Origin of the sequence: Caballeronia sp. AZ10_KS36 (assembly GCF_023631105.1) — a bacterium.
Lineage (GTDB): Bacteria > Pseudomonadota > Gammaproteobacteria > Burkholderiales > Burkholderiaceae > Caballeronia.
This window is the reverse complement of record NZ_JALQDQ010000028.1, coordinates 1-55729: the sequence shown is the minus strand read 5'-3', so window position 1 is coordinate 55729 and position 55729 is coordinate 1. Positions and strand designations below refer to the sequence as shown.

Annotated in this window: 57 protein-coding genes (1 of these 57 cut by a window edge); 32 read left to right on the top strand and 25 right to left on the bottom strand. The window is 63.3% G+C overall.

What is annotated here, in order from left to right; genetic code table 11:
- Both NCR35_RS18650 and NCR35_RS18645 read right to left on the bottom strand, forming a co-directional pair.
- Nucleotides 1-1233 carry the 5' portion of a molybdopterin-binding domain-containing protein gene (locus tag NCR35_RS18650; RefSeq protein ID WP_250535594.1) on the bottom strand. Its footprint begins 30 nt before the window's first position, so only the first 1233 of its 1263 coding nucleotides appear in the window; it begins with the start codon at nucleotides 1231-1233; the stop codon falls past the left edge of the window.
- A 770-nt stretch (nucleotides 1234-2003) separates the two neighbouring features.
- Nucleotides 2004-2702: a HisA/HisF-related TIM barrel protein gene (locus tag NCR35_RS18645; protein ID WP_250535593.1), complete on the bottom strand. Its 699-nt coding sequence runs from the start codon at nucleotides 2700-2702 to the stop codon at nucleotides 2004-2006.
- A gap of 13 nt (nucleotides 2703-2715) precedes the next feature.
- Between NCR35_RS18645 and NCR35_RS18640 the strand changes: the two genes are divergently transcribed.
- The 3 genes from NCR35_RS18640 to NCR35_RS18630 are packed head-to-tail and all read left to right on the top strand — an operon-like array spanning nucleotide 2716 to nucleotide 5454.
- Entirely contained in the window at nucleotides 2716-3747 is a 1032-nt protein-coding gene (locus tag NCR35_RS18640) for an ATP-grasp domain-containing protein (protein WP_250535592.1), read from the top strand.
- Entirely contained in the window at nucleotides 3744-4862 is a 1119-nt protein-coding gene (locus NCR35_RS18635) for a hydantoinase/oxoprolinase family protein (protein ID WP_250535591.1), read from the top strand. The genes NCR35_RS18640 and NCR35_RS18635 overlap by 4 nt, the downstream gene beginning before the upstream one ends.
- A 4-nt stretch (nucleotides 4863-4866) precedes the next feature.
- The gene (locus NCR35_RS18630; RefSeq protein WP_244849592.1) at nucleotides 4867-5454 is read left to right on the top strand and encodes an amino acid kinase family protein; all 588 of its coding nucleotides are present in this window, start codon (nucleotides 4867-4869) and stop codon (nucleotides 5452-5454) included.
- Here NCR35_RS18630 and NCR35_RS18625 read toward each other — a convergent pair.
- From NCR35_RS18625 to NCR35_RS18600, 6 genes are all read right to left on the bottom strand, one after another.
- Nucleotides 5445-6149, bottom strand: a complete 705-nt coding sequence (locus tag NCR35_RS18625; protein WP_250535590.1) for a (5-formylfuran-3-yl)methyl phosphate synthase — start codon at nucleotides 6147-6149, stop codon at nucleotides 5445-5447. The genes NCR35_RS18630 and NCR35_RS18625 overlap by 10 nt on opposite strands.
- Nucleotides 6150-6171: 22 nt before the next feature.
- Nucleotides 6172-6741, bottom strand: a complete 570-nt coding sequence (locus tag NCR35_RS18620) for a DUF447 domain-containing protein (RefSeq protein WP_250535589.1) — start codon at nucleotides 6739-6741, stop codon at nucleotides 6172-6174.
- An 85-nt stretch (nucleotides 6742-6826) separates the two neighbouring features.
- A complete protein-coding gene (gene pqqA / locus NCR35_RS29890) occupies nucleotides 6827-6901 on the bottom strand; it encodes a pyrroloquinoline quinone precursor peptide PqqA (RefSeq protein WP_008354335.1) in 75 nt (24 codons plus the stop codon).
- A 182-nt stretch (nucleotides 6902-7083) separates the two neighbouring features.
- Entirely contained in the window at nucleotides 7084-8484 is a 1401-nt protein-coding gene (locus NCR35_RS18610; RefSeq protein WP_250535587.1) for a DUF6513 domain-containing protein, read from the bottom strand.
- Nucleotides 8463-9062, bottom strand: coding sequence for a flavoprotein (locus tag NCR35_RS18605; protein WP_244849588.1), 600 nt, complete (start codon nucleotides 9060-9062; stop codon nucleotides 8463-8465). The genes NCR35_RS18610 and NCR35_RS18605 overlap by 22 nt, the downstream gene beginning before the upstream one ends.
- Nucleotides 9059-11116 (bottom strand): sigma-54-dependent Fis family transcriptional regulator, encoded by a 2058-nt coding sequence (locus NCR35_RS18600; protein ID WP_250535586.1) that lies wholly within the window; start codon nucleotides 11114-11116, stop codon nucleotides 9059-9061. Before NCR35_RS18600 ends, NCR35_RS18605 begins: the two co-directional genes overlap by 4 nt.
- A gap of 384 nt (nucleotides 11117-11500) precedes the next feature.
- Between NCR35_RS18600 and NCR35_RS18595 the strand changes: the two genes are divergently transcribed.
- A complete protein-coding gene (locus tag NCR35_RS18595) occupies nucleotides 11501-11938 on the top strand; it encodes a dihydroneopterin aldolase (protein ID WP_250535706.1) in 438 nt (145 codons plus the stop codon).
- A 15-nt stretch (nucleotides 11939-11953) separates the two neighbouring features.
- Here NCR35_RS18595 and NCR35_RS18590 read toward each other — a convergent pair whose 3' ends face one another.
- From NCR35_RS18590 to NCR35_RS18550, 9 genes are all read right to left on the bottom strand, one after another.
- Nucleotides 11954-12352, bottom strand: a complete 399-nt coding sequence (locus NCR35_RS18590; RefSeq protein ID WP_250535585.1) for a hypothetical protein — start codon at nucleotides 12350-12352, stop codon at nucleotides 11954-11956.
- Nucleotides 12353-12436: 84 nt separating this feature from the next.
- Complete coding sequence (gene fae, locus NCR35_RS18585; protein WP_206468853.1) at nucleotides 12437-12946, bottom strand: formaldehyde-activating enzyme; 510 nt, start codon at nucleotides 12944-12946, stop codon at nucleotides 12437-12439.
- 190 nt (nucleotides 12947-13136) lie between these two features.
- Entirely contained in the window at nucleotides 13137-13988 is an 852-nt protein-coding gene (locus NCR35_RS18580; protein WP_250535584.1) for a triphosphoribosyl-dephospho-CoA synthase, read from the bottom strand.
- A complete protein-coding gene (locus NCR35_RS18575; RefSeq protein ID WP_502801700.1) occupies nucleotides 13975-14934 on the bottom strand; it encodes an ATP-grasp domain-containing protein in 960 nt (319 codons plus the stop codon). Before NCR35_RS18575 ends, NCR35_RS18580 begins: the two co-directional genes overlap by 14 nt.
- Nucleotides 14907-15917 carry a methenyltetrahydromethanopterin cyclohydrolase gene (gene mch, locus NCR35_RS18570; RefSeq protein WP_250535582.1) on the bottom strand — a complete coding sequence of 337 codons (1011 nt, stop codon included), beginning with the start codon at nucleotides 15915-15917 and terminating at the stop codon, nucleotides 14907-14909. Before mch ends, NCR35_RS18575 begins: the two co-directional genes overlap by 28 nt.
- A gap of 5 nt (nucleotides 15918-15922) precedes the next feature.
- Nucleotides 15923-17074, bottom strand: coding sequence for an ATP-grasp domain-containing protein (locus NCR35_RS18565; protein WP_250535705.1), 1152 nt, complete (start codon nucleotides 17072-17074; stop codon nucleotides 15923-15925).
- On the bottom strand, nucleotides 17074-18003 hold the full coding sequence (locus NCR35_RS18560) for an NAD(P)-dependent methylenetetrahydromethanopterin dehydrogenase (RefSeq protein WP_248322749.1): 930 nt from the start codon (nucleotides 18001-18003) through the stop codon (nucleotides 17074-17076). Before NCR35_RS18560 ends, NCR35_RS18565 begins: the two co-directional genes overlap by 1 nt.
- A gap of 45 nt (nucleotides 18004-18048) precedes the next feature.
- Entirely contained in the window at nucleotides 18049-19077 is a 1029-nt protein-coding gene (locus tag NCR35_RS18555) for a beta-ribofuranosylaminobenzene 5'-phosphate synthase family protein (RefSeq protein WP_250535581.1), read from the bottom strand.
- Nucleotides 19078-19816: 739 nt separating this feature from the next.
- Nucleotides 19817-20191: a 4a-hydroxytetrahydrobiopterin dehydratase gene (locus NCR35_RS18550; RefSeq protein WP_250535580.1), complete on the bottom strand. Its 375-nt coding sequence runs from the start codon at nucleotides 20189-20191 to the stop codon at nucleotides 19817-19819.
- Between the two features lie 379 nt (nucleotides 20192-20570).
- On the opposite strand from NCR35_RS18550, the gene NCR35_RS18545 reads away from it, so the two are divergent.
- From NCR35_RS18545 to NCR35_RS18510, 8 genes are all read left to right on the top strand, one after another.
- Complete coding sequence (locus tag NCR35_RS18545) at nucleotides 20571-22379, top strand: methanol/ethanol family PQQ-dependent dehydrogenase (protein WP_244849579.1); 1809 nt, start codon at nucleotides 20571-20573, stop codon at nucleotides 22377-22379.
- Between the two features lie 88 nt (nucleotides 22380-22467).
- Entirely contained in the window at nucleotides 22468-22881 is a 414-nt protein-coding gene (locus tag NCR35_RS18540) for a c-type cytochrome (RefSeq protein ID WP_244849578.1), read from the top strand.
- Between the two features lie 117 nt (nucleotides 22882-22998).
- Nucleotides 22999-23850 carry a substrate-binding domain-containing protein gene (locus NCR35_RS18535; RefSeq protein WP_250535579.1) on the top strand — a complete coding sequence of 284 codons (852 nt, stop codon included), beginning with the start codon at nucleotides 22999-23001 and terminating at the stop codon, nucleotides 23848-23850.
- On the top strand, nucleotides 23847-24614 hold the full coding sequence (locus tag NCR35_RS18530) for a hypothetical protein (RefSeq protein ID WP_502801699.1): 768 nt from the start codon (nucleotides 23847-23849) through the stop codon (nucleotides 24612-24614). The genes NCR35_RS18535 and NCR35_RS18530 overlap by 4 nt, the downstream gene beginning before the upstream one ends.
- Before the next feature lie 6 nt (nucleotides 24615-24620).
- A complete protein-coding gene (locus NCR35_RS18525; protein ID WP_250535578.1) occupies nucleotides 24621-25634 on the top strand; it encodes a quinoprotein relay system zinc metallohydrolase 2 in 1014 nt (337 codons plus the stop codon).
- Nucleotides 25622-26518, top strand: a complete 897-nt coding sequence (locus NCR35_RS18520; protein WP_250535577.1) for a quinoprotein dehydrogenase-associated SoxYZ-like carrier — start codon at nucleotides 25622-25624, stop codon at nucleotides 26516-26518. The genes NCR35_RS18525 and NCR35_RS18520 overlap by 13 nt, the downstream gene beginning before the upstream one ends.
- Nucleotides 26515-27456, top strand: a complete 942-nt coding sequence (locus NCR35_RS18515; protein WP_250535576.1) for an MBL fold metallo-hydrolase — start codon at nucleotides 26515-26517, stop codon at nucleotides 27454-27456. Before NCR35_RS18520 ends, NCR35_RS18515 begins: the two co-directional genes overlap by 4 nt.
- Before the next feature lie 39 nt (nucleotides 27457-27495).
- Entirely contained in the window at nucleotides 27496-27804 is a 309-nt protein-coding gene (locus NCR35_RS18510; RefSeq protein WP_250535575.1) for an EthD family reductase, read from the top strand.
- A gap of 7 nt (nucleotides 27805-27811) precedes the next feature.
- On the opposite strand, the gene NCR35_RS18505 is transcribed toward NCR35_RS18510, so the two are convergent.
- Both NCR35_RS18505 and phnN read right to left on the bottom strand, forming a co-directional pair.
- Nucleotides 27812-28558 carry a Pr6Pr family membrane protein gene (locus NCR35_RS18505; RefSeq protein WP_250535574.1) on the bottom strand — a complete coding sequence of 249 codons (747 nt, stop codon included), beginning with the start codon at nucleotides 28556-28558 and terminating at the stop codon, nucleotides 27812-27814.
- Between the two features lie 142 nt (nucleotides 28559-28700).
- Complete coding sequence (phnN, locus tag NCR35_RS18500) at nucleotides 28701-29258, bottom strand: phosphonate metabolism protein/1,5-bisphosphokinase (PRPP-forming) PhnN (protein WP_250535573.1); 558 nt, start codon at nucleotides 29256-29258, stop codon at nucleotides 28701-28703.
- A gap of 234 nt (nucleotides 29259-29492) precedes the next feature.
- On the opposite strand from phnN, the gene NCR35_RS18495 reads away from it, so the two are divergent.
- Together NCR35_RS18495 and NCR35_RS18490 are read left to right on the top strand one after the other, a co-directional pair.
- The gene (locus tag NCR35_RS18495; RefSeq protein WP_250535572.1) at nucleotides 29493-30857 is read left to right on the top strand and encodes an MFS transporter; all 1365 of its coding nucleotides are present in this window, start codon (nucleotides 29493-29495) and stop codon (nucleotides 30855-30857) included.
- 217 nt (nucleotides 30858-31074) lie between these two features.
- Nucleotides 31075-31359 carry a hypothetical protein gene (locus NCR35_RS18490; protein ID WP_244849569.1) on the top strand — a complete coding sequence of 95 codons (285 nt, stop codon included), beginning with the start codon at nucleotides 31075-31077 and terminating at the stop codon, nucleotides 31357-31359.
- Nucleotides 31360-31473: 114 nt separating this feature from the next.
- Here NCR35_RS18490 and NCR35_RS18485 read toward each other — a convergent pair whose 3' ends face one another.
- Nucleotides 31474-31908, bottom strand: coding sequence for a VOC family protein (locus NCR35_RS18485; RefSeq protein WP_206468830.1), 435 nt, complete (start codon nucleotides 31906-31908; stop codon nucleotides 31474-31476).
- A gap of 112 nt (nucleotides 31909-32020) precedes the next feature.
- Here NCR35_RS18485 and NCR35_RS18480 point away from each other — a divergent pair, with 112 nt between their 5' ends.
- From NCR35_RS18480 to NCR35_RS18465, 4 genes are all read left to right on the top strand, one after another.
- A complete protein-coding gene (locus tag NCR35_RS18480; protein WP_250535571.1) occupies nucleotides 32021-32947 on the top strand; it encodes a LysR family transcriptional regulator in 927 nt (308 codons plus the stop codon).
- A gap of 19 nt (nucleotides 32948-32966) precedes the next feature.
- Nucleotides 32967-34040 carry an FUSC family protein gene (locus NCR35_RS18475; RefSeq protein ID WP_250535570.1) on the top strand — a complete coding sequence of 358 codons (1074 nt, stop codon included), beginning with the start codon at nucleotides 32967-32969 and terminating at the stop codon, nucleotides 34038-34040.
- Between the two features lie 155 nt (nucleotides 34041-34195).
- Entirely contained in the window at nucleotides 34196-36019 is a 1824-nt protein-coding gene (locus NCR35_RS18470; RefSeq protein ID WP_250535569.1) for an alkaline phosphatase D family protein, read from the top strand.
- Nucleotides 36020-36196: 177 nt separating this feature from the next.
- Complete coding sequence (locus NCR35_RS18465; protein WP_250535568.1) at nucleotides 36197-36439, top strand: hypothetical protein; 243 nt, start codon at nucleotides 36197-36199, stop codon at nucleotides 36437-36439.
- Nucleotides 36440-36467: 28 nt separating this feature from the next.
- On the opposite strand, the gene NCR35_RS18460 is transcribed toward NCR35_RS18465, so the two are convergent.
- Nucleotides 36468-38015, bottom strand: a complete 1548-nt coding sequence (locus NCR35_RS18460; protein WP_502801703.1) for an MDR family MFS transporter — start codon at nucleotides 38013-38015, stop codon at nucleotides 36468-36470.
- 273 nt (nucleotides 38016-38288) lie between these two features.
- Here NCR35_RS18460 and NCR35_RS18455 point away from each other — a divergent pair, with 273 nt between their 5' ends.
- The 7 genes from NCR35_RS18455 to NCR35_RS18425 all read left to right on the top strand — a co-directional run bounded on the left by NCR35_RS18455 (nucleotide 38289) and on the right by NCR35_RS18425 (nucleotide 44762).
- Nucleotides 38289-38654, top strand: a complete 366-nt coding sequence (locus NCR35_RS18455) for a hypothetical protein (protein ID WP_244849562.1) — start codon at nucleotides 38289-38291, stop codon at nucleotides 38652-38654.
- A 108-nt stretch (nucleotides 38655-38762) separates the two neighbouring features.
- Complete coding sequence (gene dinB, locus NCR35_RS18450; RefSeq protein WP_250535566.1) at nucleotides 38763-39959, top strand: DNA polymerase IV; 1197 nt, start codon at nucleotides 38763-38765, stop codon at nucleotides 39957-39959.
- Between the two features lie 109 nt (nucleotides 39960-40068).
- Nucleotides 40069-40965: a TauD/TfdA dioxygenase family protein gene (locus tag NCR35_RS18445; RefSeq protein WP_502801698.1), complete on the top strand. Its 897-nt coding sequence runs from the start codon at nucleotides 40069-40071 to the stop codon at nucleotides 40963-40965.
- Nucleotides 40966-41003: 38 nt separating this feature from the next.
- Nucleotides 41004-42023: an ABC transporter substrate-binding protein gene (locus NCR35_RS18440; RefSeq protein WP_250535565.1), complete on the top strand. Its 1020-nt coding sequence runs from the start codon at nucleotides 41004-41006 to the stop codon at nucleotides 42021-42023.
- Nucleotides 42024-42134: 111 nt separating this feature from the next.
- Complete coding sequence (locus NCR35_RS18435; protein ID WP_175940683.1) at nucleotides 42135-42959, top strand: ABC transporter ATP-binding protein; 825 nt, start codon at nucleotides 42135-42137, stop codon at nucleotides 42957-42959.
- A complete protein-coding gene (locus tag NCR35_RS18430) occupies nucleotides 42956-43846 on the top strand; it encodes an ABC transporter permease (protein WP_250535564.1) in 891 nt (296 codons plus the stop codon). The genes NCR35_RS18435 and NCR35_RS18430 overlap by 4 nt, the downstream gene beginning before the upstream one ends.
- Nucleotides 43847-43961: 115 nt before the next feature.
- Nucleotides 43962-44762, top strand: a complete 801-nt coding sequence (locus NCR35_RS18425) for an exodeoxyribonuclease III (protein ID WP_250535563.1) — start codon at nucleotides 43962-43964, stop codon at nucleotides 44760-44762.
- A gap of 15 nt (nucleotides 44763-44777) precedes the next feature.
- Here NCR35_RS18425 and NCR35_RS18420 read toward each other — a convergent pair whose 3' ends face one another.
- The 3 genes from NCR35_RS18420 to NCR35_RS18410 all read right to left on the bottom strand — a co-directional run bounded on the left by NCR35_RS18420 (nucleotide 44778) and on the right by NCR35_RS18410 (nucleotide 47764).
- Complete coding sequence (locus tag NCR35_RS18420) at nucleotides 44778-45383, bottom strand: phasin family protein (protein WP_250535562.1); 606 nt, start codon at nucleotides 45381-45383, stop codon at nucleotides 44778-44780.
- 142 nt (nucleotides 45384-45525) lie between these two features.
- Nucleotides 45526-46359, bottom strand: a complete 834-nt coding sequence (locus tag NCR35_RS18415; RefSeq protein WP_250535561.1) for an alpha/beta hydrolase — start codon at nucleotides 46357-46359, stop codon at nucleotides 45526-45528.
- Nucleotides 46360-46384: 25 nt separating this feature from the next.
- Complete coding sequence (locus tag NCR35_RS18410; protein ID WP_250535560.1) at nucleotides 46385-47764, bottom strand: nucleobase:cation symporter-2 family protein; 1380 nt, start codon at nucleotides 47762-47764, stop codon at nucleotides 46385-46387.
- A 397-nt stretch (nucleotides 47765-48161) separates the two neighbouring features.
- Here NCR35_RS18410 and NCR35_RS18405 point away from each other — a divergent pair, with 397 nt between their 5' ends.
- The 7 genes from NCR35_RS18405 (at nucleotide 48162) to NCR35_RS18375 (ending at nucleotide 55386) form a co-directional block, all read left to right on the top strand.
- Nucleotides 48162-49079, top strand: coding sequence for an STAS domain-containing protein (locus NCR35_RS18405; RefSeq protein WP_250535559.1), 918 nt, complete (start codon nucleotides 48162-48164; stop codon nucleotides 49077-49079).
- Between the two features lie 53 nt (nucleotides 49080-49132).
- The gene (locus NCR35_RS18400; protein WP_175940676.1) at nucleotides 49133-49492 is read left to right on the top strand and encodes an STAS domain-containing protein; all 360 of its coding nucleotides are present in this window, start codon (nucleotides 49133-49135) and stop codon (nucleotides 49490-49492) included.
- Nucleotides 49493-49514: 22 nt separating this feature from the next.
- Nucleotides 49515-49955 carry an anti-sigma regulatory factor gene (locus tag NCR35_RS18395; protein ID WP_175942294.1) on the top strand — a complete coding sequence of 147 codons (441 nt, stop codon included), beginning with the start codon at nucleotides 49515-49517 and terminating at the stop codon, nucleotides 49953-49955.
- Nucleotides 49940-51007, top strand: a complete 1068-nt coding sequence (locus NCR35_RS18390) for an ATP-binding SpoIIE family protein phosphatase (protein WP_250535558.1) — start codon at nucleotides 49940-49942, stop codon at nucleotides 51005-51007. The genes NCR35_RS18395 and NCR35_RS18390 overlap by 16 nt, the downstream gene beginning before the upstream one ends.
- Nucleotides 51007-52761, top strand: a complete 1755-nt coding sequence (locus NCR35_RS18385; protein WP_250535557.1) for an ATP-binding response regulator — start codon at nucleotides 51007-51009, stop codon at nucleotides 52759-52761. Before NCR35_RS18390 ends, NCR35_RS18385 begins: the two co-directional genes overlap by 1 nt.
- A complete protein-coding gene (locus NCR35_RS18380) occupies nucleotides 52758-54671 on the top strand; it encodes a hybrid sensor histidine kinase/response regulator (protein ID WP_250535556.1) in 1914 nt (637 codons plus the stop codon). Before NCR35_RS18385 ends, NCR35_RS18380 begins: the two co-directional genes overlap by 4 nt.
- Before the next feature lie 370 nt (nucleotides 54672-55041).
- Complete coding sequence (locus tag NCR35_RS18375; protein WP_250535555.1) at nucleotides 55042-55386, top strand: DUF4148 domain-containing protein; 345 nt, start codon at nucleotides 55042-55044, stop codon at nucleotides 55384-55386.
- 90 nt (nucleotides 55387-55476) lie between these two features.
- Here the strand turns inward: NCR35_RS18375 and NCR35_RS18370 are convergent.
- On the bottom strand, nucleotides 55477-55729 hold a 253-nt coding region (locus NCR35_RS18370), incomplete at its 5' end, for a hypothetical protein (protein WP_250535554.1).

Sequence of the window (55729 nt, the reverse complement as noted above, 5' to 3'; positions counted from 1 at the left end):
GAGTTCACTCGCGATGGCGGCCACGGTGGGCAATGCCGTACCGCGCGCCGGCACGAGCGGCGCGACCACCGATGTATCCATGCGAAAGAGGTGTCCGCTGCTATCGACGCCGGGTGTCGCAACGGGAATGAACACGGTGGGCGCGCTGCGTTCATCGAGCGCGGTGGCGGGATGCGCGAGGATGATCGCGGGAATGTCGTCGGCGAGCGCATCGGGCATCGGCTCGGGAACGAAGCTCGATACCCATAGCAGCGCGTCGGCTTCACGCTTATGCAGAAGCCTCTGCGTGCGATAGCGATGTGGATCGTGATCGAGCGGCAGTCCCACGGTGACGCGCGTTCTCAGCGGAAAGCCGGAGAGCCACGTGACCGTTTGATTGACCGAGAGCGCGCCGTCGTCCCCGGTCAATGCAAGGACGCCCGCGCGCATGGTGCGATTGAGCGTCTTCACGATTCGGTGTATCGCTTCTATCGCGAGCGCCGAATGCGGGCTCGGCAATGCGGCGGGTTCATAGATGAACGCGGTGTAGTGCGCCGTGTGGATGCGCTCGGTCAACGCCTGCAAAACGTGGGCGGTTTCTGCGCCTGCGAACGCATCGGGCTTGCGGTCTTCGAGGAGCGCGGACCAGAGCGCGAGGGTATCGAAGGCATCGAGATCGCGCAGTAGGGTCTCGCCGTGCGGGGCGGCCGTATCGACGTCGCATCCGACGAAGACGAACTTCTTTTCATGCTGCGCGGTTTGCAGCCGCTCATAGAAGCGCGGATAACGGCGTGATGGTTCGCACGCGAACACGATGATGAGATCGGCGCGCGAACGCACTTCCGATAGCGTGGTGAAGAGCGCGCCGCGATCTTGCAGCGCGAGCGTGGTCGCAGCGAGCGAATCGCCGTGCATGTGATCGAGGATCGCGCCGCTATGGGCGGCGAGTTCGTAGAGCGCGCGTGCGCCGGCTACGTCGGTGGCGAGGCCGCCGAAGAGCGGGCGGCGGGCTTTCGTCAGGATGTCCGCGGCACGCGAGATTGCTGTACGAATGTCGGTCTGCGTTCCGTTGACTCTTGGTTGTGCGTTTGCCGTTACGGCGTTGGTGCTCGCGAGCGAGTTCGTTAGGCGCGGACAGGCCGTGTTCCATGCGCGCAGGCGCGCGTCGGCCGCGACGTCCAGCGCGATGTCGTCGCATAAGAGCGGGCAGAATGGACACGTCCAGAGGGGTTTTGCTGGCGCTGATGTGGGCATGGTGCGCGGGTGTTTGCAAGGTCTATGCCGAGAGTGTTTTCTTGTTTGTCGTGGAGCTTGTATTCGCGTCGGTCTATTAGCGTTGCCCCTCCCCGGGGCGGGGGTCACTTTCTTTGCTGCTGCAAAGAAAGTAACCAAAGAAAGCAGCTTTTTTCTGAACCGCCCGAAGCAAAAATGGAGTGATCACTTCGCAGAAGAGCATTGGCACTCAGTTTGAATCAACCTTGAATCACCTTCCACGCCCGCTGAACATTAACGTCATGCGAGCCCCTTGGCTCGTTAACACCACACCCCGTTTAGTGCTTCTCGCTTCGAATCGCGTACCGTGCCGCGCATCAGTTCGTCGAGGCGCGGCTATGCCAGCACTGAGATCAACGTTTGACAAGCACCCATACCGTTGCAAGCGTTGGGTGTTAACGAGCCAAGGGGCTCGGAGGACGTGGCGGTCAGCGGGCGTGGAAGGTGATTCAAGGTTGATTCAAACTGAGTGCCAATGCTCTTCTGCGAAGTGACCACACTCTTGCTGCTGTGGGCCCACAAAAGCTGCTTTCTTTGGTTACTTTCTTTGCAGCAGCAAAGAAAGTGACCCCCGCCCCCGGGGAGGGGCAACGCCAATAGACCGACACGAAAACAAGTTCCGCGAAGAAAAAACTGATGCAGAACAAACACACATGAAACACACTGTCACGCCTCAGCGGCAGCTTAAAGACCACAACACCGAACCAATGCCATTGGCACAAATATTGAGTCCTGCAGAGGCGACCGCCAACTCAAACCGTCCGATCATGAATCGCAGAAGCAACGAGCCACCCGTGCGCGCCGCGCACCCCGACCTGCGTGAGGTCGTCGCGATCCCGCACCCCTCCCGCGCCGATGAGAGAGCGCTCACCGGCCAGAGCCCGCACGGCATGGAACGTATCGAGGTCCGGCCCCGCCTTGGCACCGACATGATCCAGCGTCATCACGATCACGCGCGAAGGCCACCACGCGCTATCGCCATTAAGGGCACCCAGCGCGCGCCCGCCGCGAAAGTCGAGCGAGAGAATCGGTTCATAGCCGGCGGCACTCGCTTCGGCAATCGCGTTTGCGTCGAGCAAGGTCTCCGTACCGAACACGGGCACGAGCGTCGCAGCCGCAGCGCATGGCGTCATATTCACGACGCGTTCGAACAGCGCGCGCATCGACGCAAAATCGCGAAAGCCCGCATCGAGCCAGATAGCGACGTCATCGCCGAGCGCCTCCCGCAGCGCCGCCAGCGTGTCGATATGCGCGCCGCGCCCGAGAATCGCGCCGAGATCGGCGACGTATAGCGTGCAAGCGCCGGTCGCGGCCAGCAGAGCACGGGCGACCTCCAACGGTTCGCTCGTCGCGCACAACGAAGACTGGATCGGCCGGTAGCGCGAACGCTCGCCGCGCACTGCGCGCACCGCATGGCCGTCGAGCAGATCGAGAACGGGTATCACCTGCATGGATGGCTTCCCCTTGACCAGAATATTCGTGTTCGAGTATCTCACCGGCGGCGGCATCGATCCCGATGTCGCGAGCGCAAGCACGCTCGCCGATCTCAGCGCGCTCATCGTCGAAGGCCGCGTCATGCGCGACGCCATCGCCGCCGACTTGCGCGCGCTCGAAGGCGTCGATGTCACCGTCGCCACGTCGCGCTTCGAGCACATGAGCAAGGATCACGCGCATGTGCGCCCGCAGCCCGGCGAGCCGATCACGCGCTTCGTCTCACGCATCGCCCGTGAGCACGACTATGCCATCATCATCGCGCCCGAATGCGACGGTCTGTTGTTGCAACTGCACGATGCCGTCGGCGCGGCGCGCTGGCTCGGCTGCGCAAAAGAAGCCATACGCACGGCGTCGAGCAAAAGCGCGACAGCCGCATGCCTCGCGGCACACGACATCGCCGTGACGCCCGCGCTCGAACCCGAGCAGGCGGTCGCGGCACACGGACGACGCTGGGTCGTGAAGCCCGATGACGGCGCGGGCGCACTCGACACGTATGTCTACGATCAACTCGACGCAGCCCGCGAAGAACACGAAGCGCGCGCTGCGGCCGGGCGCAGTCCCGTTCTGCAAGAATGGGTCGATGGCGAACCGCTCAGTCTTTCGCTTCTCTGCGATGACGCGGGCGCGCGCCTCTTGTCCATCAACCATCAACGTATCGCGCTTTCCGAAGCGGCGCACCCGAAGCGTCACGAATGCGTCGTGCAGTTCGATGGCGTCGATGTGAATACCGTTGCACGCCATGGCGAGCGAGGGCGCGCGCTCGAAGGACTCGCGCAGCGCGTGGCGCATGCGCTTCCCGGCTTGCGCGGCTTCGCGGGCATCGACCTCGTATGGCACCCGCAACGCGGACCTGTGGTCATCGAAATCAACCCGCGCGTGACGATGGCTTATGCCGAACTCAGCAAGACGCGCAACATCGCGGCCGAATTGCTCGCGGCGCATGGTGTACCGGGCTTCGAACAACGTGACTCATATTTGCGCGCATGCGGAGCGTCGTCATGACGACGCGTGCGGGCGGCGCGCCGGTCTTCGGCTGGGACGTGGGCGGCGCGCATGTGAAGGTGTGCCTCGCGACGGCGGGCGCGGCGGTCGATGTCGCGCAATGGGCGTGTCCGTTGTGGCAAGGCATCGCGCATCTTGAGCGCACCGTCGATAGCGTGTTCGAACGCTGGCCGCAAGCCGCCGACGCCACGGCGCGCCACGCGGTCACCATGACCGGCGAAATGGTCGATCTTTTTGCGGACCGCGCAGAAGGCGTGCGCACGCTGACCCGCATGCTCGCGCAACGGCTGGGCCCGCGCACGCTCTTTTACGGCGGCAAAGCGAACTGGCTCGCGCGTTCCGCGTGCCGCGAGGGCTGGCGCAAGATCGCATCGGCGAACTGGCTCGCCACCGCGGAATACGTCGCGACCCGCTTGCCCCATGCCTTGCTCGTCGATATCGGCAGCACGACCACGGACATCATTCCGATCGTCGCAGGCCATGTCGCCGCACGCGGCATGAACGATGCACAGCGTCTCGTGAGCGGCGAGCTCGTGTATCAAGGCGTCGTTCGCACGCCGTTGTGCGGCGTCGCGCATCGCATCGCATTCAGGGGCGAAACCACGGGCGTGATGAACGAGTGGTTCGCGACGACAGCGGACGTGTATCGCCTGACCGGCGAGTTGTGGGCCGAGCACGACCAGCATCCGAGCGCGGACAACGGCCCGAAGACGGAAGCCGCGAGCCGAGCCCGTATTGCACGAATGATCGGACGTGACGCGTGCGATGCAAGCCCCGATGAATGGCGGCGATTCGCGCTTGCATGGCGGCGTGAACAGTTGCGCGTGCTCGAAACCAATCTGGCTCGCGTGAGCGCGCAACACGAGTCGTTGGCAAGGGCGCCTATCGTCGGCGCAGGATGCGGGCGCTTCCTGGCCGCAGCGCTCGCGCAACAGGAGGCGCGCAGCTACGTGGACTTCGCGCGGCTCGCGGGAATCGCGTCTGACGATGCCGCGCAATACGAATGGGCTTCGACGTGCGCGCCGAGCGTGGCGGTGGCGCTGCTGGCTTCGTCGCCCGTAACGGATATGAATACGGGCGGTTCGAACGAGGCGGTCAATCTCGAACGAGGATAACGGCATGTGGGTGATCAAGATCGGCGGAAGCCTGAGCCACGATCCCGTGCTGCGCGAGTGGCTCACGCGGCTGTGGGAACTGGGCGGCGGGCGTGTCGTGATCGTGCCTGGCGGCGGCGATTTCGCGGATGCGGTGCGGCAGTATCAGCGCGAATGGCGCTTCGACGACCTCGCCGCGCATAACATGTGTCTGCTCGCGATGACCCAATACGCGATTCTCATGCAGGGCGTGCTGCCCGAGCTCGTGCTCGCCTCGAACGAAGAACGCATCCGGCGCGCGCTGCGCGATGGCCAGGTGGCCGTTTGGGTGCCGACCGATCTGATGCGCACCACGCCCGACTCGATGACCAACTGGGACACGACATCCGACAGTCTCGCCGCGTGGCTTTCGACGACGCTCAATGCCGAGCGGCTGATGATCGTTAAGTCGTGCGCGATCGAAGCGCACGCGCCGCTCGAAGCGCTCGCCGCAAGCGGCGTGATCGACAGACGTTTTCCCGCCTACGTCAGAGACGCGAACTATCTGGTGGAAGTGTTCAGCAAGGGCGATGCGTCGGTCATGCGCGAGCGGCTGCTCGCATTTCACGCGTGAGCGGTCATGCGCTCGCCATGCAGCGCACGCGACCACTGACGCACACGCGATGCGTCGAGCCGTCCCGTGCGTCCATCGCGCTCGTCGCATAGCGCGCCTCTGAAGCCCGCAATATCCGGTGCAAGCGCGCGTATTCGTTCAAGGTCGCGCCAGCCTAGCGATCCTGCGAGGGCGGTCATCATGCCGCGCGACCGCGCTTGCGAAAGGCATGTGACGAGCGTCGCCGTATCGACGCAATCGAACAGCGTGCGGCCGTCCTTGTTCGCGGTATCGAAGACGAGTGCGACGAAGCCGAGCTGCGCGGCGAGTGTAACGAGCGATCGCACTATGCCGTCGTCCGAAAGCAGCACCGGCACGACCGTCGCCGGCAAGGTCGCCAGATGACGCAAGCACCCCGCGGCGCGCGGTCCCGGCGCGACGCCGGCCTTCACATAATCGACGCCGGTGCTCGCGACGTCCAGCACGCGGCTCGTCATTTCATCGAGCGCGTCGTTCGGCAAGTCTCCGATGGTCGCGCTGATAGGCCGCACCGCGTACCGCGCCCGCAATGCGCTAACGATGCGCTTTATGTCGTCCGTCGCGACGCCCCCCAGTGCGCCCGCGTGTGGTTCCTTCAGATCGATCACGTCCGCGCCCGCTTGCGCGGCATCGAGCGCTTCATCCACCGAGCGGACGCTTGCGAGCAATGCGGTCATGGTCGAACTCCCGAGCGTTAAATCAGGGATAAAGCGTCTTTGCGCGATGCTGTTCGATGGCCTGCAATAGCCAGTTCCACGCGGTGCGTTCGGCATCGCCCGCTGTCTTCTCGATGGCAATACGCAGATAGTCGATCTCGCTATCTACCTTCTCTTGCGGCAGCATGAATAGACGGCTCACCAGAATCGCGCCTTCCACCACCGCAGCTTGCGCGCGATTGAAGCCGGGGAACGGCGCATGCGTCTCGCGATGCACGCACGCCATGCGCAGCGTGGGGCGCGTGTCGTCATCGTTCATTTCGACCAGTTGCAACTCCGCATGCGCGAGCGTTTGCGCGAGCCGCACGCTCGACACCGCTGTTGCGCGAAGCGTCGGCCAGTCGCGCTGAAAGCCCGTGACGCAACCCGCGAACACGCGCACATCCGTCGTGAAGTTGATGACGGCGCTTCGCGTCGCAATGACGTTATCGAGCGTCGTCGACGGGCGAAACGGCGCGAGAATGGCTGACTCTTCCTCGAAGCGCACGCCCATCGGCGCGACATGCGGACGGCCATCGCGATCCGCCGTGGTGACGATCGTCTCGTAGATCATGGCTGTCCGCGCGCGCGTTCACAGGCATGTGGCTCGCACGAAGGCGCATTGACGCACGCGGCTTCGTGCAAGTGGGACGTTGCACTCAGCGCGTGGCGATATACATCGTGATTTCGAAACCGAAGCGCATATCGGTGAAGCTCGGCGTGGTCCATTGCATGGCACTTTCTCCTTGGTTGAACGAGTGAATCAGTCGATGCCAACGACGCCCTTTCAATTCGAGCGGCGTGCGCGTGCGAACGCACGCAAGCGCCATGCCAAACGGAGATGCTTCCTCTGCGCGCATGACTGTGACGGAAACGCAGCAAAGTGTCCCGCCGGGTGACGCGAAAGGCGGGTCGATCAGCGCTTTTTCATGGTCGTGCCGGGCGCGTGCCATGCCGTCAGATCTTCCTCAGGACGATCCACCTCGCATCCCCAATCGAGCGGCTGGTCCTGATCGAAGCGCTTGCCGAGTTGCCATGCGATCTCGGCCCGCGCCAGCTGCACGCCCATGTAGAACGCGTGGCCGCCGTCGGCCTCCAGCTTGAGGTCGGGGTAAAGCGCGAACGGGTCGGTGGCAATACGATGCCCATCACGGTTATAGACATGAATCCCCTCGGCCGAAACCTGAACGCGAAAGTTAGGATCGCGTACGAACTGCGAAAGTTCGTGAACCTCTTCGGCGCTGTAGGGAAAAGGGCGCTTGGCATGCAGCGCGGACAGGTCGCCCGACATGCCCTTGGGCAGCGTCTGCGTTTCGCGTGCGGCGTGCATCACGCGTCGCGCGACATCGGCCTCGCGCACGGCACGGCGCGCATGCAGGCTCACGGACGTCGTGAGCACGGCCGCGATGCGCAGTTCCGCCGCCATGCCGAGCAGCACCGCGTTGATGCCGCTCGTGTCCGCTTCCGTCAACTCGGTCACGTTGCCGATGCCCATCATGATCGCAACATCGGGATGACGCTCGCGCAAGCTCACATAACGCGCGATGGATGCCGCGAGCCCGAAGGGAATCGGATCGAGAATCGGGTCGGCGAGGAACGGTCGATTGCGTGCTTTCATCGCGTCGATGGCCGCTTCGAGCGATGCCATGTCGTGCGGCTCGCGCGGCACGAGTACGGGCGTCGATGCCGTTTGGTCCGCAATCCACAGCGTATCGACGTTCAGGCTCATCAGGTAATCGGCGCCTGCGCGTGCGCCGCGCACCAGCTCGTCGGTGAGCATCGAATCGACGCTCACGCGATAGCCCTGTTCCTTGAGCATCGCCACCGCGTCTTCGAGATGCGGAAACGGCGTCTCGGGCAGGCAGCCGATGTCGATCACATCCGCGCCCTGTTTAGCGTACTCGCGCGCGCGGGCGGCGATGCCTTCGAGGTCGAGACGCGGCGCATCGACGATCTCCGCGAAGATCTCCGTCTCGTAGCGCGATAGATCGACATGCCTCGCTTCGCGCCCGAAGAACTGCGGCAAGTCCTTCACTTCCTCCGGACCGCGCTCGACCTTCACGCCGAAGTGCGCGGTGAGCGCATCGAGGTCGCCGCGGCATCGGCCCGGCACGATCATGCGGCTCGTGCCTTCGCCGAGCGGCGTCGCGACGCGTCGGCGAATCATGTCGGCGGTCATGAGGCCCGCCACTTGCAGCCCGATCTCGCGCACTTCCCATGTAAAGGGCGATGCGGCGCTTGTCGGCGCAATGCCTTCGAGCACGCGACGAAGGCTCTGTTCGGCGAGCCTGCCCGTCAGGAAGACAATGTGTTCCATGCGAGATTCAGGTCCGAAAGCCGTTGTTCGAGGGCGGCCTTCAGGTCGTCGAGCGTGCGCGCGACAGTCGTATGTTCGATGCGCGCCAGGCGTTCGACGTTATCGAGCTCGATGGCGCGCGGCCTCACTTCGACCCATTCGTGGGGCGTTTGCGTGATGACGCTCGGCGCCGTATCGCATGCGAAAACGATGCCCGGCACGCATTGCTTGCCGGCTTGCGCAAAGAGATTGGTGGGCAATGTGTCGGAGATGCCGAGCGCGCACTTCGCCACCGTGTTGCTGGTTGCTGGCGCAATCACGACGGTGTGATATTCGCCGTGATAGATCATGCCCACGGGTACGCTGCTCGCGCTGTTGTCGCGAAAGACCTTGAAGTGCTCGCGCAGCTTACGGATAGGCCAGCCATAGAGCGGCAGCACTTCTTCGCCCGCGCGTGACAGGAAAAGATCGCAGCGCGGCAGGCGCAAAGCGAGTTCGAGCGATTCTTCGATCATGTGCCCCGAACCGGTCACGCACCACGCGAAGCGCGCGTCGGGCTTGAACTCGTCGAGCCGGCGAGCGGGCGCGGGCTGCGTCATGCGTGATCCGGCGTGGCCGAATCGTGCGACAGCCTGATGTGCAGCCGATGCATCTTGCGATACAACGTGTTCCGGCTGATGCCGAGCACCTTCGCGACGTTGCTCACGTTCCAGCGATGTTCGTCGAGCAGCATCAACACGGTCTCGCGTTCCCTCACCTGTATTGCGTTGAGCGCGGACGTGTCGGCGTCGTCGGTGAGATGCGGCAGTGGCGACGTGGCGCTTGCCGTGGACCCACTCGTCGCGCTCACGGCACGCGCGCCGTTCACGATCTCGGGCGGCAGATGCGCGCAGCGAATCTCGGGACCGTCGCAGAGCGCGATCGCCATTTGCAGGACGTGCCGCAATTGACGGATATTGCCGGGCCACGAATAACTCAGCAAAGCCTGTCGTGCTTCGGCGCTCAGCGCGGGTGGATCGTTGGATTCGGTTTCGAGAATATGGCCGATGAGCGCGAGCGCATCGGCGCGTTCGCGCAGCGGCGGCAAGTTGATCTCGATGCCGTTGAGCCGGTAATACAGGTCTTCGCGAAAGAGGCCTGTCTGCACGAGCTCCGCGAGATTGCGGTGACTCGCGCTAATGAGTTGGAAGTCCACCTTCACGGTCGTTTCCGCGCCGAGCGGCGTGACTTCGTGTTCTTCGAGCACGCGCAGCAGCCGCGCCTGCAGCGTGAGCGGCATGTCGCCGATCTCATCGAGGAAGAGCGTGCCGCCGTTCGCCTGCACGATCTTGCCGCGCCGTCCTTCACGCTGCGCGCCGGTGAATGCGCCCGCGCGGTAACCGAACAACTCGCTTTCGATGAGATTCTCCGGCAGCGACGCGCAATTCACCGCGACGAACGCGCCCGCTCCGTTCGGGCTGATGCTGTGCAGCGCATTGGCGAAGACTTCTTTGCCGGTGCCCGTTTGCCCGCGCAGGATGATCGGTATCTTGCGTTGAATCACGCGTGCGGCAAGCTGAATCTGCGAGGCCATGCGCGGATCGCCGAATTCCAGATGCGAGAGCTTGTCGAGACGGCCTGCGCCCGCAACCGCATTCTCGCGCGACTCCTTGCGCGCCGGCTTGACACGCGTGCTTGTCGTCAACGCGGAGTCGTTCATCAGTATGCGCGTCGCGCCGCCTGCCGCTTCGCGCGGCGTCTGCGCGGTGAGAAAGAAGCGGCTGTTCGCCTTCGCGCTATACACCGTGACCGGATGAAACGAGCCGCGTATGCTGCGCGCGATCATGTCGTCGAGCGACGCGTTGAACGCCTCTTCGATGCGCTTGCCGCACAGTTCCGCGGGCGTGCGCAGATCGAGCTGAAAGAGCGCGCTGCGGCTCGCGGCCAGCACCACGCCGTCGTCGCTGACCGCGAGCTTGCCCGCGTGCAGCGTGCCGACGAATTCCGGCCGGCTATGGAAGTGGATCATGTTCGCGTGCCGGTAGCGCGCATCGATCAGACGATTTTCTATCATCTGCCGCGACATGCCGACGAGCACCAGCGAATGCTGCTGCAAGAGCTTCGAGCGGCTCGTGACATCGAGCACGCCGGCGATCGTGCCGCGTTCGTCGAAGATCGGCGCGGCGGAGCAGGTGAGCGACGTATAGCGCGGATAAAAGTGCTCGTGCTGGCACACGGCAATGCAGTCGCGCTCGATCAGGCACGTGCCCATGCCGTTGGTGCCGGCTTCGCGCTCGCTCCACAGCGCGCCCACGCGCAGGCCGTCGGCAGCGACGGCCTCGCCGAACGGCACCGAGGACACCTGATGCACGATCACGCCGTCCGCATCGACGAGCACGACTGCAAGTTCAGGATCGGCAAGTTGCTGATACAGCGTCGTCATTTCCAACTTGGAGCACGCGATGAGATCGCTCGCCGCTTCGCGGCGCTCGGTGAGTTCGCGCGATGTCAGCACGGGCGGCATCACGAAGCGCGCCGGGTCGAGGTGGAACTCGGTGAGGCAACGCATCCACGATTGCGCGACGGAATCGCTCGCGCGCCGCGTGGCGAGCGGGTTATTGACGATGTTCAGCACTTCCCGGACATGCGTGTCTACGTCAGCAAGCGACGACATGGGGCCGTGTCTCCGTGGCGTTTTTCGTTGCGTTCGCGCATGAGCCGCGCGTTGCGTCCGACGCCGAATCTGTTGTGTTTCCGCGGGCGCCGCGGCCTCCGCGGCACTTTCGTTGCCGTCGTGCTGTAGCCGTTCGCGTGCGCGCCTCGTGGCCGGGCGTGCGTTTCGGTCAGGATTTCCGCCCCGCTCTGGCCCGGTTCCCAAAAACTCTACATCCGATGGCGCGCCGGTTCAATAAGTAGTCGCATAGAGTTTGGCGCTGCGCGCGGTTTTTGCTTTTCTCGTCGAATCACCCGCGTTTGACGCTTTCATCACTCACCGGGCCGCTCGCGCGGCGACACGCACATGGGCCGATTCGATCCGATCCGCGAAGCCGTTCGCGACATGGCGCCGCGCGCTGCCGAGGAAAACCCGCCGATGGATATCGTTTTTATCGAGGGACTGACAGGGCAGACGGTGATCGGCATCGACAAGAGCGAGCTGCACATCGCGCAGCCCGTGCGCATGAGTCTCGCGATCGGCGTGCCGTCGCTGCGGGCATGCACGACGGATCGTATCGAGGACACGGTCAACTACGCTGCGGTGCGCGAAGCCGTTCACGCGCTGCTTGCGTCGCATCGCGTTCAGCTATTGGAGGCGCTGGCCGAGCACATCGCACAACTCGTCATCGCGCGGTTCGGGGCGCATTGGGTGAGGGTGTCGCTCGCGAAGCCCGCGAAGTTCGACGATGTCGATGCGGTCGGCGTCGTGATCGAGCGGCGGCGCGCGCCGTCCATGCAAGGCGGGCTCGGCTGGATCGGCCTGGGCTACGTGCCGCAATAAGCCTTGCGTGCAGCGTTATTTCGCGGCCGCTGCGGGCTTCACGAGTCCGCACGCCCTGAATGCTTCGCGCTGCAACTCGCGATACTTCTTCGTCTGCGCCTTCGCGCGATCGACGCGAAACTCTGCGCCGCCTTCGCCGCCGAGCGCGGCGTATTTCGAAAACGTCGATTGCTCCACGAAGTCGTCATAGGTGAGCACTTGCGCGATCTTGTCGATGGCGCACGAGCACTTGTAGACGTTCACGAAGTCATGCCCGTTGTCGTCCATGCAGGCGAGCACGTATTCCACGCGGCCTTCGGTCGGATAGTCGTGGCCTTGCGCCGGCACGCCTGCGGCCGCGAACGACAGCGGGCACACGAACGCCAGGGCGACGAACACGCTAAACACGCTAAGCGCGCTGCAACGTGGAGTCATTCGATGAACCTCGTATCGTGGTCGATGACATGCGGCCGGCGCGCAACGGCGACGCCGGCCGCATTCTCGACGGCATATTGACGATCAGGCCGCCGCGAACGGATGCGCGACCGATGACTTCCTCGACACCACTTCGGATGCCTTCGGCTCGCCCGCTACCGCGCGCTGAATGGCTTCTTTCGTCGCCTGATAGTTGAACTCCTGAATCTTCTTGTCGTCGGTTGCTTCCCAGTGAATGAACACACCGACACAGATAAAGAGGTCGTCGGCTTCGTCGGCCGGAATCGTGCCGTCTTCCACGCTGTCGGCGACCGCGAGTGCCACCGCATGCTGCGCCGGCCCGAACATCTGCACGGCCTGCTTTGCGCCCTTGATGGTGACCTTGTTGAAGAGAATCGTATTGGGCTTGGTGATGAGATTGGGCGCGACCACGGCCAAGAGCGACGTGAAGCCGTCCTTGTTGTTCGTGAGCGCGTGGCAGAACGCGGTCTCCGCAGCGGAGCCTCGCGGTCCGATGATCAAGTCGATATGAGCGACCTCGTTGCCGTCGCCAACGAGCGACTCGCCTATCAGGACGCGGTTGATCTTGGCCATGCTGTTCCTCCAGTGAAGGGTTCTTGGGACGATCGACTTGCTCCAGGGCTCAGGCGGCCACGGTCGATTACCCGAAGACCGCGCAACACATCCTCGATGCAAACGGCTGCACAGAGGGCGGCATAACCGCGTACGTCCTAAACATGAACCGTGCCAATTTCCCGGTATGGCGACGCGCGCATCGACTGATTCATGCGGTCACGAGCGCGACGAAAAGCGTCGCCACGGCGAGGTCCGCGCTCGTTCCCGGGTTGATGCGTTGCGCCTTGAGTTCGGCGTCCCATGCGTCGAGCGCCGGCGCGTGCGAAGGACGTCCCGCTCCGTGCCAGTTCCCGCGTTGAACGGCTGCATCTCGCGTGACACTTTGCGCCGCCGCCGCGCCGTGCTTGCGCACAATGTGCGAGTCCGGCCAGAGCGAGAGGAACGTGAGGAACGTATCGAGCATGGCCGCGTGTGGATTCGCGATGCCCGCGTCTTTCGCCGCATCGAGGCCCGCGCCGAACACGTCGGCGAAACCGTTCGCGTATTGCCGCGCGATGCTGTCGCGGTTCGCGGCGAGCGTCATCGCGGCGCGCAAGTCCACGGTCGGCGGCGCATGCACGGATTGCTCGCGTGCTTCGCCGAGGCCGCCGGGATTGGCGAGCGCGATCGCACGATAGGCGAGACGGGCATCGTCGAGATCGAGCGATGCAAGCGTCGCTTCTGTGGCGGCATGCCAATGCTCGATGTCGATCGGATGGTCGCGCGGCAGGCGTTCGAGTGCAGCGCACAACGGCGCGGCGAGCAGCACGATGCCGAGATTCGTGTTGCAGCCGACTGCGTCGGAAGTACGGCGCACGGCGTCGAGAAGGCGCATGCCGACGCTTGCGCTCGCGACGAAGAGTCCCGCCGCCGCCATTTCCGCGCTCTCGATGAACTGCGCCGCTGTCATGCCGTGACCCGCGCTCGCGATGCTTACGTTGCCGGGCTTGCGCGTCTCCACATCGAGCGCGCAGGCGCGCATGAACGCTTCGCGCGCGTGGATCGGATCAGGCGCGGGCATCGCCGCTTGCCAATGCGAGCGTGCGCTGCGACAGAGCGAGCTTCCGGTCGAGCAGATCATCGGCAAGCAACGCGGCGATATCGAGCGGCGTCACCGACTGCAACCCGCGCCACGCTGCCACGCCGTTCACTTCGAGCACGAGCGGCCGTCCTTCGGCTGCGATCAGATCGACGCCCGCATAGTCCAGGCCGAGCGCGTGGCTCGCCCGCACCGCAGTATCGGCGAGCGAGGGCGTAAGGTCGGCCGGCTCGCAACGCGCGCCACGCGCGAAGTTGTGAATCCAGTCGTCGCCGCCCACGCGCTTCATCGCCGCGACCGCCCGCGTGCCGATCACGAGCACGCGCCAGTCGAAGCCGGGATGCCCGGCATCGACATAACGCTGTAGATACGCCACGCCATTGAAGTCTTCGAGCGATGGCAACGTTTCGCGTGCGTCGTCGCCGAGCCGCCGCAAGCCTTTGCCTTGCGAGCCGAAGAGCGGCTTCATCACGAGCTTGCGGCCCGCCGCCGCTTCGCGCATCAGCACGCGCTTGGCGAATGCGGGCGATTCGCCGGCCCATGTCGCGGGCGTCGGCACGCCGAAGCGGTTGAGCAGAAAGCTCGTCATCGACTTGTCGACGCTGCGTTCGATGGCGCGGGCGTCGTTATAGACCGGCACGCCGCTTTCGCGCAGCGCATGCAGGATGCCGAGCCGCAGCGTCACCTGTTCGAATGTGCCGCCCGCGATGCCGCGCACGAACACCGCATCCGGCAGCGCGTGGCCGAAGCCGGGAATGGCGAGGCCATGCGGAGGCCACGTCGTATCGATGCGGCAATCCGCGAGATCGACACAACGCGCCTCGACGCCGCGCGCGCGGAACGCTTTCTTCAGACGGCTCGTGTGCCAGCCGGTCTCGTCGGTCATGATCGCGATGCGCGTCATGGCGTTTCCTGCGTGACGTGCCATTGCGCGTGAAGCAACGCGTGGTCGAGCTTGCCGCCGTGATACGTCGCGCCGCTTTCGAGACTCGACACCCACGCTTCGGCGGGCGCGAAGAGCGCGGCGTCGATCTGATAGAAGTCGTAGTTAAATGACTTGAAGATTTCGGCGAAAGGCTTGCCGTAGTCCCGCGCGTTCGAAGACGGCAACTCGGCCGCGAGCCGTCGTGCGGCTGCATCGCTCTTGACTGTGAGATGCACGCGGCCGCCGTAGAGGATGGCGTCGTTGGTACGGCCCATTGCCTGCGTGTCGTCGGGCGCGGGCGGCGGCAAAGGCGCGCTGCCGCTCGCTTCTACGATCTCGCTCAAGTCCACGCCCAGCACGTGCGTCTTGTGCAGCGCAACTTCCACGACGCGCGCCACGACCTGCACCGTGCCCGCGACAGAATGTGTCGGCGTCACCGCGATGACGAGCTTGTCGGGCGCGAGGCCGCAGTCGTCGATCACCTTGTCGATGACCACTTGCGGCGGCAGGCGATTCACTTCCATGACGAGCGCGCCGCGTTCGTGTTTGTCGCGATAGCCGAGTTCATCGAAGAGCGGCTCCTTGCACGCAAGCGCGCGCGCAGGGCCCGAGCCTAGCGAGAAGAACTTCTTGCCGCCCGTTTCCTCTTTGGTCGCGGAGAGACTCCAGCCCGCGTACTGGCTTCCGAGGCAGGCGAGCACCGGATTCGACGTATGCACTTCGATAAAGACGGGCCAGAGCGGAGCGGCTTCGAACGCCATGCGGCGCGCAACGTGTCCGAGCCCGCCCATGCAGATTCGCGCGATGAGAATGCCGGCATCCGCGCTACCCGCTGCATCGACGCCTGCATCCACGATGGTCGTGCCCGCAGGCGTGCGCGTGATGCCGACGCGAAGCTCTTCGCTGCGTTCGATTAGCTGCGCGACGAGCGGCTCGCTCATCGCGTTGACGCTCAATCCGGCGGGGAGGGGAGAAGTCAGTGTCATGGGACCTAATCGCTTTTGATGCGTTGCAAGATGCGCGCGCATTCGCTATCCAGCGACGCGCGCAGCAAGTCGGGTTCGGGCGCGGTCGTCATCATCGTACAGACAGGCATGCACGCCTCGATGCGCGCGCCGGGAAGCGGTATGTCGTGGCACGCGGGATCGGCAAAGCAGGCATCGCTGAATGCCTCAGATGCGACGAAGCCGTGCGGTGCAAACACCACGCGCTGCCCCGCGATCAGCGGTGGTCGCTTGAGCGCCGTGTCGGTGTGCGGCAACTCGCCGTCGAGGCACGCATCCAGATGCGCGCCGATCAAACCGCGCGGCCACGCGTCGGGCCATGCTGCTTCGTACAGCGCCATCGTCGATGAGGGGCGCGTGTTGATTTCGAGCACCTGGAACGTGTCGTTGTCGAGCAGAAAGTCGAGGCTGCCAAGACCCGTGAGATCCGTTCGCCATACGATCGTTTCGATCGCATCGACGATGCGCAAAGCCGTATCGCGCGGCAAGGTCACGGGACCGAGCGACCCTGCGTGAATGAACGGCAGACGATGCGCGCTCACCGTGGTCTGCTCCGCGAAGCCGATGACCACGGCCTCGCGCTGCGCTGCGACGAAGAGCGCGGACATCGGGCAGCCTCGCGACAGCCGCTGAAAATAGGCTCCGGGCGGCGTTTCGTCGAGTTCGCGCGCCCATTCGATGTGCGTGCCGCCGCAGCCGTCGCTTCGCTTGATGAGCCAGTCTCGCGCATCGGCGGGGCGCGTGAAGCGCACATCGGGATGGGCGATATGCGCGTCGTCGAGCAACGCGAAGAAGCGCCGCGGATCGCGCACGGCCGCCGACTGCGCGCCATTGCCGATGAAACGCGGCACGCCCGGCGCGCGGCTCAGTTCGATGGCGAGCGGCTCCAGCCCGCTCGTCACGACGAGCCCCAGCATGCGAGGCAGGCGTGCCACGCGTTGCAGCGCATCGTAGAGACGCGCGCGGTCGATCGACAAGCCTTCGCCGCCGATGTCGAACCACATGCCTGCGTGCGTGCGCGTGTCGCGGTCGCCGAATATGTCCAGCGCGACGACGTTCAAGCCCGCGCGCGCGGCCGACTGCGCGAGCATGCGCGCCGACAGTCCGGCGACGGCGACGCGCGGCGCGCGCGCGTTCATCACGCGCCCTGTCCCGCGACGATGGCGCGGGCTTCGTCGAATGCTTCGGGAAAACCCAGATACACCGGCTTGCCGCCGGTTCGCATGCGCACGAACAAGCGGTGCTCGGCCTGATACTTCACGTTGCCGATGGCAAGCGCGCCGATGCCTATGGCATCCGTGCGCGCCGCGCCGGCAAGCGGCTTGCCGTCGTCCATGACGTTGACCCCGGCGATGCCTTCCGGCGGCACGGCGTTCACGTCGGCGGCAATCAGCAGATGCTTCGCCTGCGCGATATCGGCGGCGTTCATCACTTGCACGCCCGCAGCGGCGGTGGCGAACACGATCTCCGCTCGCGCGAGTTCCCGATGCAATTGCTCCGTCGTACCGGTCGCGACGCCCGTTGTCGCGATATCGAAACGCCGGTTGATCTCGTCGCTGACTTGCGTGGCGCGCGACTGACTCGAATGGCTCGCGACGACGACGTCCGCGCCGAGCGATGCGGTCATCGCGGCGGCCACGCGTCCTACCGCGCCCGTGCCGCCGAGAATCAATACGCGCTTGCCGTCGAACCCGACCTGATGCGACGCCTTCAGATGCTTCTCCGCGAGCGCGACGAGCGCGGCGGCGGTCGTGTACGCGCCGCTCGGATCGGCGAAGACGGAGACTTCGAAGGGCGGCACCATCGCGTTGCGCGCGCGTTCGAGCATGTCGGCGGCGAGCATGACGTCGCGGCCGCCGAGAAAGATGCCCGTGCGCGACACGCCTTTGGGACCGCGCGAAAAGATGGCGTCCTGAGTGAGCTGCACGACGCTGCCTTCATCGACGTTGCAGTACGGCACGACGATCTGATAGCCGGCGTCTGCGGCCATGTTCACATCGAACGGGCTCATTTGCGGCGTGCTCGTGAACATGTGCAGCACGTAAGGTCTTTCGGCGGCATCGGGCATGGTCTGGGCTCGGTCGGTGAGGATAATGATGCGTTGCGGGGCGATTCACGCAGCATCCGCGCCTGATTCGCGCGGACAGGCTGCGCGCCACGTCGCGCCGTGATTGCGGGCCGCGACGATGGAGAAGCTGAGCGATGCGTGCGGCGCCGCGCGTTGCGCCGTTGCGAGCGCGCGCTCGGCCTGCAGCGCGCTTGCGACGAATGCGAAGCCCACCGGCCCCCACGACGTCTGACCGATGCCGGCCTTCTGTTCTGCCGCGACCGCTTGCAGCGCGCGCGCCACGGCGGGACTCGCGAATACGCCGCCTTGCGCGGGCGCGAAGTATTCGCCGATGGTCTGCTGCATGTCGCTGATGGCGTCGGCGAACGGTTCGAAGTCGCATTCGGCGACGGCGGGCAGGAGGCGCATCAACACGAGATGCGAAAGATGAGCGGCGAGCGGGGCGGGAAAGGGCGCAAGCGAGGCGAGGCCGCGCTTTTCGGCTTCGCCGTGCAGCCCTTCGCGCGATGCGTCGTCGATGAGCAGCACGCGCCAGGCATCGGGGAAACGCTGACGCGCGAGCAGTGGCGGAAGCGTTGCGTTGTCGCTGTGCGCGGTGCTGCGTCCGCCATCGACGATCAGGCCGCCGTGATCGAAGCCGTGTATGCCGATGCCCGAACGCGCGCCGCGTCCGAGCAGGCGTGCGATATCCGCTGTGGTCAGTGCGTGCCCGGTCACGCGGGCGAACGCGGTGCCGAGCGCCAGCGCCAGTTGCGTGCCGGAGCCTAGCCCCGTATGGGCGCGCGGGGTTTCGTGTACTTCGATGTCGACCGGTTGGGTGACGCCTAGCGCCGCGTGGAGTCGCGCGAGGTACGCTTCGATGCGCGCGTGCTGCGCTTGCGTCGTTGTGCCGTCTATGCGCTCTTTGCGTTGGGCGCGCCGCGCGGTGATACGGGTGGCGTGTCCGTCGATGACGAGGCCCACGCTCCCGAAAGCGCGGCCGAGCGAACCGTTCGGATCGATGAAGCCTAGATGCAGCCGGGCATCCGCCGAAAGGGTGATCGCCTGGGGCGGCGATAGGGCGGACTTGGGCATGGGTTTCTTTTCGCTTTCGCTCGTACGGGAATTTTTATGCCTCAGGCAAAAGGTGTACCAACTTTGTCGCTCTTCTTTTTCGTGGAACTTGTATTCGTGTCGGTCTATTAGCGTTGCCCCTCCCCGGGGCGGGGGTCACTTTCTTGGCTGTCGACCAGAGTAGGCGCTTTAGCGCCGTACTCTGGTCCCATGCAAAGAAAGTAACCAAAGAAAGCAGCTTTTTTAGCCCGCAGCATCAACAGTGTGGTCACTTCGCAGAAAGTCATTGGCCCTCAGTTTGAATCAACCCTGAATCACCCTCCACGCCCGCTGAACACCACGTCCTCCGAGCCCTTTGGCTCGTTAACACCGAGCGCTTGCAACGGTCGGCGTGCTTCTCAATTGAACTCAGTGCTGGCAGATCCGCGCCTCAACGAACTCACGCGGCACGGTTCGGGATTTCAAGCGAGAAGCGCTAAACGGGGTGTGGTGTTAACGAGCCAAGGGGCTCGGAGGACGTTAATGTTCAGCGGGCGTGGAAGGTGATTCAAGGTTGTCTCAAACTGAGTGCCAAGGTGTTTCTGCGGAGTGACAACACTGTCGCTGCTGCGGGCCCACAAAAGCTGCTTTCTTTGGTTACTTTCTTTGCAGCAGCAAAGAAAGTGACCCCCGCCCCGGGGAGGGGCAACACTAATAGACCGACACGAAAACAAGTTCCCCGACAACAAGCGCCCTGCGGCCCGAAAGGAAGAAGAAAAAATCAATCGTACTTGATATACCGAAACCGCTGATCGTCGGAAGGCGTCCCAGTAAGAGGCCCTCCCTCGAGCGAGGGCCGCCACTGCACGACTTCTTCGATCTTGGAAGCAAGCGCAAAGTCCTTATCGGTAATGCCCTTGGCCGAATGCGTCTTGAGCTTCACGATCACGAAGGCATAAGAAACGGTAAGGTCCGGATGATGCCAGGCCGCTTCCGCAAGATGGCCCACCGTATTGACGACCATCAGCGTGCCCTTCCAGCCTTCCGTGCGGAACTTGCGCCTGAGCCATCCATCCTCGAAGTACCAGTGTTTGAGCACACCGCTAAGACGCTCGGCGATTTCCGCATCGGAGTACACCTTCTCGGCTTGAGTCATGGCGAGGTCTCCAACAATGCGTGAGTGATTCAGTATGCGCGTCTTTGTCAAAGGCACACAAGCAAACGCAAACACTGCTGCGGCGCATCACAAACCAAGTTAAAGAAGCCAGTGATTTCGCGGATTTGACACAGTATGTCTCGTGGTACACCGCACGCTTACTCGCGAACATAGGCGAACAGCATTTCGTTCCCGCGCCATCACAGTACGCGAACGAGCACATTAAACCGGCATGGAATATGCAATTGGCGTCGCTACGCATGCGTTCGGCCATGACCGGGCACAGCGTAGCTCGTTACCTGCATTGAGAAGGCGCGCACGATGCAAGCCGGTAGCGTGGTCATCCCTGGGTCGGAGGCATCACCATTCTGGAGGAGACATGAACTTACGCACCCTGGTTCTTGGACTGGCGGTGGTTGCGACAGCAGGCCTGAATTCGTATGTGGCGCAGGCCGATCCGCAACTCGACAGCCTCATCAAGAATCCTTCGAATTGGGCAGCGCAAGCGGGCGATTACTCGAATCACCGCTATAGCACGCTCAAGCAGATCAACGAAAACAACGTCGGCAAGTTGCAGGTCGCCTGGACCATGTCCACCGGTGTGCTACGTGGTCACGAAGGATCGCCGCTCGTCATCGGCGACACGATGTATATTCATTCGCCGTTTCCCAACAAAGTCATTGCGATCAACCTAAAGGACCAAACGTTCATCTGGCAATATCAGCCGAAGCAGGATCAGCAAGTCATCTCCGTGATGTGTTGCGACACAGTCAACCGAGGCCTCGCCTATGGCGACGGCAAAATCTTCCTCCAGCAAGCCGATACCAAACTCGTCGCGCTCGATGCCAAGACCGGCGATGTCGTATGGAGCGCGCAGAACGGCGATCCGAAGAAAGGCGAGACGAACACCAACGCGCCACACGTATTCGGCGACAAGGTGCTGACCGGCATATCCGGTGGCGAATTCGGCGTGCGTGGCCGTCTCGTTGCGTACAACATCAAGGACGGCAAGGAAGTGTGGAAGGCCTATAGCACGGGCCCCGACGATGAGATGTTGCTGGACCCGCAGCAAACCATGACGTGGTCCGACGGCAAGATGATGCCCGTGGGCGCCGACTCGTCGACCAAGAGCTGGCAAGGCGATCAATGGAAATACGGCGGCGGCACGACATGGGGATGGTACGCATGGGACCCGAAACTCAATCTCGTCTACTACGGCACGGGTAACCCCGGCACGTGGAACCCGACCCAGCGGCCCGGTGACAACAAATGGTCGATGTCGATCTTCGCGCGCGACCTGAATACCGGCAAAGCGAAGTGGGTCTATCAAATGACGCCGCACGACGAATGGGACTATGACGGCGTCAATGAAATGATCTTGTCGGATCTGAACATCGGCGGCAAGCGAGTGCCCGCGATCGTTCACTTCGACCGCAACGGCTTCGGCTACACGCTGAACCGCGAAACCGGCGAACTGCTCGTCGCGCAGAAGTACGATCCGGCAGTGAATTGGGCCGATAGCGTCGATATCAAGAGCGGCCTGCCCATTCGCAACGCGAGCTATTCGACGCAAAAGGCGGGTCCTGACCACAACGTGAAGGGCATTTGTCCTGCCGCGCTCGGATCGAAAGACCAGCAGCCTGCCGCCTATGATCCGAACTCGAGTCTCTTCCTCGTTCCGACCAATCACGTTTGTATGGACTACGAACCGTTTCAGGTCGATTACGTGTCGGGTCAGCCGTTCGTCGGCGCAACGCTTTCGATGTATCCGGGGCCCAACGAGAACGGCGCGATGGGCAACTTCATCGCGTGGGATGCGGCCAAGGGCAAGATCGCATGGTCCAAGCCCGAGCGGTTCTCGGTGTGGTCCGGCGCGCTGGCCACAGCAGGCGGCATCGTGTTCTACGGCACGCTCGAAGGCTACATCAAGGCGGTACGCATCAAGGACGGCAAGGAGCTTTGGAAGTTCAAGACGCCGTCCGGCATCATCGGCAACGTGTTCACGTATCAGTACCAGGGCAAGCAATACGTCGGCGTGTATTCGGGCATCGGCGGCTGGGCCGGCATCGGCATGGCGGCGGGCCTCGAGAAGTCGACGGAAGGCCTCGGTGCGGTGGGCGGTTACCGCGAACTCGCGAAGTACACGGCGCTTGGCGGCACGCTCTTCATCTTCGCTGTCCCGAGTTGACATGGTGTGAGCAGGAATGCGCGGCGGCATGCGTGCCGTCGCGCAAAGCAGGGCCTTTGCATAAAAACATATTGAAGGAGACACGCGAATGATAGGCCGAACCATCCTGGTGTTGTCGATAGCGCTGGTTGCGTCATCCGCGCCTTTCGCTCAGACCTCGTCAGGGCAAATGAAGCCGGTGGCGTACCAGGTCGTCGACGGCAACAAGGTCGATAACGATACGCTGCAAGGATGGCGTACCTGGCGCGCGCTCGCGTGCGAACGGTGTCACGGGGCGAAGCAGGAAGGTCTGGTCGGTCCCTCTCTCGTCGACGCGTTCAAGACGCTCGACAAGAACGAATTCCATCGCACGGTCTTCGGCGGACGCGTCGACAAGGGCATGCCCGACTTCAGCGCAAGCCAGATGATGCAAAAGAATTGGGAGAATCTCTACACCTACCTGAAGGGGCGGTCCGACGGCAAGATCAATCCGGGCGACCTGCAAGCAATCGATGCGAAGTGAAGGCATCGTGAGCAGCGCGCAATGACCGCTTCTACTCCCGGAGGCTTCATGTTTCAGTGTAAGGCCAGTCGTACGGTGCGGTTCTGCCGGATCGCCGTATTGCTTTCAGCGCTTGCGATGCTTTCGACCGACGCCGCGTTCGCGCAGGGCGCAGGCGGCCCGCCGCCGAGTCTGCCGAACAACGACGGCGCCGACGGTGTGCTGCGCGTATGCGCCGATCCCAACAACATGCCGCTTTCGAACGAGAAGGGCGAAGGCTTCGAGAACAAAATCGCGAGCCAGATGGCGAGTGATTTCGGCTACAAGCTCGAATACACGTTCTTTCCGCAGCGCATGGGCTTCGTGAGGAATACGCTGCGCGACAAGGTGCCGAATACCGAGCAATACAAGTGCGATCTCATCATCGGCGTACCCAAGGGTTATGAGCTGACTGCGACGACGCGGCCGTATCTGCATTCCACGTACGCGATGGTCTTTCCGAATCGCCCGGAATACGCGAACATCAAGACGCCCGCTGATCTGATGAGTCTGCCGCCGGATCAGCTCAAGAAAATGAGGCTGGGCATCTTCGTCAAAAGCCCGGCAGTGGACTGGCTGCTCAGGAATAACCTCATCGAGCAGGCGGTGTCGTATCAAGGGCAAAGCGGCGATCCCGAGGCGTTTCCCGGCGAGATGATCGAGCACGACCTGTCGCAGGGCAACGTCGATGCTGCGTTCGTCTGGGGGCCGATCGCGGGATACTTCGTGAATCGTTCGGACAACAAAGTAAGACTCGTTCCGTTCCCGCCGCAGCCCGGCATTCGTTTCGACTTCGAAATCTCCATGGGCGTGCGCTACGGAGAGAAAGCATGGCGCGACAAGGTCGATAACTGGATTGCGTCGAATCAGCCGAAGATCGACCAGATATTGACGAGCTATCAAGTTCCACTGCTGCCCCTGCAGCCGATGCAACCCGCGCAAGCACAATGAGAACGCCTGCCGTCACTCTTCGCGCGGTGATGACCGTATGCGCGCTCGGCCTGGCGCAGGCCTATAACGCGTTGGCGGCAGCACCGCCGGCCGCTTCGGCGCCGGGCGCGGACATTGCGCCCGCCGAACGCCTGGTGTTCCTGCAGCCACATATGAACGGGGTCGAGCCGCAGACGGAACTGGATTACTCCGTGGACTATTCCGGCCCGCCCGCGAAAGTCAGCGATACGGTGCGCGTGCTCGTCGTGAGTCCCGGCAACAGCAAGAACGATGCGCGCGTGACGGACCGCACCGGTCCTGTGAATGTGCCCGGCGGTCTGCCTTGCAATCCGGTCATCATCTATTTTCTGGAGCACGACATTACCGAGATGGAGCAGTTGACGGGCGGACAGCGGCGCTATTTTCAGCAGCGCGTTCGTCTCGCATTGGCAGCGGCTCCGGCGATCACATCCGTATCGAGCGATGCGCTCGGAATCGGAGGCGGTAAGCATGTGATGGCGCGTCAGGTCGTCATTCAGCCGTACCTGAACGATCCCAATGCCGAACGCTTCTCCCAGTACACAGGCAAGCGCTACACATTCGTGATCGCCGACGACGTGCCCGGCGGCCTTCTCATGATTCGCACGGAAGTGCCGGGCGCGGGCAACGACTTCGCGCATCCGCTGCAGAAGGAAACGATCGCTTATCAAGGCGCGCTCAAGAACTTGTCGCCGCCCGCGGGCGCGCCTGTCAAGGCGGGGAACGTGCCGCGTGCGAGCCGATAACGTCGCATGAGCCTCGGCTGCTCGACTACGCTTGCGCCGGGAGGCGAAGCAGCTATCGCGCGGATAGGGGGCGTTTCGGCGCGAGTACGCATCAAGGCGTTCTCATTCGCATGGCATACGTTGACGCTCTTTGCGCTTCTTGTCGGACAGACGCGCGCCGAGCCGCCGCTCTCCATGCAGGTGATTGCGCCCGGCGAATACGCGCATCGCGCTCACGATGACATTGCGACACGCGCGAACAAGGGCGATATCGCGAACGTGGGCTTTATCGTCGGCACGCGCTGCGTGGCGGTGATCGACACGGGCGGCACGCTCGCAGAGGGACGCGCGCTGAGGCAAGCAGTGCGGCAGGTCACGCCGCTGCCGGTCTGCTATGTCATCAACACGCACATGCACCCGGATCACATCTTCGGCAATGCAGCGTTCGAAGACGATCATCCGCAATTCGTGGGGAGCGTGAAGCTCGCGCAAGCCGAGGCGTCGCGGGCGGAGAATTATCTTCGCGCGCTTAACCGGGAGCTTGGAGACATCGCCGAAGGAAGTGAAATCATCGGGCCGACGCAAACGGTCGATGGCAGCGCAACGCTCGATCTCGGCGACCGCCCGTTGACGCTGCGCACATGGCAAACAGCGCATACCAACAACGACTTGACGGTATACGATGAGAAGAGCGGCACGTTATGGACCGGAGATCTGCTTTTCGTGCGCTGCATTCCGGTGGTGGATGGCAGTGTCGTCGGCTGGCTCGATGACATCGCACGCATTAAGCAGATGAATCCGCGACATGTCGTGCCGGGACATGGTCCGCTCGATCCGCCGTGGAAGCCGTCACTGGATGCAGAAGAGCAGTACCTTGCCGAACTCGCGCGTGGCGTGCGCGAGGCCATCAAACGCGGCGCGACGATTCAACAAGCCGTCGATACCGTTGGCCTCGATCAGCGCGACAAGTGGCTGCTCTACGAGATCTATCATCGTCGCAACGTGACTGCGGCTTATGCGGAACTCGAATGGGAGCAGTAACAGGCAGCATGGAGGGCATCATGATGACCGATACGCCTGGCTCTATGCGCGCACGCGGCGCACTGTTCGCGCTGCTTGCGTTGATGGCATCGCTCGCTCAAGCGGCACAGCCGGACGACGACCCGAATAAGGTCGCTCGCTGGCTCGATTTCAAGGAAGGCGCTTTCAAGGGACGAACGGTCGATACGCATGGCGAAGCCGTCATCACGCTCGACGCTCCTGCACGCGCGGCAGATGCCGCCGTCGTTCCTATCGGGATCAACGCGCAGTTCGCGCAAAGTCCCGCGCACTACATCAAGAAGATCTACCTTTTCATCGACGAGAATCCCGAGCCGTACGCGGGCTATTTCGAATTCACGCCCGAGTCCGGACTAGCGAGCATCGAAACGCGTGTGCGCGTGGAGGACTATACGTTCATGCGCGCCATCGCCGAAACAAACGACGGGCACCTGTATAGCGCCGTGCGCTTCGTGAAGGCATCAGGAGGTTGTTCGGCACCGGCCGACAAGGACGACGATGCAGCCGAACGCGCGGCAGGCGCGGTTCGCGTGCAATCGGAGGGCACGGCGGTCGTCGGCAAGTCGCAACTCGCGCAAGTGATGGTGCGGCACCCGAACCGCACGGGCATGGCGATGAACCAGATCACGCGCAACTATGCGACGGCCTATTTCATTCGCAAAATCGCCGTCACGTATGCGGATAAGCCGGTGATGACCGCGAACGTCAACTTCTCGATCAGCGAGAACCCGAATTTTCGCTTCTACTTTCTGCCGACCGGAAATGGTGAGTTGAAAGCGCATATAGAGGACACCAAGAACAAGCAGTTCGAAGGCGCGATCGCTATTCAGACGCAAGCGGCCGGGCAAGCGTCGGCAATGAAATGACGCTGCGCTGCGCGAAGCTGCTCATCGCCGCGCTTGTCATTGCATGCGGTGCGTTGGCCGGACCGGCGATGGCCGCGCTCGCCGGCATGCCCGCGCCAACGCGCATTGCGTCGGGCGTGTACGCGTTCATCGGCACGGGGGACGCCGTGGCGCCGGAGAATCATGGCATCGTCGCGAATAACGGCTTTATCGTCGGAAAGAGCGGGGTGACGGTGATCGACACGGGGCCGTCTTATCGCTATGGCCGCGCGATGATCGAAGCCATCCGCAAGGTGACGCCTCTGCCGGTGACGCTCGTGATCATCACGCATCAAGCGCCGGAATTCGTCTTCGGCGCGGCTGCCTTTCGCGACCGGAATGTGCCGATACTCGCGCATGTTCGCGCGGCGCAACTCATCCGTGATCGCTGCTCGATCTGTCTTGCGAATTTGCGCAAGACACTCGGCGAAGATGAAATGGCGGGCTCGCGCGTGACCGTGCCTGACCGCACCATCGACGGAACCACTGAGATAGAGAACGGCGGACGCAAGTTGCAATTGCTGCATTTCGGCCCCGCGAGCACACCGGGCGATCTGGCCGTGCTCGATACCGAAACGGGTGTGCTGTTCGCGGGCAGTCTGGTTTCGAATGGCCGTATCCCCGAGCTACGCAACGAGCAGATACCGGGCTGGCTCGCTGCGCTCGAAAGCGTGCGTGCGCTCGATCTGAACACCGTCGTGCCCGCGTTCGGTCCGCCTTTGCGCGGCGACGCCATTCTGCAAACAGGCCTGTATTTGCGCGAACTCGATGCATCCGTGAAGCAAGCCTGTAAGCGCGGCATGAGTCTTACTCAAGCAATGCACGCAGTGCAGTTGCCCGCATTCAGCGGCTATAAGCTGTACACGACCGCGCAGCCGCAGAACGTGCAACGCATCTATCTTCAGTTGGAGAAGCAGTAGCCCATTCCCTCAAGCAGCCCCGCACCAAGGAGACACGACATGGCCAAGCTGGTTGCGCTCTATAAAACGCCGTCGGACAAACAGGCATTCGATGCACACTACACATCTACGCATGTTCCGCTCGCCAAAAAACTACCGGGCCTTAAGCGTTATGAGTTGAGCACGGGAGCCGTCGCGGTGGCGCAAGGGGAATCGCCATATCACCTCGTCGCCGTGCTCGAATTCGATTCGCTCGATGCGATCCGCTCCGCGCTCGAATCGCCGGAAGGCCAGGCAACCGCCGGCGATCTGTCCAACTTCGCGCAGGCGGGCGTCGAGTTGTTGATGTTCGATACCAAGGATGCCTAAGCGTCGTTCAATGCGGCGCGCCCGAATCGGATACGTCGTCGGAGTCGACTTCCGGATCGGGCACGCGCAAATCGTCGCGCCGGTGATTGATGACGAGAAAGACGCTCATCAGCACGAGAAAGGCCACGATCAACATCGCCGCGTTGAGAAACACGCGCTCGTAACCCAGCTCGGACACGTCGATGAACCAGTACGGATAGAACTCCGACTCGCTTCCGCGCCATAGCGTCACGAAGAGATAGCCCAGCGGATAGACGAGCCAGAGCGCGCATCGCCGCCACGAAAGATGAAAGCGTGGCACGAACAAAAGCCAGTACAACGCGGACAGCGCGGGCACCACCGTATGCAGCGACTCGTTGACGAATGCGCGATAGCCCGATGGCGTCCATAAGAAGCGCAGCAGCGTGTTATACGCGATGCCGACGAAAACCATATACACGACGACTGCCGTCACGACCGTCGGCTGACGAAAGAAGCGTGCAAGGGGTGCCTGAGCGCGCGTGGCGACACACGTGAAGCAGATGGCCGTGAGCAATACCGTCAGATTCGTGAGGTAACTGCTCATGCGCGCAATACCGTCCATGACGGTCAGGCCGCGATCGAGCGAACGTGCGATGGTCAGGTCGGTTTGCGCTGCGATGGCAAGCCACGCGACCATCGCGATAGCCGCTGCAAGAGCGAGCGAAGCAGTGCTGGGGGTGTGAAGCGGCAAGTCGGGCTCGTGCCGCCGCGAGTTCTCTTGGGACTTGGACATGCGGTCATTTTATCGGCGCATGTAAAAGCGTGCAGGCGGGGCCTCGGCGGTAACGTATGGATTTGGACGCCTTCGTGCGTGACTGCACGAATGAGTTTTGGCCGATTCAAAAGCGTGCGCGAAATGCTTTCGATTCGGCGCGCTATGGTCCAGCGTGACCGACGATGCTCAAGAACTCGCTGCCGGCGTCTGCGAGCAAGCCGGAGTTATCGATGTGGACCACGCGCGCGTGGCGCGGCAGTTCGAACGCGGGCCTGCGTGCGAGCCGCGCCTCGATGTGCCGCGCATCTTCGCGTCCGCGCCTCGCAAGACGCGCGGCCAGGACGGCGGGCGCGGCATCGATATGGACGAAGCATGCGTCCGGGTAACGCATGAGCGCCTCCGGCGCGTGCTGCCGCGAACCGTTGACGACGACGGAGACACCGCGTGCGAGCCACGCATCGAGTTCGATACCGATGCCATAGCGCAGACCGAGGCTTTCCCAATGCATCGCGAAGAGGCCGTGGGAAAGGCGGGCGGCGAATTCGTCGGGCGTGAGCGCGATATGGTTCTCGCCTTCGGCAATGGCGCGCGTGATGTACCGATGCGCGAACATCACGCGTGCGCCGACGCGTTCGCGTGCGAACGCCAGCAGTGAATCCTTGCCCGCCCCGGAAGGCCCCATGACATAGATCAGCCTCGCGCTTCCCATCTTGCTCATGCGATGTCCCGTGCAATGTTCGCGATCGAAGATCGATTGTAGAGTGTAGGAACGCTGCGACACGCGGACATAGATACGATCCGACGAGTCGGCCGCCACGTACCTTTCAATTCCGGGTAACCCCGCGTTGCGGCACATGGGGCGATTCCGTATTCTCACGCGAAACGCATAGTTCGCTATGTGAATCGCTGTTCGCATGGCGAACATTCATCGTCTCTTTCGGAAGGGAATGAAGTGAGCAGAAGTCCAAACGTGAACGTGCAGACGTTCATCAACGAGCACCGGTTTTCGCCGTTTCAGTGGCTCATTTTCGGCATGTGCTTCGTCATCGTGCTGCTCGACGGCTTCGATACGGCAGCCATCGGCTTTATCGCGCCGTCGCTGGTGACCGAGTGGCACATCAGCCGGCCGGCGCTCGCGCCCGTGCTGAGCGCGGCGCTTTTCGGCCTCGCCGCTGGCGCGCTGCTTTCTGGGCCCTTGTCCGACCGCCTCGGCCGCCGCGCGATGCTGCTGTCGTCGGTGATCGTCTTCGGCGTCGCGTGCTTTGCATCCGCGTATTCCGCGAGTCTCGAGCATTTGACGACGCTGCGCTTCATCACCGGCCTCGGCCTCGGCGCGGCCATGCCGAACGCCGTCACGATGATGAGCGAGTTCTGTCCCGACAACCGTCGCGCCACGGTCATCAACCTGATGTTCTGCGGCTTTCCGCTGGGCGCTGCATTCGGCGGCTTCCTCGCGGCGTGGATGATTCCGCAATTCGGCTGGCGCAGCGTGCTGTTCCTCGGCGGCGTGGCGCCGCTCGCGCTTGCGGTGCTGCTCCTCATCGCGTTGCCGGAATCCGTGCGCTATATGGTGGCGAAGTCGAAGCCCGTCGAGAAGATTCGCGCGACGCTTGCCCGCATCTCCGACGATGCTCGTCACGCCGGCTCCTTCTTCATGACCGAGGCCGCGCCTGCCGTGCAGGGTCAGAGCGGCATGAGCGTGGTGTTGTCGCGTTCTTATGTGGTCGGCTCCATCATGCTGTGGCTCGCCTATTTCATGGGCCTCGTGATCTTTTATGCGTCGATCAACTGGATGCCGATTCTCCTCAAGGAGTCCGGCTTGAGCCCGCAACGCGCGACGCTCATTTCCGCGCTGTTTCCGCTCGGCGGCGTCGGCGCGGTGCTGCTTGGCGTGCTAATGGACAAGTTCAACGCGAACCGCGTGATTGCAGCGTGTTACGCATTGACGGCGGTGAGCGTCTACTGCATCGGACAGGCCGTGGGCAACGTCGGCTTGCTCGTGCTGGTGGTGTTTCTTGCGGGCGTCTTGATGAACACCGCGCAATCGTCGATGCCCGCGCTCGCCGCCGCGTTCTATCCGACGCAAGGGCGCGGCACGGGCGTCGCGTGGATGCTCGGCATCGGGCGCTTCGGCGGCATTGCCGGATCGTTTCTCGTTGCCGAACTCACGCGCCTGCATTTCAGCTTCGGCGGCATCTTCGCGGTGATCGCGGTCGCGGGGCTCGTCTCCGCGGTCGCGCTCCTCATCAAACAGGCCGCTCATCCGCAGCGCGCGGTGAATGCCGATCTCAAGGCGACGGGTCCAGTGAGCCACTGAACGCGTTATGCGATTCGCGGCGCGTGGTGACGCGCGCCGCGTTGTCATGTCGATTGTCACGGTGATGCAGCTTCGTCAGCTTGCGAATCGTCAGACCGTGGCACGTCCCATGCTCCAAAGGTCTTGCGACCGGCCGTCGCTTGCATCACTCGACGGCCAGCATGCAGAACAAGCTGCAACCATCGCATTCGCAAACCGCCAACAGGAGTCATTCGACATGAAACGTATCGCTCTCTCCTGCGCCGCCGGCGCATTCGCTCTCGTTTGCGCATCCGCGTTCGCGCAGGACAATCCGCCGAGCTCGGCCACGGGCCTGCAAGCAGGCGACAACGCGCAGACCACCACGCAGGGCTCGGGAATGTCGCACAAGCACTCGCAATCGAAGAAGAAGTCTCACAGCAGCCATTCGTCTTCGAACAGCGGTTCGACCACGGGCCAGAGCGGCACCGCAACGCCGGGCGGTCCCGGCGCACCGGTCAGCGCAAGCGGGTCGGGTCAGTAAGCAGGTCAATTAGCGGGTCAATTAGCGTAAGCATTACGCTCGAATGATGTAAAAACGGGACGCCGATGGCGTCCCGTTTTCATTTGCAGCGCGAGCGGGCGAAGGGTCAGGAAGTCACTTCGCGAACAGCGACGCCATGTTGGCGAAAGCCTTCACTTCTACCGCATTGCCCGACGGGTCGAGAAAGAACATCGTCGCCTGCTCGCCGACTTCGCCCTTGAAGCGAATATGCGGCTCGATGATGAAGCGCGTGCCCGCCGCCTTCAGCTTTTCTGCGAGCGCTTCCCACTGCGGGATGGACAGCACCACGCCGAAATGGCGCACGGGCACGGCGTCGCCATCGACCGCGCTCGTCGACCGATGACCGACTTCGTCCGGCGCAAGGTGCGCCACGATCTGATGCCCGTAGAAATTGAAATCCACCCAGTCTTCCGAACTGCGTCCCTCGGGGCAGCCGAGCAGTTCGCCATAGAACGCGCGCGCATCCGAAAGACTGTGAACGGGAAACGCGAGATGAAACGGCGGCATGGCGTCGTGCGGGGTGTTCATGGTCAAGAGGTCCGTGAGGGTTGATCCAGAGATGCCGCTAGTGTATTCATGAACGATTTCCATGAAAAACGATAAATTGCGGGTCTGAGCAACAACGAAATCGATCAATCACATGCTGCGCGAATTGAGGACTTTCATGGCGGTCGCTCGCCACGGCACCTTTGCGGGCGCCGGGGCGCATATCGGCTTGACGCAATCGGCGGTGAGCGCGCAAATGCAGCGGCTCGAAGCGCATCTCGGCTTTGCGCTTTTCGACCGCACCGGCCGATCCGCGACGCTGAACGCAGCAGGGCGCCGCACGCTCGAACTCGCCGATGAACTCATCGCACTCTATGCGCGTCTTGCCGAACCCGGCGCCGAGGAAGGGCGGGGTGGCACGCTTTCGGTAGGCGCTATCGCATCGGCGCATGCTGCGTTGTTGCCCGATGCCATCGCTGCGTTCCGGCGCGACATGCCCGCATGGCGCATACGTCTCGTGCCGGGCGTCTCGCTCAATCTGCTCGCACAGGTGGATGCCGCCGAAGCCGACATGGCCGTGATCATTCGCCCGCCCTTCTCATTGCCTGCGGAACTGCGCTGGCGCACGCTGATCGCGGAGCCGTTCGTGTTGCTCGCGCCGGCCGCGAAGAAGCGCGCGACATGGCGGGAGCTGTTAGAGAACGAGCCGTTCATTCGATACGACCGGCGCTCGTTCGGCGGCCGGCAAGTGGACGTCTTCCTGCGCAAGAAGCGCATCGCGGTGCGAGAGGCCATAGAGGCGGATGAACTGCATGGCATCGCGCAACTCGTCGCACGCGGCATGGGTGTCGCGTTACTGCCGAAGTCGGCGGGCATTGGTGCCTGGCCGCGAGGCACGGTGGCGCACGATCTCGGCGACGATACGTTTCATCGCGAGATCGGTCTCGTCGAGCGTGCGCGGCGCGCCGAACACGACGCAGCCGCGCAGCTTGCCGAATGCATCGCCGAAGCAGCCGCGCGCGACACGGATTCAGATCGAGCCAAGGCAGTTGCACGACCCTCTCGGAAGAAGCGTAGCTAGACGCACAAGGTGAATCGCGATGAATGCTCGCTACCTGTTGGCAATGACCGCGTGGTTCGAACGCATGGACCCCGGCACGCATCGGCGCATCAAGGGCTTGCGGCTCGTGACGGCGTATGGCCTTGCCGCAGCCATCGGCGCCTTGCACGATGTGACGCGCGACGTGCCCGCAAGTGTGTCGGTCGGTTCGCTCGCCGCGACGTTCGCGCTGTGGGCGAGCGTGTCCGAGGCCCGCGCGACGCGGCCCGAATCGAGCCGGGACCTCGCGGTGCTGTGCTTGGCAGCCGCGTGCGGCGCGTTTTCCCTTGCATGGCTTGGGCCGTGGTTCGACGGACTCGGACGCAGCGGTGCCGAGTTCATCCTCGTCTCCGGGGCCTTTTTCGCGGGCTATGCGAAGCGCTTCGGCGTGACGGGCGCGGGCATCGGGTCGCAGTTCTATATCGGCCAGGTGGCCGCCTACGTGATGAAGCTCGCGCCGATGGATACGTGGGCGATCGTGGTCGCCCTGCTGATCGCCATGCTGGCGGCCATCGGGCCGCGTCTCTTGAGCGGGCGTGCGGAACATCCTGTGGTCCTGCCCGCGCTCGCATCACAGCCGGTCTATGGCAAGCAGGCAGTGTCGCCCGCTTTTGCCATGGGTCTGCAAGCAGCGAGCGGCGCGCTCGCCGTCGCGCTGCTCAACGCGGCGTTCGCGCTCGCCGAATCGGCGTGGGCCATCACGGCATGCGTCTATGTCGTCGCGACGTCCGCAGTGGGAACGGCGGACCGTGTGCGAAGGCGTATTTATGGCACGCTGGTGGGCGTGCCCATCGGAATCATTTGCTTGCCGCTTGCGGAACATGCGCCGCTTCTCGTCTGGTCGATGGCTGCGATTGCGATGATCGTCTACGCGATGGCCTTGCCGGACCGCTACGACATCGCATGTGGGGCCTTCGCCTTTGCGCTCATCGTGACGCTGGCCGCGAGCGGCGTCCATTCCATTCCGCTGCTCGCCGCGCGCGCATGGGAGACGCTTCTCGGCGGCGCCATCGGATGGCTTTGTGCAAGGCTCGTGTTTCCTTTGCGGAGCGTTCCGCCGCGCGATGCTCGATAGAACGACCGTTCTATACCGATCCGGTATTGACACTGACACCCGCTGTTTGTAGCGTGTAAGCCATCACATCGTCCGTAAGCCGCTATCGGTCGGATTCGAAGTCGACACATCGAGCGCGCATGGCCTGTCTGCCACGTTGTTTCCTGGAGGCTTTCATGGATCGTCGCCGCTTTATGTCGTTGTCCATGTTCTATACCGTTGCGGCGGCGTCCGGCACGCTCGCGGCCTGTCATCATTCGAGCGATGACGAGGGCGGCAGCAGCGCGGGCGGCGGCACCACGCCACCGCCCTCGGGCGTGTATGCGTTCGCGCAGGGCGTCGCGAGCGGCGATCCGCGCGATACGTCCGTCGTGTTCTGGACACGCTGCGTCGCCAATGCCAGCAGCGCCTCGCAAACGGCGATCGCGCTGACATTGCAAGTCTCGGCGCTTCCCGATTTCTCGCAACTCGCGGCGAGCGTGCCCCTCAGCGCCATTCCCGACTACGACTTCACGGTGCGAGCCAAGGTCACGGGTCTCAGCGCGAGGACGACCTACTATTACCGCTTCATTGCCGGAAGCGACATCAGCGCGACGGGCACGACACGCACCGCAGCGGCGGCCACCGAATCGCTTGCGCAACTGCGCTTCGCGTGGTTCGTCTGCCAGAACTGGAGCGTGAACCACTGGCAGGCGCTTACGCTGCTCGCAGCGGAAACCGACCTCGATTTCGTCGTGCATCTGGGCGACTATATCTACGAGACCGTCGGTAGTCCGAACGAAAGGAACGCCGCCGAGCCGGCGCATCCACAGATCACGTTGCCCGATGGCGTGGCAATAGCAGGCGGCGGCGTCTATGCGAACACGCTCGCCGATTACCGCACGCTCTATCGCACGTATCGCGGCGACGCGCGCTTGCAGACCGTACATGCGCGCTTTCCTGTGATCGCCATCTGGGACGATCACGAGTTCTCGGACGATTGCTGGCAAGACCACCAGACGTACACGAACGCGAACGTGCAGCAGACAGCGCGGCGCCGCAATGCGAATCAGGCGTGGGCGGAATACTTGCCGGTGGATTGGGGCGATGTGTCGTTCGACCTCAACAACGCCAGCTACGACAATATTCGCATTTACCGGGACTTCCACTTCGGCTCGCTGATTCACCTCGTCATGACCGACGAGCGGCTCTATCGCGACGATCATGTGGTCAGCGAAGCGGCTGTCGCGCAGAGGCTGGGACATGATCCGGTGAACGGAAACGATCTCATCGGCTCGCGCTACGCGGTGCCGCAACAGGTGCTCACGCAGTTCGAGGCAGCGGATACACAGCGTCTGGGGCGCGTTCCGTCGATGCTCGGCCCGGTGCAGACGCAATGGTGGAAAGACACGCTCAAAGCGTCGACCTCCATCTGGAAAGTATGGGGCAACGAGGTGATGATGAATCGCCTGTGGCTCGACCTGCGTTCGATCGCGCCTGCGCCCGACAACCTCGTCTTCGTGATGGATTGCGATGCATGGGACGGTTATCCATCGCACAAGGCCGACCTCACGTCCTTCGTGAAGGCGCAAGGCATCACGAATCTCATCGCCATCACGGGCGATCTTCACGCGTTCCAGGCGGGCATCGTCCGCGATGTGCCTGATCCCGCGACAGGCACGCCGGTGCTCGTCGATCTCATGGCGGCGGGCGTCAGCAGCCGCCCCTTCTTTCAGGATGCGACGAACTATGTAGCCGGCATGCCGCTGGCATCGCTCATCACTTCATCGTCGGCACTGGATGCGTTCATCAGGCAGAACAATCCGGACATGCTGTATGCGGACCACGACGCTATCGGCTATGCATCGGCGACAGTCACGCCTACGCAGTTCGTCGCGATCTACAACAAGGTGAAGGGGCTGAACGCGGACGGCACGGCTCCGCAAAACCCCTTGCAAAAGCGCACGCGTTTGACGATCAATGCGGGCGCCGTGGCGATCGCGGTGGAAGACAACGTCTGATGCGAGTGCGCGAAGCGCTTCATTCAGGGCGCTTCCGCCATTCGTATCCGCGCTTCTGGGGGGATTTCACGGTCGAGTCACGCACGTAGACTGCGTGCACATTTCGGAAGGTCGCATGCTGGCAGGGCAGTGCATTGGCCGATGAAGTGGACATCTGAAACCTTCAGGAGTACGACCATGATCAGCAAAGTCACCGGCATTGTTCTCGTTGCGGCCTCGCTTGCCGCGCCCTACGCGCTCGCAAGCGGCTATGGTCCTGCGCCGCACTATAAGCCCGATACCGGCGCGCCCACGTCGCAACAAGGCATGAACACGCAGACCATCGCGGCGGACGAATCCGCTGCGTCGGGAAGCCAGAGCGGAGATGCCAGCGTGTCCAAAGACAAGCAGGATAGCCCGCTCCTTCAGGCGCAGGATTGACGCTGGCCTGCAACGCATCGACGCCGAATCAGGCGTCGATGCCGACGTGTTCCGGTGCATCGTTCGCGCCGACCGTCTCCACCGCCGGACGCGCCCGACCGATGTCTACTGCGGGCATGAACAGCATGGATATCACCGCGCCCAGCGCGATCACGAACATCGACGTAAAGGTCAGATGCAGCGCATGGTGTAATGCGAAACGAATCTCCGCGTGGCTCGCGAAGTTGCCGGGCACGGCGGATAACAGGCGCTTCAACTGATCCGCGCTGACCGCCGGCACGCCGCTCGCATGAGCCAGTCCATAGTTCTGCACGGCGCCGAAGACGGCCGCGCCGAGCGTGTTCCCGAGATTGCGGGCGAAGAGGTTCGATGCAGTGGCGCTCCCGCGCTCGGACAGCTTGACGATCTCCTGAATCAGGATCAGGCACGACACGCTCAGTATGCCCATGCCGAAGCCCATCACCGCCGAGCCGACGCCGGCCCATACCGGACTCGACTGCGGCGTCAGAAGCACGAACGGAATCGCGCCGAGCGGAATGAAGACGGTCCCGCCGATCAACAAACGGCGCAGCCCGATGCGGCTGAAGGTGCGTGAAGTGAAAGTGGCGCCGGTGGGCCAGCCGATCATCATCATCGTGAGCGTGAGGCCCGCTTCGACCGGCGAGCGATGCATGACGCCTTGCACGTACATCGGCAGGAACGTGGTCAGGCCCATCAGGGCCATGCCCGCGAGCAGCGTCGCGGCGTTGCCCGCCGCGATCGGGCGATGCGCCCATAAGCCGAACGAGATCATCGGATCGGCGGCGCGCTTTTCCTGCATGACGAAGAGCACGCTCGCCACGATGCATATCGCCACTTCCACGCCGACGCGCGCGCTGCTTTCGGTGCTCGCATCGGTGAGCGCCATCATCAGGGAAGCGACGGCGGCCGTGAACAGCAACGCGCCTGCAAGGTCGATTGCCGGACGTTCATGGCGCTTCTCCTCGTGCAGGAAGAGCACGAAAAGCAGCGCGGCGAGCGCGCCGATCGGCAGGTTGATCCAGAAGATCCAGCTCCACGAGAGATGCCGGATGAGCAAGCCGCCGACCATCGGCCCCAGCACGGCGGACACGGCCCATACGCTTGCCAGATAGCCTTGCACTTTGCCGCGCTCCCGTGCCGGGTAAAGGTCGCCGACCACCGTCAGCGCGACGGGCAAAATGGCGCCCGCGCCGACGCCCTGTATCAGGCGGAAAACGATCATGGCGGGCATCGACCAAGCAAAGCCCGCGAGTATCGACCCGACGAGAAAAATGGCGATGCCGGCGAGTATCGCGGGCTTGCGGCCGTAAAGATCCGCAAGCTTGCCGAATACGACGGTAAGCGCGGTCTGCGTCAGCAAGAACGACGAGAACACCCAGCTATACAGATTGAGGCCGCCGAGTTGCGTAGCGATCTGCGGCATGGCGGTCGAAACGATGGTGGCTTCGATCGCCACCATGGCCATCGAGGCCATCACTGCGGCGATGACGAGGGGACGAACGGTCTGCTTGTGTTGGGGCATGCGGTCGGAAGCTGATGAAAGAAGGACGCCGATCCGCAGCGGGCATGCGCGGTTCGACTCGTCATGGTATCCCGGTGCGCCACGCAATGCTTGCGCGGTCTAAGTTACCGCCTTTGACATGCTCCTTCGTCGCGAGGCAGGGCATTCTTAACCACGATTCATGCGTTCGTCAGCACACGATGCCTTTCTTGCAAGCCACTGCCGCGCCGCACCATCCCGTGCTATCTTGTTTCATAGCGATTTCATACGGAACGCAGCGGATTCGCTGCCGTACCTCTCGTCGAAACGTCCTTCGTGAGCGCCGCCATGAACGATGTGCCTCGTACCCTGAGTGCCCGGGACCGCGTCGAATTGCTCTGCTGGCTGACATGCGGCAGTCTGGGCGCGTTCTATCTGAACGGAGACTGGCCGGCGGCGGCTTTCCACGTGCAGGCCGCGCACAAGTGGCTCGACAGGCATGAACGGCTCGCGGACTGGCTGACGGTCGCGAAGCTCGCCGCCATTGCGCGCGAGCTTGCCGCGCGTCATTGCGCCATCCTCGAGGCGGACTGGGCGCGCGATGCCGTCGAAGAGATTCTCGACAGCGAAGACCTCAACTACCAGTCGGATGTAGTCAGACAGGTCTTCGACGACTGCCGCCGCGCACTCGCGGAAAAGCGCGCGGCAGAGTAGCCGCTGAAGCGTCACTGGAGGGCCGCTGGCGAAAATCACTGTATGAATGTACAGTAAGCCATTTTCGACTTCGGCCCGATGCGCGTTTGCGCTCGCCTTTCGCCGTCGATGGACGCCTCACTGCCTTCTTCGTTCGCCTCAGAGACGCCGCCGCGCCGTATCGCGCATCTCGACATGGATGCGTTTTTCGCATCCGTCGAGCTGCTGCGCTATCCGGAATTGCGCGGCGAGCCGGTGGTAGTCGGAGGCGGCCGGAATGCCGCGCCCGAGACGCTGGCGGACGGCACGCGACGCTTCAAGCGATTGCGCGACTACGCGGGCCGCGGCGTGGTGACGACGTCCACTTACGAAGCGCGCAAATTCGGCGTGTTCTCCGCAATGGGCATGATGAAAGCGGCCCAGCTCGCGCCCGACGCCATTCTTCTTCCGACGGATTTCGAGTCTTACCGGCATTACTCGCGGCTCTTCAAAGCGGCGATTGCCGGATTCACCACGCAGATCGAAAATCGCGGCATCGACGAAATCTATATTGACGTCACCGACATGCCCGGCGATTCCGCGGACATTGGTCAGCGCATGAAAGACGCGGTGCGCGAAGCGACCGGCCTCACGTGTTCCATCTGCATCGCGCCGAACAAACTGCTTGCGAAGATCGGCTCGGAACTGGACAAGCCCGACGGTCTCACCATTCTTACGATGAACGACCTGCCCACGCGCATCTGGCCGCTGGCCGCGCGCAAGGTGAACGGCATCGGGCCCAAGGCGAATGACAAGCTCGCCGCGCTCGGCATCGTGACCGTGGGCGATATCGCGGCCGCCGACCTCGGCCTTCTTCAATCGCACTTTGGCCCGACTTATGCGGCGTGGCTCGCGCGCATCGCGCAAGGGCAAGACGAGCGGCCTGTGGTCGTGAGTTCCACGCCCAAGTCCATGAGCCGCGAGACCACCTTCGAGCGCGACCTGCATCCCAAACACGACCGCGCCACGCTCTCGGCGGAATTCACGGGCCTGTGCGAGCGCGTGGCGGACGATCTCGCGCGCAAAGGTTACGTGGGGCGCACCGTCGGCATCAAGCTGCGTTTCGACGACTTTCGCACCGTCACGCGCGACTTGACGATTCCGGTCGCCACGGCCGATGCATCCGAGATTCGTCGCGCAGCGACCGAGTGCCTGAAGCGCATCGTGCTCGACAAAAGGCTGCGCCTGCTCGGCGTGCGCGTGAGCGCGCTGGAGTCCGCTGACGAAGCCGGCGGTCCGGTCGCGCCGGTACAGGTCGAATTGCCTTTCGACGCAATCGAAGACTGAGCTCTCGCGGTCTTAGCATCGCGCCAGATAACCAAATCGCGCATCGTTCGTTGCCGCGCGTGCGCGCCGGGCGTAGATTATTCGTCTGTCCGCCGCTTTTCATTACACCGTGACCATTCTTTCGCCGACTCACGACGCTGCCGAGGCCGTCGAGCAACATATCGTCATTCGTCCGTTCGACGGCCCGCTGGGCGCAGAGGTCATCGGGCTCGACCTGTCGCAACCCTTGTCCACTGAGGATTTCACGCGCATTCATCGCGCTCACCTCGACTATCACGTGCTCGTGTTCCGCGAACAGCGCATCACGCCCGCGCAACACGTCGAATTCAGCAAGCGGTTCGGGCCGTTGCAGATTCACGTGCTGCACCAGTTCGGACTGGCCGGTTATCCCGAAGTGCTCGTAGTGTCGAACATCATCGAGAACGGCAAGCCTATCGGACTCGGCGACGCCGGCCACTTCTGGCACTCGGATCTCTCATACAAAGAGAAGCCGAGCCTCGGCTCGATGCTTCATGCGCAAGAGCTCCCGTCGACAGGCGGCGACACGCTGTTCGCGAACCAGCATCTCGCGTGGGAGTCGTTGCCCGCGCATCTGAAGAACGTGGTCGAGGGACGCTTCGCGGAGCACACCTATCTCGCGAAATATGCGGAACTGCAAAAGCGCAGTCCGTGGCGTCCGAATCTGACAGCCGAGCAGATCGCGCAGGTGAAGCCTGTCGTGCATCCGATCGTGCGCACGCATCCGGAGACGGGTCGTCGGGCGCTCTTCGTGAGCGAGCACTTCACCACGCGCATCGTCGACATGCCGGAGGATGAAAGCCGCGCATTGCTCGACGAAATCTTCGCGCACAGCGTGCGGCCCGAATTCGTCTATCGGCATGTTTGGCGCGACCACGACATGGTGTTCTGGGACAACCGCTCGGTCATGCATCTGGCGGCGGGCACGCCGGACGATCAGCGCCGCAAGCTGTATCGGACCACCATCGAAGGCGATGCGCCTTTCTGAGCGAAACACAAATAGTCCTACAAACACGGGGTTTTTCGATGCATTCTCGAAAAGGGAAGGGCGCGCTGCGCGCGTTTGTCTGCGCTTTGGCGCTCTCGCTCGGTGGCACTTGCAACGCCTTTGCGGAGGGCACCCTGCGCATTGCTGAGCAATATGGCGTGGTCTATTTGCTCTTGAACGTCGCGCGCGACCAGAAGTTCATCGAGCAGGAAGGCAAGAAGCAGGGCATCGATATCAAGGTGGATTGGGCGAAGCTCTCCGGCGGCGCGAGCATCAACGACGCGCTGCTGTCCGGTTCGGTGGATATTGCAGCGGCAGGCGTCGGGCCGCTCCTGACCATCTGGGACCGCACGCACGGGCGCCAGAACGTGAAAGGCGTCGCTTCGCTCGGCAATCTGCCTTATTACCTCGTATCGAATGATCCGCGCGTGAAGACCATCGCGGACTTCACGGACAAGGACCGTATTGCGTTGCCCGCGGTGGGCGTGTCGGTGCAGTCGCGCATTCTGCAATATGCCGCCGCGAAGCAGTGGGGCGACAAAGAGTACGATCGCCTCGACAAGCTGACGCAAGCGGTGCCGCACCCCGATGCAGCGGCCGCGATCATCGCGGGCGGCACGGAAATAAACGCGCACTTCGGCAATCCGCCGTTTCAGCAGCAAGAGTTGGCGGGCAATCCGAAGGCGCACATCGTTCTCAGTTCCTACGACGTGCTCGGCGGACCCAGTTCCGCAACGGTTCTTTATGCGACCGAGAAGTTCCGCAACGCGAATCCGAAGACGTATCGCGCGTTCGTCGATGGTTTAGCCGATGCCGCGCGCTACGTGACGCAGCATCCGAACGAAGCAGCGGACATCTATCTGCGCGTGAATCAGGCCAAGATCGACCGCGCCTTGCTCGTCAAGATCATCACGGACCCTTCGGTGCAGTTCAAGATCGCGCCGCAGAACTCCTTCGCGCTCGCGCAGTTCATGCATCGCGTGGGCGTCATCAAGAACGAACCGAAGTCGTGGCAAGACTACTTCTTTAGCGACCCCGCCACGCGCGACGGAAGTTGAGCGATTCACTGCGCGCCTTATCCGCGATCGTGCATTGGATATGCGCAATCATTGGTTAGGCGCTGAAACGCGCGCCGGTATCTTGATGGTTTGCGTTTCTGCACTGCGATCATGGCTGCCAATCCTCATGTGCTTTATCCGGTCGAAAGCAACAAGGCCGTTCTATCGACCACCAAGCTGTTGAGCGCGCGCAATGTCTCGCTCGAATACCGCACGCCCGAGCGTCTCGTGCGCGCGACGCATGACGTCAGCTTCGATGTCTATGGCGCCGACCGCTTCGTGCTGCTGGGACCGTCGGGTTGCGGCAAGTCCACCTTGCTCAAGGCAGTGGCGGGCTTCATTCAGCCGGTGGCGGGCAGCATCGAGATCGACGGCGAGCGCGTGCGCGGACCGGGCGTGGACCGCATTGTCGTGTTTCAGGAGTTCGACCAGCTTCCGCCCTGGAAGACGGTCCTGCAAAACGTGGCCTTTCCGTTGCGCGTCGCGCGCAAGCTGGGCCGCGCAGAAGCCCGTGAACGGGCGCTTCACTATCTCGACAAGGTCGGCCTTGCGCATGTGGCCGACGCTTATCCGCATACGCTGTCCGGCGGAATGAAGCAGCGCGTCGCGATTGCGCGGGCGCTTGCCATGCAACCGCGCGTGCTTCTCATGGATGAGCCGTTCGCCGCGCTCGATGCGCTCACGCGCCGCCGCATGCAGGAAGAACTGCTTCGGCTGTGGAGCGATGAACGCTTCACGTTGCTGTTCGTGACGCACTCCATCGAAGAGGCGCTGATCGTCGGGAATCGCATTCTGCTGTTGACGCCGCATCCCGGCCGCGTGCGCGCCGAATTGAACAGTCACCAGTATTCGCAGGAGAGCGTGGGCCGAGGCGACTTTCAACAGAGTGTCGCGCGTATCCATCGTCTGTTGTTCGAAGAGGAGATCGCGCAATGAGCACGCCGCAATTGATCGAACCGCCGGTGCGTCCCGAGTTCGAACGGCATCCGTCGACATTCGCGCGCACAGCCGATGTTATGCAGCGCGACGCGACGTTGCCGCTTGCGACGCGTCTTCTCGACCGCGCGTGGCTGCGCAAGTTGATGATCGCGGTCGTGCTCATGGCGTTGTGGGAAGGCGTCGCGCGCTTCGTCGATAACGACTTGCTCTTGCCCACCTTCAGCGCGACCTGCGTTGCCTTCGTGCAGGGCATCGTTACCGGCGAGTTGGTCGCCAAGACCGCGATCTCGCTGTCCGTGCTGCTGCGCGGTTATCTGCTCGGCGCGGCGCTCGCGTTCGCGTTGACATCGCTCGCGGTATCGACGCGCATCGGCCGTGACATTCTTTCGATGCTCACTGCCATGTTCAATCCCTTGCCCTCCATTGCGTTGCTGCCGCTCGCGTTGCTGTGGTTCGGGCTCGGCACGGGCAGTCTTCTTTTCGTGCTCGTGCACTCGGTGCTGTGGCCGCTCGCGCTCAATACGTATGCGGGATTCCAGGCGGTGCCGTCGACGCTGCGCATGACCGGCCGCAACTACGGGCTCACGGGCTTGCGGCACGTCGTGCTGATTCTCGTGCCCGCCGCGTTGCCTTCCATTCTCGCCGGCTTGCGAGTGGGTTGGGCTTTCGCATGGCGCACCCTGATTGCAGCGGAGCTCGTGTTCGGCGCGAGTTCGGGCAGGGGCGGGCTCGGCTGGTACATCTTTCAGAACCGCAACGAACTCTATACGGACCGCGTGTTCGCTGGGCTGGCAGCGGTCATCGTGATCGGGCTGGCGGTCGAACACCTGGTGTTCGATACCATCGAACGCGTGACCGTGCGGCGCTGGGGCGTTCAGTCGTAGGTCGCGATGAGCTGAATTTTCTTCCAATCCTCCAAGGTCATCGGTGGCGGCACGCATCCTGCGATGCGTGTACGATCGACGGCGCTAAGGCGCCATGACCGATGGAGACCGCTGGATGAAAATCGCGACCTTCAACATCAACGGCATACGCTCGCGTCTCGATGCCTTGCTCGCATGGCTCGAACGCGAAGCGCCGGATGTCGTCTGCTTGCAGGAACTCAAGGCCACCGACGCACAGTTCCCCATTTCCGCCATACAGGCTGCCGGTTATGGCGCGGTCTGGCACGGACAGGCATCGTGGAACGGCGTGGCGATACTGGCGAAGGACGCCGAGCCGGTCCTGAGCCGTCGCGGCTTGCCGGGCTACGAAGACGATACGCACAGCCGCTATATCGAAGCAGCGGTGCATGGCATTCTGATCGGCTGTCTTTATCTTCCCAACGGCAACCCGCAACCGGGCCCGAAATTCGATTACAAGCTCGCATGGTTCGAGCGCTTCAACGCCCACGCGAAGACGCTTTTCGACAGCGGACACCCGGTGATCCTGGCGGGCGACTATAACGTCGTGCCGACCGACGAAGACATCTACAACACGCGCTCATGGCTCAAGGACGCTTTGCTTCAGCCGGAAAGCCGCGCGGCATACGCGCAACTGCTCGCGCAGGGCTGGACGGATGCGCTGCGCAAGAAGCATCCCGATGAGCGCATCTACACGTTCTGGGATTATTTCCGCCAGCACTGGCAGACGAACTCGGGGCTGCGCATCGATCACATCCTGCTCAGCAAGGACCTTGCGCCCCGGCTTCAGGATGCGGGCGTCGATACGTGGGTGCGCGGCGAGCCGCACGCGAGCGACCATGCGCCCACGTGGGTCATGTTGAAGGAGCCGCGTGCGAAGAAGAAGGCGGCCGAGTAAGACCGCCTCGGGTGATTAGCCTTGACGACGCGACGACGAACGCGGCGGCTTCACCGGCGCGCTCTGCGCTTCTTCCGCGGGCAGGACCAGTTGCTTGGTTTCTTCGGCGGACTCGCCGCTGGCCGCTTCGTTCGCGATTTCGCCGCTTGCGTCGAGGATCACGCCGCTCGTGTTCGCCGCCGCTTCGCTCGTCGTTTCCGCGAGATTGGTCACGACGAGGCTCGTCGACTCCGTCGTCTCCTGAGCCGCTTGCTCGCCGCTATCGAACAGGCCTTTCAGCGTGATGCCGTTGCGCTCGTACTGGCTGCGCACTTCGCCGAGAATGTCCGCCTCGGTCGATGTGATGATCGACAGCACATGCTGTCCATACGAAGCCGCTTTTTGCGGCAATTGCGCGAGCATCACCGATTGCCAGCTCAACACTTCGCCGGGGCTCGTATCGTCGCCGGTGCGCAGCAGCGAATTGCTTTCCTCGATGACCGTGCGTACCGTCTGCACATTCAGTTCTGTCAGCGCATGCAGGCCGTTCGCGAAACGCTCGCTCGCGTTGAGGAACGCCTGAAGATTGGCGCGTGCGATCGACGGCATTTGATAAGCGATGAGACCGGGATACTGAAACATTGACCGCTCCTTTCCTTAAAGCCGAATATCAATCGGTAAATAACGAATGCGGGGCGGGACAGCCGCGCCTTGTGAGTTGGTTCTGACGAAGCACATGCTACGCGGTTCCCGTCCGAAGCCCGATTTTTTCAAGCACGACCGGTCAAGTTGCGTCGGAGGTTTTTTGCAGGTCGCGCGCCCTTAGAGAGGCCAGAAATTGCATGACGTGTGTGCGCCCGCCGTTGCGCCATGCATCGAGATGATCGGCGTCCTCGATCATCGCCAGATGTTTGTCGCCGCGCGCTGCTTCGAAAAGACGCTGAAAGTGAACAGGCGGCACCACGAAGTCCCGCGTTCCGCCGTAGATCAGGATAGGCGCGCGTATCGAAGCGATCTTCGAGAGGTTGTCATAGCGGTCGCGTGCGAGCGCGCGCACCGGAAAGAACGGGAAGCGCGCGGCCGCCACATCCACGATGCTGGTAAAAGGCGCTTCCAGTATCAGCGCGGTCACGCTCGCTTCGCTCGCGAGCTGCACGGCTACGCCCGATCCCAGCGAATAGCCGTGCAGCACGATCAATGGCGAACGCGCGCGAGCGTAGGCGTAAGCGGCGCGCGCATCCGCATAAAGCCCGGCCTCGTGCGGCTTGCCGGGATTGCCGCCATAGCCGCGATATTCGGCCAGCAACACGCCGTAGCCGGCTTCGATCATCTCGTGCGCAATGTGCGCGCGTTGCGTCAGGTCTTCTCCGTTGCCGTGAAAAAGCAGCACGGTCGGCGCTTGCGCGTCGGGCGGCGCGCGATAACGCGCTTTCAATTCGAGACCGTCTTGCGTTTGCAGCGTGATGACTTCGGTGCTCTCTTCGAGCGTCGCATCGACGAGAGCCTGAATGTTTTCGAGCGGATACACGAGCCGCCCTTGCAGCCAATACAGCGCGGCGAGCGCGGAGAGATACGCCAAAGCAACGGCCGCAAGCAAAACGCATAGTGCTTCGATCATGAGTCGCTGCAATGCAAGTGGTTTGTCATTCGCGCGGGCGCATGCGGGCTTCGTCGGTTTGCCGCAGACTCAACGGCATGTCCGCTGCAATGTCGCGCTGCACGGTGTCCGCAGATTCTCCGCGATTGAAGAGCGCGTTCAAACAGATCGCGAAGATGGCGGCAAGCGTAATGCCGCTGTGCGTGAGCGGGCCGGCCCACGCGGGCATCTGCGCGAAGAATGTCGGCGCGGCGAGCGGAATGACGCCGACGCCGAGGCTGATTGCAATGATGAGCAGGTTGTTCTTGTTTTCATAATCCACTTTGCTGAGGATCTTGACGCCGGTGGCCGCGACCATGCCGAACATCGCGATGCCCGCGCCGCCCAATACGACGACCGGTATCGACGCAATGAGATTGGAGAGCTTCGGCAATAGCCCGAGCAGCATCAGGATAACGCCCGATACCGCGACCACCCAGCGGCTTTTCACGCCGGTAATGCCGACGAGCCCGATGTTCTGTGAAAACGACGAATGCGGGAACGTATTGAACACGCCGCCGATCACGGTGCCGAGTCCGTCCGTGCGAAGGCCGCGCGTGGCATCGGCGCGCGTGACGGGGCGCATCGCGAGATCGCCGAGCGCGAGGAACATGCCGAGCGATTCGACCATGATGACAATCATCACGAGGCACAAGGACGCAATCGCGGCGATGTCGAAGGTCGGCAAGCCGAACGCGAACGGCCGCACCGGCGCGAACCACGCGGCACGCCCGACGCCCGAGAAGTTCACGAGGCCCATCGGCAGCGCGACGAGAAAGCCGATCGCCATGCCGAGCAGCACCGAGATGTTGGCGACGAAGCCCTTCAGATACTTGTTGATAAGCAGAATGGCGAGCAGCACGATGCTTGCGATCATCAGGTTCTTCGGTTCGCCGAAATGCGGCGCGCCACGTCCGCCGCCCGCCCAGTTTATCGCGACGGGAAAGAGCGTCATGCCGATGGTCAGGATGATCGTGCCGGTCACGATAGGCGGAAAGAAACGCATCAGCCGCCCGAAGAACGGCGCGATGACGATGGCGAACACGCCCGCGGCGATGGTTGCGCCGAAGATGGCGGGCAGTCCCGCGCCCGACGAAGCCATGGCGACCATCGGCCCGACCGGCGCGAAGCTGACGCCCATGATGACGGGCAGCCGGATGCCAAACTTCCAGATGCCGATGCACTGGATCAGCGTGACGATGCCGCATGCAAAGAGGTCCGAGCTGATGAGAAAGGCCACCTGATCCTTCGGCAGCTTGAGCGCCGCGCCGATGACCAGCGGCACCGCGATGGCCCCTGCATACATGACGAGCACGTGCTGTATGCCGACGGCGAGCATCTGTCCGAGGGGCAGCACTTCGTCGACGGGATGAGGGGTCTTGGCCATGTGCGCTCCGGGCGGCAGGATGAATCGCGTTGTGCGACCGAGTATTGCACCCGCTGGCGCACAAAAAAATAATGCCGCCGCTATACGCCGCATCGCACATTCGGTGAAAAGCGGCAAGGACTTATGACCGCCTTTTGTCCATACGCTATCGAACGCCCGGCACATTTTGCCGCCTTGCGGATGCCGCGCAATCAATCTTCGCAGGAATCGCGTTAACTCTTGCAAATCAAGGCGGAGCGCACTGTCGAATTTCGAGATGGCGTGCTACATTCCGAGCGCCTTTGCGTTGCGCGGGGGCGGGCGCGACATACACGGCCCGATGCTTTCAACGCAAAAAACGGCGACATCCGGGGCTTTGGCGCCCATAAAAAACCATCATTCGCACAGGGATCTCGGCATGGAAATGGTCGGCGGAACGCGACTCGCCCAACTCTTTACTTCGAATCAGGCGGAATTGCTCGCTGAATGGATCACGCAGCAGCACGCCATTGCGTCGCGGCGCGGACTCGTCGGGGAAGCCGAGTTGCGCAACCAGTTCGGACAGTTCATCTCGTTGCTGCTGAGTGCGCTCGATGCCTCCGATCGCGTCGATTTCAAGGCGTCGCACTGGCAGGAAGTGCGCGCGTTTCTCGCGGACATGTCGGGGCAGCGCGCCCGTCAGGGCTTTTCGCCAGTCGAAACCGCGATGTTCGTGTTCTCGCTGAAGCAACCGCTCGTTGCGCGTCTGCGTCAACAGCTCGCCAACGAGCCGGTCGTGCTCGCCGATCTCACGTGGACCGTCAGCTCGCTTTTCGACGAACTCGGCCTCTACACCACCGAAGTGTTTCAGGCGAGCCGCGAGCAAGTGATCGTGCGCCAGCAGCAGGAACTGCTCGAATTGTCGACGCCGGTCGTGCAGCTGTGGGACGGCATTCTCGCGCTGCCGCTCATCGGCACGCTGGATTCGGCGCGCACGCAAGTCGTGATGGAGAACCTGCTGCAGAAGATCGTCGAAACCGGCGCGGCCATTGCGATCATCGACATCACGGGCGTGCCGACCGTCGATACGCTCGTCGCGCAGCATCTGCTCAAGACGGTCGCGGCGGCGCGGCTCATGGGCGCCGACTGCATCATCAGCGGCATTCGTCCGCAGATCGCGCAGACCATCGTGCATCTGGGCGTGAACCTGTCGAACGTGACGACGAAAGCGTCGCTCGCGGCGGCGTTCATCGTCGCGCTGCAGCGAACCGGCAAGTCCGTGACGGCGGCGGGCGCGCAGGACAACGCCGCGCGCAACGGCGCGGGCGGCTTGCACGATTCGTCGCTGCCGGAATGACGGCGCGCGAGATCGACAACCGCATGCAACGCGACTGAACAGGGCCCCAAGCGATGGATCGCATTCCAATTCTCACGATGGGCAAGCTGCTGCTCGTCACCATTCAAGTGGACATGCACGACCGCCTCGCGCTCGCGCTGCAGGACGATCTGACGAGCCGCATCGTGAAAGACGGCGCGAAGGGCGTGCTGATCGACATCTCGTCGCTCGACGTGGTGGATTCGTTCATCGGCAGGATGATCGGCAACACGGCGGCCATGGCGCGCGTGCTGGATGCGGAGACGGTCGTCGTCGGCATGCAGCCGTCGGTCGCGATCACCCTCGTGGAACTCGGGCTCACGCTTTCGGGCGTGCGCACGGCGCTCAATGTGGAAAAGGGCATGGCGCTGCTTACCGGGGGCGGCGCGGTCTGACGGCCGCCCAGCGAACCATTCCATGATCACCTTCGATTCCTCGGCAGCGCGCGCTGCCTCTTCTCCGGCCGAGACGCTGCCGATCCGCTCGGACGAGCAGATCGTGCGGCTGCGTCAGTTCGTGCGCGAGAAGGCGGTGGCGCAAGGCTTGTCCCTCATCGACCAGACCAAGTTCGTGACGGCGGCGAGCGAACTGGCACGCAACACGCTCATCTACGGTGGCGGCGGCGACGTGCACTGCACGATCGTCGAGCGCAATGGCCGCCGTGGCCTCAAACTCGAATTCGTCGATAACGGGCCCGGCATTCCCGACATCGCCCGCGCGCTCTCGGACGGCTACACGTCCGGCAGCGGGCTGGGACTGGGTCTCGGCGGCGCGAAGCGCCTGTGCGACGAGTTCGATATCCGCTCTGCGCCGGGTGAAGGTACGCACGTCTCGATCACGAAATGGAAACCGTTCTGAAGGAATCGATGGCCGCGCAACAGCGCCACGAGATCGCGGAGGCAAGCCAGATCGCCTTCGCGCGACGCTCGATCGGCGAACTGGCGCGCGGACTCGGTTTCAACGAGACAGTCGCGGGCGAACTCGCGATTGTCGTCACCGAATGCGGCACCAATCTTCTCAAGCATGCAGGCAGCGGCGAGCTGCTCGTGCGTCCGCTCTTGGACGCAGGCGACCGTTACGGCATCGAGGTTCTGTCCGTCGATAGCGGCCCCGGCATCCACGATCTTTACCGCTGCTTCGAGGACGGCTACACGACGGCCGGCAGCCCCGGCAACGGCATGGGCGCGATCCGGCGTCTGTCCGGCGAGCTCGATATCTGGAGCAGGCCGCAACAGGGCACGGTGATGCGCGTCGTCTGCTGGAACCGTGCGCTCGCGTCTGCCCCCAAGCTGACCGATGCGCGCGTGACCTACGGCGTCGTGAACCTGCCGCTTCCGAGCGAGACGGTGTGCGGCGACGCGTGGTCCTGTAGCGCGGGCGAAAACGGCTTCACCGTGCTGGTGGCCGACGGCCTCGGTCACGGTCCGCTCGCGAACGTCGCGGCGGTCGAGGCGGCGCGCGTGCTCGGCTGCCACGGCGTTGCGCCGCTCGAACGCATCATGGAGCTCGCCAACGATGCCTTGCGCCCGACGCGCGGAGCGGCGGTCGGCATCGCGCGCATGCCGGTGCTTGCGAGCGCCGCGTCGGCGGGCGGCGCGAAAGTCGCGTTCACCGGCATCGGCAACATCGCGGCGAGCGTGTGGACGGAGGATTCGCACCGGCATCTGGTGTCGCACAGCGGCATCGTCGGGCACGGGGCGCGACGCGTGCAGCAATTCGACGTGCCGTATCCGCCGAACGCGCTCGTCGTGCTGCATTCGGATGGAATCGGTTCGCGCTGGGACCTCGCGCGCTATCCGGGCCTGAGCGCGCGGCACCCGGCGCTCGTCGCGGCGGTGCTGTACCGCGATTTCGCGCGTGGCCGCGACGACGTCACCGTGTTCGTCGCCCGCGCGGCCGGGAGCGCGTGATGACGCTCCCGCTCTACTCGATGCAGATCGACGGCGAGCACGACATTGTCGCGGTTCGCCGCAAGGCGCGCGACGCGAGCGCCGCGCTCGGCTTTTCGGCGCAGGACCAGACGCGCATTTCGACCTCCGTGCTCGAAGCGGCGCGCACGGTGCTGACCGCCGGCGCGCGGGCGCGGGCGGATTTCGCGGTCGACGACGCGACGTATCCGCCGCGCTTCGTCGTGCGCTTTCTGGCGTGCGCGGGCGCGGGCGAGCGGCTTCGCGCGATGAAGAACGACGACTCGCAAGCCGCGCTCGGCCTGCTCGCCGCGCAGCGTCTGATGGACCAATGCGCGATCGCCGACGAAGCCGGCGGCGGCACGGCCATTTCGCTTGCGAAGGCGCTGCCCGACAACGCGCCTGTCGATGCGAGCGCGGTGCAGGCCATATCCGCGACGCTGTCGCGCCAGGACAGCGAAGATTCGACTGCGGAACTCGCGCGTCAGAACCGCGAGCTGATCGGCGCGCTCGCCGACTTGCGCGAGCGCCAGGAAGAACTCACGCGCCTCACGCGCGAACTCGAAGACACGAATCGCGGCGTCGTCGCGCTGTACGCCGAACTCGACGCGCGCGCCGATCATCTGCGCCGCGCGGATGAGTCGAAATCGCGGTTCCTGTCGAACATGAGCCATGAATTCCGCACGCCGCTTTCGTCGATTCGCGCGCTGTCCAAGCTGCTGCTCGAACGTATCGACGGCGATCTGACGGAGGAGCAGGAAAAGCAGGTGCGCTTCATCCGCAAAGCGGCGGAAGATCTCTCCGAAACGGTCGACGATCTGCTCGACCTCGCGAAGATCGAAGCCGGGAAGATCGAAGTGCGCGCGGCGGAATTCGAAGTCGATACGCTCTTTTCCGCGCTGCGCGGCATGCTGCGCCCGCTCACGCCGGGCGGCGCGGTGGAACTCATCTTCGAATCGTGCGAAGGGCTTCCGCCCATTCGCACCGACGAAGCGAAGGTCGCGCAGGTGCTGCGCAACTTCGTGTCGAATGCGCTGAAGTTCACCGAGCGCGGCGAAGTGCGCGTGTCGGCGAGTTATGACGAAGTGCGGCGCCTTATCACGTTCGCGGTGAAGGACACGGGCATCGGCATCGCGCCCGAGCATCAGCACGTCGTCTTCGAAGAATTCGGACAGGTCGAGAACCGGCTTCAGCAATACGTGAAGGGCACGGGACTCGGCCTGCCGCTGTGCAGAAAGCTCTGCAAGCTGCTCGGCGGCGATGTCTCGCTCGAGAGCGAACTCGGGCGCGGCTCCACCTTCATTGCGACGATACCGGCCGAATACGGCGCACCCGACAGCGCGCAAGCCGCGCACGGCGACGCGCGCCCGATGGTGCTCGTCGTCGCGAGCAATCCGATCGAGCGGCTGGATTGCGAGGCCGCGCTCAAGGCTTCGCCGTATCGCACGGTGAGCGCCGCGACGCTCGACGAAGCGAGCCGCGCGCTCGCGCGTACGCCGCCGGCCGCGCTGCTGCTCGCGGTGCGGCCGGCGGCGTCCGAAGCGTGGATATGGCTCGCCGCGTTGCGCGCGCAGGCAGCGACACGCAATGTACCGGTCGTCGTGCTCGGTGAGTCCGAGGACCGCAACGAGGCCGAGGCGCTCGGCGCGGCCGCGTTCATCCAGAAGCCGATCTCCGGCGGCGAACTGGCCGGCGTGCTGGACATGGTGTCGAAGGCGATGGACGGCTTGCGTCGCGGGGAAGGGCTGGCGACATGAAAAGCGACTGGACAGAAGTGCTGATTCTCAACGTCGACGACAACGACGGCGCGCGCTACGCGAAGACGCGCATTCTGTCGCGTGCGGGATTCAACGTGATCGAAGCGGGAACCGGCACCGCCGCGCTGGAGCGCGTGCGCGCCGAATCGCCGGATCTCGTGCTGCTCGACGTGAAGCTGCCCGACATCAACGGCCTCGAAGTGTGCCGGCAGATCAAGGCGTCGGCGGAAACGGCGGGAACGCTCGTGCTGCAAACGTCGGCGGCGGCGGTGCATAGCATGGATCGCATTCGCGGTCTGGAAGGCGGCGCGGACAGCTATCTGACCGAACCGGTGGAGCCCGCCGAACTGATCGCGCACGTGCGCGCGCTGCTGCGCGTGCGGCTCGCGGAAAATGCGTTACGCGAGAGCGAGGAGCGGTTTCGCCAGCTGGCGGAGAACATCGACGACGTCTTCTGGATGCTCGATCCTGCCGCGAATCGCCTGCTTTATGTGAGTCCCGCCTACGCGCGGCTGTGGGATGGCGGCGATGGCGCGCCGACGCCCGAGCCCGGCCCGGACCACTGGTCGGGCGAGATTCATCCGCTGGATCGTGAGCATGTCGCGGCGGCGTACCGCGAGTTGCTGGCGAGCGGGGCGCCGTATCAGGTTGAATACCGCATCGCGCGCGCGGACGGCGAGCCGCGCTGGGTCGCCGAGCGCGCCTCGCTCGTGAAAGCGGCGCACGGGCGGCCGGCGCGTATCGCGGGCATCGTCAACGACATCTCCGAGCGCAAGGCCGCGGAGATGCTGTTGCGCGACGCCGACCGGCGCAAGGACGAGTTTCTCGCGATGCTCGCGCACGAGTTGCGCAATCCGCTCGCGCCGATTCGCAATGCCGTGGACCTGCTCGACCCCGAACGCGCGCCCTCGGCGCAGAACTTCTCGACGGTGCGCGCGATCATCGACCGGCAGGTGCGGCATCTGAGCCGTCTCGTCGACGATCTGCTCGACGTGGCGCGCATCACGCAGGGCAAGATTACGCTTCGGCGCGAAGTGGTGGATATCGCGGCGGCGGTGGAAGCGGCCGTCGAAACGGCGCAGCCCGCGCTCGACAGGAAGCGTCACCGGCTCACGATGAAGCTCTCGGATGCGCCGCTCTATATCATCGGCGACAGCGTGCGGATCGCGCAGGTGTTCGGCAATCTGCTGTCGAACGCGTCGAAGTACAGCGTCGAAGAAGGCGAGGTCGCTATCGAGACCGAGCAGGTCGGAAACGAAGTGCGCATCACCGTGCGCGACAAGGGCATCGGCATTGCGGCGGACATGCTGCCGCATATCTTCGATTTGTTCGTGCAGTCTGAAACGTCGCTCGAACGCTCGGAAGGCGGCCTCGGCATAGGCTTGCCGCTGGCGAAGACGCTCGTCGAATTGCAGGGCGGGCGTATCGACGCGCATTCGGCCGGGCCGCATCAGGGCAGCGAGTTCGTCGTGTGGCTGCCGCTCGCGAAGGGGGCGGAGGTCGCGCCGCGTCCCGTCGAACGCGCGCCGGCGAACGTGAGCGGCGGCATGCGCGTGCTGCTCGTCGATGACAGCGTGGATGCGGCAACGGCGATGTCCCTGTTGCTGGAGGACGATGGCTTCGATGTGCGCACCGCGCACGATGCGATCACGGCGCTCGCCATCAGCGATAGCTTCGCGCCGCAGATCATATTGCTCGATATCGGGCTGCCGGGAATGGACGGTTACACGCTTGCGGCGGAGATGCGTTCACGTCCCGCGACGAAGGATGCGCTGATGCTCGCGGTGACGGGCTATGGGCAGGCGAATGATCGGCAGCGATCGAAGGAAGCGGGCTTCGATCATCATCTCGTGAAGCCGGTGGCGTTCGCGGAGATTCTGAAGGCGGTGCAGGATCGGTTTGGCGGGTGATGGGCTTGTTGGCCTGTCGGCTTGTGATGCGGCAGGAACGGTGATGCGCGTTGTGGCAATGGTTGCGGGATTGAGCGGCGCGCGTCATTCGTCTTTTGCCTCGTAGGGGCACGCCTGAGCTTGAAATCGTAAGTACTTCTACGTTATTGGGCGCCAGTCATGCATCAACGCTATTGTGCGGCGCATTTCTCGTCGCAAGCGTAACAGGTGTGACGAACACGTATCGCATGCGAGTCCTTCTCGCCATGGAATAGATCGCGATGTGCCGCGGTTAACCATTCGAAGCCTCAATGCTTGGAACCCGGGCCGAGCGAGGTTAGCGGATCGCACGCGATCCACGTCAACCCTACTCGTCGGAGTTGCACTCACCATGAATACCATCGCTAAGGTTGTCTTGTCGGTCGCTGCTGTCGTCGCGCCGACGTTTGCATTCGCGCAGGACCAGACTGGCCCGGTGACTCGTGCGCAGGTCAAGGCTGAACTCGTGCAGTTGGAGCGGGCGGGATTTTCGCCGGCCACGGGAGAGAACGCGACGTACCCCGCGGACATTCAGGCGGCGGAGGCCAAGGTCGCCGCGAGGAATGCGCAGGAGGCTTACGGCGGCATGCCCGCGGGTGCAAGTGCGTCGGGGTCGATGCGGCGCGGTGGCTCGTCGGCTGCGGCTGCGGATTGCGTCGGTCCTGCGGACTTCTGCGTGCCGTTCTTCGGGAACTGAGCGCCCGAACTTATCGATGCTCTGCGCGCCAGCGCATATCGTGCTGTGAATGCACGCACTGGCGCGCTTTTCACTGCCTTTTTTTAGTGCCTAATCGTCGCCTGAAAATAATTTGGAAAAAGGGGTTGACCTATGTGTCTTGCGCCAGTCATAATTCGCCTCCCGTTGAATGACGGCGCGCAAGAAAGCAAGCAAATAAGCAAAGCGATTCTTGTGCAATTGCTCTTTAAAAACTAACAGCCGATAAGTGTGGGCGCTTGATGGTGAGTGCGGCCGGTTCTTCGGAGCCGGGCAAGCAAAAGTATCAAGAGTCTCACACGAAGTATCAGAGGAAGGTTTATCT

Excerpts from the sequence above, each read along its gene's own strand:
- NCR35_RS18400 (WP_175940676.1), top strand. The coding sequence starts at position 49,133 with ATGGATCGCATTCCAATTCTCACGATGGGCAAGCTGCTGCTCGTCACC.
- NCR35_RS18515 (WP_250535576.1), top strand. The coding sequence starts at position 26,515 with ATGACGCTGCGCTGCGCGAAGCTGCTCATCGCCGCGCTTGTCATTGCA.
- NCR35_RS18580 (WP_250535584.1), bottom strand. The coding sequence starts at position 13,988 with ATGCCCGCGCCTGATCCGATCCACGCGCGCGAAGCGTTCATGCGCGCC.
- NCR35_RS18625 (WP_250535590.1), bottom strand. The coding sequence starts at position 6,149 with ATGACCGCATTGCTCGCAAGCGTCCGCTCGGTGGATGAAGCGCTCGAT.
- NCR35_RS18470 (WP_250535569.1), top strand. The coding sequence starts at position 34,196 with ATGGATCGTCGCCGCTTTATGTCGTTGTCCATGTTCTATACCGTTGCG.
- NCR35_RS18390 (WP_250535558.1), top strand. The coding sequence starts at position 49,940 with ATGGAAACCGTTCTGAAGGAATCGATGGCCGCGCAACAGCGCCACGAG.
- mch (WP_250535582.1), bottom strand. The coding sequence starts at position 15,917 with ATGACACTGACTTCTCCCCTCCCCGCCGGATTGAGCGTCAACGCGATG.
- NCR35_RS18540 (WP_244849578.1), top strand. The coding sequence starts at position 22,468 with ATGATAGGCCGAACCATCCTGGTGTTGTCGATAGCGCTGGTTGCGTCA.
- NCR35_RS18425 (WP_250535563.1), top strand. The coding sequence starts at position 43,962 with ATGAAAATCGCGACCTTCAACATCAACGGCATACGCTCGCGTCTCGAT.
- NCR35_RS18440 (WP_250535565.1), top strand. The coding sequence starts at position 41,004 with ATGCATTCTCGAAAAGGGAAGGGCGCGCTGCGCGCGTTTGTCTGCGCT.
- phnN (WP_250535573.1), bottom strand. The coding sequence starts at position 29,258 with ATGAGCAAGATGGGAAGCGCGAGGCTGATCTATGTCATGGGGCCTTCC.
- NCR35_RS18475 (WP_250535570.1), top strand. The coding sequence starts at position 32,967 with ATGAATGCTCGCTACCTGTTGGCAATGACCGCGTGGTTCGAACGCATG.
- NCR35_RS18610 (WP_250535587.1), bottom strand. The coding sequence starts at position 8,484 with ATGGAACACATTGTCTTCCTGACGGGCAGGCTCGCCGAACAGAGCCTT.
- NCR35_RS18505 (WP_250535574.1), bottom strand. The coding sequence starts at position 28,558 with ATGTCCAAGTCCCAAGAGAACTCGCGGCGGCACGAGCCCGACTTGCCG.
- NCR35_RS18590 (WP_250535585.1), bottom strand. The coding sequence starts at position 12,352 with ATGACTCCACGTTGCAGCGCGCTTAGCGTGTTTAGCGTGTTCGTCGCC.
- NCR35_RS18465 (WP_250535568.1), top strand. The coding sequence starts at position 36,197 with ATGATCAGCAAAGTCACCGGCATTGTTCTCGTTGCGGCCTCGCTTGCC.
- NCR35_RS18380 (WP_250535556.1), top strand. The coding sequence starts at position 52,758 with ATGAAAAGCGACTGGACAGAAGTGCTGATTCTCAACGTCGACGACAAC.
- NCR35_RS18455 (WP_244849562.1), top strand. The coding sequence starts at position 38,289 with ATGAACGATGTGCCTCGTACCCTGAGTGCCCGGGACCGCGTCGAATTG.
- NCR35_RS18410 (WP_250535560.1), bottom strand. The coding sequence starts at position 47,764 with ATGGCCAAGACCCCTCATCCCGTCGACGAAGTGCTGCCCCTCGGACAG.
- NCR35_RS18595 (WP_250535706.1), top strand. The coding sequence starts at position 11,501 with ATGGCGCCGCGCGCTGCCGAGGAAAACCCGCCGATGGATATCGTTTTT.
- NCR35_RS18530 (WP_502801699.1), top strand. The coding sequence starts at position 23,847 with ATGAGAACGCCTGCCGTCACTCTTCGCGCGGTGATGACCGTATGCGCG.
- NCR35_RS18635 (WP_250535591.1), top strand. The coding sequence starts at position 3,744 with ATGACGACGCGTGCGGGCGGCGCGCCGGTCTTCGGCTGGGACGTGGGC.
- NCR35_RS18565 (WP_250535705.1), bottom strand. The coding sequence starts at position 17,074 with ATGAACGCGCGCGCGCCGCGCGTCGCCGTCGCCGGACTGTCGGCGCGC.
- NCR35_RS18415 (WP_250535561.1), bottom strand. The coding sequence starts at position 46,359 with ATGATCGAAGCACTATGCGTTTTGCTTGCGGCCGTTGCTTTGGCGTAT.
- NCR35_RS18545 (WP_244849579.1), top strand. The coding sequence starts at position 20,571 with ATGAACTTACGCACCCTGGTTCTTGGACTGGCGGTGGTTGCGACAGCA.
- NCR35_RS18550 (WP_250535580.1), bottom strand. The coding sequence starts at position 20,191 with ATGACTCAAGCCGAGAAGGTGTACTCCGATGCGGAAATCGCCGAGCGT.
- NCR35_RS18430 (WP_250535564.1), top strand. The coding sequence starts at position 42,956 with ATGAGCACGCCGCAATTGATCGAACCGCCGGTGCGTCCCGAGTTCGAA.
- NCR35_RS18385 (WP_250535557.1), top strand. The coding sequence starts at position 51,007 with ATGACGCTCCCGCTCTACTCGATGCAGATCGACGGCGAGCACGACATT.
- NCR35_RS18485 (WP_206468830.1), bottom strand. The coding sequence starts at position 31,908 with ATGAACACCCCGCACGACGCCATGCCGCCGTTTCATCTCGCGTTTCCC.
- dinB (WP_250535566.1), top strand. The coding sequence starts at position 38,763 with ATGGACGCCTCACTGCCTTCTTCGTTCGCCTCAGAGACGCCGCCGCGC.
- NCR35_RS18510 (WP_250535575.1), top strand. The coding sequence starts at position 27,496 with ATGGCCAAGCTGGTTGCGCTCTATAAAACGCCGTCGGACAAACAGGCA.
- NCR35_RS18525 (WP_250535578.1), top strand. The coding sequence starts at position 24,621 with ATGAGCCTCGGCTGCTCGACTACGCTTGCGCCGGGAGGCGAAGCAGCT.
- NCR35_RS18555 (WP_250535581.1), bottom strand. The coding sequence starts at position 19,077 with ATGCCCAAGTCCGCCCTATCGCCGCCCCAGGCGATCACCCTTTCGGCG.
- NCR35_RS18395 (WP_175942294.1), top strand. The coding sequence starts at position 49,515 with ATGATCACCTTCGATTCCTCGGCAGCGCGCGCTGCCTCTTCTCCGGCC.
- NCR35_RS18645 (WP_250535593.1), bottom strand. The coding sequence starts at position 2,702 with ATGCAGGTGATACCCGTTCTCGATCTGCTCGACGGCCATGCGGTGCGC.
- NCR35_RS18480 (WP_250535571.1), top strand. The coding sequence starts at position 32,021 with ATGCTGCGCGAATTGAGGACTTTCATGGCGGTCGCTCGCCACGGCACC.
- fae (WP_206468853.1), bottom strand. The coding sequence starts at position 12,946 with ATGGCCAAGATCAACCGCGTCCTGATAGGCGAGTCGCTCGTTGGCGAC.
- NCR35_RS18520 (WP_250535577.1), top strand. The coding sequence starts at position 25,622 with ATGGGAGCAGTAACAGGCAGCATGGAGGGCATCATGATGACCGATACG.
- NCR35_RS18435 (WP_175940683.1), top strand. The coding sequence starts at position 42,135 with ATGGCTGCCAATCCTCATGTGCTTTATCCGGTCGAAAGCAACAAGGCC.
- NCR35_RS18605 (WP_244849588.1), bottom strand. The coding sequence starts at position 9,062 with ATGACGCAGCCCGCGCCCGCTCGCCGGCTCGACGAGTTCAAGCCCGAC.
- NCR35_RS18630 (WP_244849592.1), top strand. The coding sequence starts at position 4,867 with ATGTGGGTGATCAAGATCGGCGGAAGCCTGAGCCACGATCCCGTGCTG.
- NCR35_RS18560 (WP_248322749.1), bottom strand. The coding sequence starts at position 18,003 with ATGCCCGATGCCGCCGAAAGACCTTACGTGCTGCACATGTTCACGAGC.
- NCR35_RS18535 (WP_250535579.1), top strand. The coding sequence starts at position 22,999 with ATGCTTTCGACCGACGCCGCGTTCGCGCAGGGCGCAGGCGGCCCGCCG.
- NCR35_RS18600 (WP_250535586.1), bottom strand. The coding sequence starts at position 11,116 with ATGTCGTCGCTTGCTGACGTAGACACGCATGTCCGGGAAGTGCTGAAC.
- NCR35_RS18405 (WP_250535559.1), top strand. The coding sequence starts at position 48,162 with ATGGAAATGGTCGGCGGAACGCGACTCGCCCAACTCTTTACTTCGAAT.
- NCR35_RS18575 (WP_502801700.1), bottom strand. The coding sequence starts at position 14,934 with ATGGCACGTCACGCAGGAAACGCCATGACGCGCATCGCGATCATGACC.
- NCR35_RS18620 (WP_250535589.1), bottom strand. The coding sequence starts at position 6,741 with ATGATCTACGAGACGATCGTCACCACGGCGGATCGCGATGGCCGTCCG.
- NCR35_RS18375 (WP_250535555.1), top strand. The coding sequence starts at position 55,042 with ATGAATACCATCGCTAAGGTTGTCTTGTCGGTCGCTGCTGTCGTCGCG.
- NCR35_RS18420 (WP_250535562.1), bottom strand. The coding sequence starts at position 45,383 with ATGTTTCAGTATCCCGGTCTCATCGCTTATCAAATGCCGTCGATCGCA.
- NCR35_RS18490 (WP_244849569.1), top strand. The coding sequence starts at position 31,075 with ATGAAACGTATCGCTCTCTCCTGCGCCGCCGGCGCATTCGCTCTCGTT.